Origin of the sequence: Methylobacterium sp. Leaf104 (assembly GCF_001422885.1) — a bacterium.
In the GTDB taxonomy this organism is placed as follows: Bacteria; Pseudomonadota; Alphaproteobacteria; order Rhizobiales; family Beijerinckiaceae; genus Methylobacterium.
The window spans coordinates 109,906-164,871 of sequence record NZ_LMMZ01000002.1 but is presented as its reverse complement, the minus strand read 5'-3'; the positions used below and the strand labels follow the sequence as shown (position 1 = coordinate 164,871).

Annotated in this window: 54 protein-coding genes (2 of these 54 cut by a window edge); 29 read left to right on the top strand and 25 right to left on the bottom strand. The window is 72.4% G+C overall.

Annotated elements, in window-relative coordinates:
- Nucleotides 1-376, bottom strand: the 5' portion of a protein-coding gene (locus ASF49_RS04675) for a hypothetical protein (protein ID WP_082510863.1). It extends 83 nt beyond the left edge of the window; only the first 376 of its 459 coding nucleotides appear in the window; its start codon is at nt 374-376; its stop codon lies off the left edge, out of view.
- A gap of 336 nt (nt 377-712) precedes the next feature.
- Here ASF49_RS04675 and cobF point away from each other — a divergent pair, with 336 nt between their 5' ends.
- Together cobF and ASF49_RS04665 are read left to right on the top strand one after the other, a co-directional pair.
- Nucleotides 713-1,492 (top strand): precorrin-6A synthase (deacetylating), encoded by a 780-nt coding sequence (gene cobF / locus ASF49_RS04670; RefSeq protein WP_056468501.1) that lies wholly within the window; start codon nt 713-715, stop codon nt 1,490-1,492.
- A gap of 309 nt (nt 1,493-1,801) precedes the next feature.
- Nucleotides 1,802-2,974 carry a hypothetical protein gene (locus ASF49_RS04665; RefSeq protein ID WP_056468499.1) on the top strand — a complete coding sequence of 391 codons (1,173 nt, stop codon included), beginning with the start codon at nt 1,802-1,804 and terminating at the stop codon, nt 2,972-2,974.
- 36 nt (nt 2,975-3,010) lie between these two features.
- On the opposite strand, the gene ASF49_RS04660 is transcribed toward ASF49_RS04665, so the two are convergent.
- Entirely contained in the window at nt 3,011-3,586 is a 576-nt protein-coding gene (locus tag ASF49_RS04660; protein WP_056468495.1) for a PAS domain-containing protein, read from the bottom strand.
- Between the two features lie 343 nt (nt 3,587-3,929).
- On the opposite strand from ASF49_RS04660, the gene ASF49_RS04655 reads away from it, so the two are divergent.
- The 9 genes from ASF49_RS04655 to ASF49_RS04615 all read left to right on the top strand — a co-directional run bounded on the left by ASF49_RS04655 (nt 3,930) and on the right by ASF49_RS04615 (nt 13,324).
- A complete protein-coding gene (locus ASF49_RS04655; RefSeq protein ID WP_056468492.1) occupies nt 3,930-4,568 on the top strand; it encodes a ParA family protein in 639 nt (212 codons plus the stop codon).
- A complete protein-coding gene (locus ASF49_RS04650) occupies nt 4,552-4,866 on the top strand; it encodes a ribbon-helix-helix domain-containing protein (protein WP_056468489.1) in 315 nt (104 codons plus the stop codon). The genes ASF49_RS04655 and ASF49_RS04650 overlap by 17 nt, the downstream gene beginning before the upstream one ends.
- Before the next feature lie 363 nt (nt 4,867-5,229).
- On the top strand, nt 5,230-6,741 hold the full coding sequence (locus ASF49_RS04645; protein WP_056468486.1) for a septal ring lytic transglycosylase RlpA family protein: 1,512 nt from the start codon (nt 5,230-5,232) through the stop codon (nt 6,739-6,741).
- 152 nt (nt 6,742-6,893) lie between these two features.
- The gene (locus tag ASF49_RS24375) at nt 6,894-8,120 is read left to right on the top strand and encodes a D-alanyl-D-alanine carboxypeptidase family protein (RefSeq protein WP_056468483.1); all 1,227 of its coding nucleotides are present in this window, start codon (nt 6,894-6,896) and stop codon (nt 8,118-8,120) included.
- A complete protein-coding gene (gene tmk / locus ASF49_RS04635; protein ID WP_056468480.1) occupies nt 8,117-8,866 on the top strand; it encodes a dTMP kinase in 750 nt (249 codons plus the stop codon). The genes ASF49_RS24375 and tmk overlap by 4 nt, the downstream gene beginning before the upstream one ends.
- Complete coding sequence (locus ASF49_RS04630; RefSeq protein ID WP_056468477.1) at nt 8,856-9,920, top strand: DNA polymerase III subunit delta'; 1,065 nt, start codon at nt 8,856-8,858, stop codon at nt 9,918-9,920. The genes tmk and ASF49_RS04630 overlap by 11 nt, the downstream gene beginning before the upstream one ends.
- A 91-nt stretch (nt 9,921-10,011) precedes the next feature.
- The gene (metG, locus tag ASF49_RS04625; RefSeq protein WP_056468474.1) at nt 10,012-11,586 is read left to right on the top strand and encodes a methionine--tRNA ligase; all 1,575 of its coding nucleotides are present in this window, start codon (nt 10,012-10,014) and stop codon (nt 11,584-11,586) included.
- Between the two features lie 80 nt (nt 11,587-11,666).
- A complete protein-coding gene (locus ASF49_RS04620) occupies nt 11,667-12,446 on the top strand; it encodes a TatD family hydrolase (RefSeq protein WP_056468684.1) in 780 nt (259 codons plus the stop codon).
- 71 nt (nt 12,447-12,517) lie between these two features.
- Complete coding sequence (locus ASF49_RS04615) at nt 12,518-13,324, top strand: MBL fold metallo-hydrolase (protein ID WP_056468471.1); 807 nt, start codon at nt 12,518-12,520, stop codon at nt 13,322-13,324.
- A gap of 45 nt (nt 13,325-13,369) precedes the next feature.
- On the opposite strand, the gene ASF49_RS04610 is transcribed toward ASF49_RS04615, so the two are convergent.
- The 3 genes from ASF49_RS04610 to ASF49_RS04600 all read right to left on the bottom strand — a co-directional run bounded on the left by ASF49_RS04610 (nt 13,370) and on the right by ASF49_RS04600 (nt 18,908).
- A complete protein-coding gene (locus ASF49_RS04610; protein ID WP_082510855.1) occupies nt 13,370-14,191 on the bottom strand; it encodes an SGNH/GDSL hydrolase family protein in 822 nt (273 codons plus the stop codon).
- Between the two features lie 426 nt (nt 14,192-14,617).
- The gene (locus ASF49_RS04605; RefSeq protein ID WP_082510853.1) at nt 14,618-17,839 is read right to left on the bottom strand and encodes an efflux RND transporter permease subunit; all 3,222 of its coding nucleotides are present in this window, start codon (nt 17,837-17,839) and stop codon (nt 14,618-14,620) included.
- Nucleotides 17,829-18,908 (bottom strand): efflux RND transporter periplasmic adaptor subunit, encoded by a 1,080-nt coding sequence (locus tag ASF49_RS04600; protein ID WP_056468469.1) that lies wholly within the window; start codon nt 18,906-18,908, stop codon nt 17,829-17,831. Before ASF49_RS04600 ends, ASF49_RS04605 begins: the two co-directional genes overlap by 11 nt.
- A gap of 262 nt (nt 18,909-19,170) precedes the next feature.
- Between ASF49_RS04600 and ASF49_RS04595 the strand changes: the two genes are divergently transcribed.
- Nucleotides 19,171-20,100 (top strand): DMT family transporter, encoded by a 930-nt coding sequence (locus ASF49_RS04595; protein ID WP_056468466.1) that lies wholly within the window; start codon nt 19,171-19,173, stop codon nt 20,098-20,100.
- Here the strand turns inward: ASF49_RS04595 and ASF49_RS04590 are convergent.
- Both ASF49_RS04590 and ASF49_RS04585 read right to left on the bottom strand, forming a co-directional pair.
- A complete protein-coding gene (locus ASF49_RS04590; RefSeq protein ID WP_056468463.1) occupies nt 20,097-20,708 on the bottom strand; it encodes a flavin reductase family protein in 612 nt (203 codons plus the stop codon). The two genes, ASF49_RS04595 and ASF49_RS04590, sit on opposite strands and share 4 nt — an antisense overlap.
- 10 nt (nt 20,709-20,718) lie before the next feature.
- A complete protein-coding gene (locus ASF49_RS04585) occupies nt 20,719-21,282 on the bottom strand; it encodes a nitroreductase family protein (RefSeq protein WP_056468460.1) in 564 nt (187 codons plus the stop codon).
- A 209-nt stretch (nt 21,283-21,491) separates the two neighbouring features.
- Between ASF49_RS04585 and ASF49_RS04580 the strand changes: the two genes are divergently transcribed.
- Complete coding sequence (locus tag ASF49_RS04580; RefSeq protein ID WP_156652853.1) at nt 21,492-22,463, top strand: hypothetical protein; 972 nt, start codon at nt 21,492-21,494, stop codon at nt 22,461-22,463.
- A gap of 53 nt (nt 22,464-22,516) precedes the next feature.
- On the opposite strand, the gene thrS is transcribed toward ASF49_RS04580, so the two are convergent.
- Nucleotides 22,517-24,544 carry a threonine--tRNA ligase gene (gene thrS / locus ASF49_RS04575; protein ID WP_056468457.1) on the bottom strand — a complete coding sequence of 676 codons (2,028 nt, stop codon included), beginning with the start codon at nt 24,542-24,544 and terminating at the stop codon, nt 22,517-22,519.
- 395 nt (nt 24,545-24,939) lie between these two features.
- On the opposite strand from thrS, the gene ASF49_RS04570 reads away from it, so the two are divergent.
- Nucleotides 24,940-26,334: a 2-hydroxycarboxylate transporter family protein gene (locus ASF49_RS04570; RefSeq protein WP_082510852.1), complete on the top strand. Its 1,395-nt coding sequence runs from the start codon at nt 24,940-24,942 to the stop codon at nt 26,332-26,334.
- On the opposite strand, the gene yidD is transcribed toward ASF49_RS04570, so the two are convergent.
- Complete coding sequence (yidD, locus tag ASF49_RS04565) at nt 26,315-26,668, bottom strand: membrane protein insertion efficiency factor YidD (RefSeq protein WP_056468454.1); 354 nt, start codon at nt 26,666-26,668, stop codon at nt 26,315-26,317. The genes ASF49_RS04570 and yidD overlap by 20 nt on opposite strands.
- A gap of 1 nt (nt 26,669) precedes the next feature.
- Nucleotides 26,670-27,113: an iron-sulfur cluster assembly scaffold protein gene (locus ASF49_RS04560; protein ID WP_056468450.1), complete on the bottom strand. Its 444-nt coding sequence runs from the start codon at nt 27,111-27,113 to the stop codon at nt 26,670-26,672.
- 330 nt (nt 27,114-27,443) lie between these two features.
- Here ASF49_RS04560 and folE point away from each other — a divergent pair, with 330 nt between their 5' ends.
- From folE to ASF49_RS04545, 3 genes are all read left to right on the top strand, one after another.
- Nucleotides 27,444-28,277 (top strand): GTP cyclohydrolase I FolE, encoded by an 834-nt coding sequence (gene folE, locus ASF49_RS04555; RefSeq protein WP_056468448.1) that lies wholly within the window; start codon nt 27,444-27,446, stop codon nt 28,275-28,277.
- Between the two features lie 11 nt (nt 28,278-28,288).
- Nucleotides 28,289-28,705, top strand: coding sequence for a phosphoribosyl-AMP cyclohydrolase (hisI, locus tag ASF49_RS04550; RefSeq protein ID WP_056468445.1), 417 nt, complete (start codon nt 28,289-28,291; stop codon nt 28,703-28,705).
- 81 nt (nt 28,706-28,786) lie between these two features.
- Complete coding sequence (locus ASF49_RS04545) at nt 28,787-29,818, top strand: patatin-like phospholipase family protein (protein ID WP_082510851.1); 1,032 nt, start codon at nt 28,787-28,789, stop codon at nt 29,816-29,818.
- Between the two features lie 49 nt (nt 29,819-29,867).
- On the opposite strand, the gene ASF49_RS04540 is transcribed toward ASF49_RS04545, so the two are convergent.
- Both ASF49_RS04540 and ASF49_RS04535 read right to left on the bottom strand, forming a co-directional pair.
- On the bottom strand, nt 29,868-30,299 hold the full coding sequence (locus tag ASF49_RS04540; RefSeq protein WP_056468442.1) for a CBS domain-containing protein: 432 nt from the start codon (nt 30,297-30,299) through the stop codon (nt 29,868-29,870).
- Between the two features lie 186 nt (nt 30,300-30,485).
- Nucleotides 30,486-31,301 carry a rhomboid family intramembrane serine protease gene (locus ASF49_RS04535; RefSeq protein ID WP_056468437.1) on the bottom strand — a complete coding sequence of 272 codons (816 nt, stop codon included), beginning with the start codon at nt 31,299-31,301 and terminating at the stop codon, nt 30,486-30,488.
- Nucleotides 31,302-31,599: 298 nt separating this feature from the next.
- Here ASF49_RS04535 and ASF49_RS04530 point away from each other — a divergent pair, with 298 nt between their 5' ends.
- Nucleotides 31,600-32,208 carry a PAS domain-containing protein gene (locus ASF49_RS04530; RefSeq protein WP_056468434.1) on the top strand — a complete coding sequence of 203 codons (609 nt, stop codon included), beginning with the start codon at nt 31,600-31,602 and terminating at the stop codon, nt 32,206-32,208.
- 92 nt (nt 32,209-32,300) lie between these two features.
- The gene (locus tag ASF49_RS04525; protein WP_056468432.1) at nt 32,301-32,927 is read left to right on the top strand and encodes a PilZ domain-containing protein; all 627 of its coding nucleotides are present in this window, start codon (nt 32,301-32,303) and stop codon (nt 32,925-32,927) included.
- A 25-nt stretch (nt 32,928-32,952) separates the two neighbouring features.
- Here ASF49_RS04525 and ASF49_RS04520 read toward each other — a convergent pair whose 3' ends face one another.
- Nucleotides 32,953-34,233 carry a deoxyguanosinetriphosphate triphosphohydrolase gene (locus ASF49_RS04520; RefSeq protein ID WP_056468430.1) on the bottom strand — a complete coding sequence of 427 codons (1,281 nt, stop codon included), beginning with the start codon at nt 34,231-34,233 and terminating at the stop codon, nt 32,953-32,955.
- Nucleotides 34,234-34,444: 211 nt separating this feature from the next.
- On the opposite strand from ASF49_RS04520, the gene erpA reads away from it, so the two are divergent.
- A complete protein-coding gene (gene erpA, locus ASF49_RS04515) occupies nt 34,445-34,771 on the top strand; it encodes an iron-sulfur cluster insertion protein ErpA (protein WP_056349834.1) in 327 nt (108 codons plus the stop codon).
- Nucleotides 34,772-34,906: 135 nt separating this feature from the next.
- Nucleotides 34,907-36,724: a hypothetical protein gene (locus ASF49_RS04510; RefSeq protein ID WP_056468426.1), complete on the top strand. Its 1,818-nt coding sequence runs from the start codon at nt 34,907-34,909 to the stop codon at nt 36,722-36,724.
- Between the two features lie 55 nt (nt 36,725-36,779).
- Here the strand turns inward: ASF49_RS04510 and ASF49_RS04505 are convergent, their stop codons facing one another.
- The 4 genes from ASF49_RS04505 to ASF49_RS04490 form a co-directional block, all read right to left on the bottom strand.
- A complete protein-coding gene (locus ASF49_RS04505; protein WP_279292673.1) occupies nt 36,780-37,490 on the bottom strand; it encodes an aspartate/glutamate racemase family protein in 711 nt (236 codons plus the stop codon).
- A 93-nt stretch (nt 37,491-37,583) separates the two neighbouring features.
- Complete coding sequence (locus tag ASF49_RS04500) at nt 37,584-38,456, bottom strand: LysR family transcriptional regulator (protein ID WP_056468423.1); 873 nt, start codon at nt 38,454-38,456, stop codon at nt 37,584-37,586.
- 34 nt (nt 38,457-38,490) lie between these two features.
- Entirely contained in the window at nt 38,491-39,642 is a 1,152-nt protein-coding gene (gene rnd / locus ASF49_RS04495; RefSeq protein ID WP_056468420.1) for a ribonuclease D, read from the bottom strand.
- Nucleotides 39,643-39,721: 79 nt separating this feature from the next.
- On the bottom strand, nt 39,722-40,168 hold the full coding sequence (locus ASF49_RS04490) for a hypothetical protein (RefSeq protein WP_056468417.1): 447 nt from the start codon (nt 40,166-40,168) through the stop codon (nt 39,722-39,724).
- A gap of 185 nt (nt 40,169-40,353) precedes the next feature.
- Here ASF49_RS04490 and aspS point away from each other — a divergent pair, with 185 nt between their 5' ends.
- The 4 genes from aspS (at nt 40,354) to ASF49_RS04475 (ending at nt 43,681) form a co-directional block, all read left to right on the top strand.
- On the top strand, nt 40,354-42,168 hold the full coding sequence (gene aspS / locus ASF49_RS04485) for an aspartate--tRNA ligase (protein WP_056468664.1): 1,815 nt from the start codon (nt 40,354-40,356) through the stop codon (nt 42,166-42,168).
- 70 nt (nt 42,169-42,238) lie between these two features.
- Nucleotides 42,239-42,556, top strand: a complete 318-nt coding sequence (locus ASF49_RS04480; RefSeq protein ID WP_056468415.1) for a hypothetical protein — start codon at nt 42,239-42,241, stop codon at nt 42,554-42,556.
- 239 nt (nt 42,557-42,795) lie between these two features.
- Nucleotides 42,796-42,993, top strand: a complete 198-nt coding sequence (locus ASF49_RS23495; protein WP_156652851.1) for a hypothetical protein — start codon at nt 42,796-42,798, stop codon at nt 42,991-42,993.
- Between the two features lie 160 nt (nt 42,994-43,153).
- Nucleotides 43,154-43,681, top strand: coding sequence for a hypothetical protein (locus ASF49_RS04475; RefSeq protein ID WP_056468411.1), 528 nt, complete (start codon nt 43,154-43,156; stop codon nt 43,679-43,681).
- 3 nt (nt 43,682-43,684) lie between these two features.
- Here the strand turns inward: ASF49_RS04475 and ASF49_RS04470 are convergent, their stop codons facing one another.
- A complete protein-coding gene (locus tag ASF49_RS04470; protein WP_056468409.1) occupies nt 43,685-43,939 on the bottom strand; it encodes a DUF3297 family protein in 255 nt (84 codons plus the stop codon).
- Nucleotides 43,940-44,324: 385 nt separating this feature from the next.
- Between ASF49_RS04470 and ASF49_RS04465 the strand changes: the two genes are divergently transcribed.
- The 4 genes from ASF49_RS04465 to ASF49_RS04450 all read left to right on the top strand — a co-directional run bounded on the left by ASF49_RS04465 (nt 44,325) and on the right by ASF49_RS04450 (nt 49,272).
- Nucleotides 44,325-46,658, top strand: coding sequence for an NADP-dependent malic enzyme (locus tag ASF49_RS04465; protein ID WP_056468406.1), 2,334 nt, complete (start codon nt 44,325-44,327; stop codon nt 46,656-46,658).
- Nucleotides 46,659-46,831: 173 nt separating this feature from the next.
- Nucleotides 46,832-47,806 carry a phosphogluconate dehydrogenase (NAD(+)-dependent, decarboxylating) gene (gene gnd, locus ASF49_RS04460; RefSeq protein ID WP_056468403.1) on the top strand — a complete coding sequence of 325 codons (975 nt, stop codon included), beginning with the start codon at nt 46,832-46,834 and terminating at the stop codon, nt 47,804-47,806.
- 74 nt (nt 47,807-47,880) lie between these two features.
- Nucleotides 47,881-48,609 (top strand): 6-phosphogluconolactonase, encoded by a 729-nt coding sequence (pgl, locus tag ASF49_RS04455; protein WP_056468400.1) that lies wholly within the window; start codon nt 47,881-47,883, stop codon nt 48,607-48,609.
- A 126-nt stretch (nt 48,610-48,735) separates the two neighbouring features.
- Entirely contained in the window at nt 48,736-49,272 is a 537-nt protein-coding gene (locus tag ASF49_RS04450; protein WP_056468397.1) for a hypothetical protein, read from the top strand.
- An 84-nt stretch (nt 49,273-49,356) separates the two neighbouring features.
- On the opposite strand, the gene ASF49_RS23490 is transcribed toward ASF49_RS04450, so the two are convergent.
- From ASF49_RS23490 to ASF49_RS04420, 7 genes are all read right to left on the bottom strand, one after another.
- Nucleotides 49,357-49,524, bottom strand: a complete 168-nt coding sequence (locus tag ASF49_RS23490) for a hypothetical protein (protein WP_156652849.1) — start codon at nt 49,522-49,524, stop codon at nt 49,357-49,359.
- Nucleotides 49,525-49,683: 159 nt separating this feature from the next.
- Nucleotides 49,684-49,881: a hypothetical protein gene (locus ASF49_RS04445; RefSeq protein ID WP_056468394.1), complete on the bottom strand. Its 198-nt coding sequence runs from the start codon at nt 49,879-49,881 to the stop codon at nt 49,684-49,686.
- A 126-nt stretch (nt 49,882-50,007) separates the two neighbouring features.
- Nucleotides 50,008-51,279 carry an oxalate/formate MFS antiporter gene (oxlT, locus tag ASF49_RS04440; RefSeq protein ID WP_056468391.1) on the bottom strand — a complete coding sequence of 424 codons (1,272 nt, stop codon included), beginning with the start codon at nt 51,277-51,279 and terminating at the stop codon, nt 50,008-50,010.
- Between the two features lie 468 nt (nt 51,280-51,747).
- Entirely contained in the window at nt 51,748-52,215 is a 468-nt protein-coding gene (locus ASF49_RS04435; RefSeq protein WP_056468661.1) for a hypothetical protein, read from the bottom strand.
- A gap of 87 nt (nt 52,216-52,302) precedes the next feature.
- On the bottom strand, nt 52,303-53,076 hold the full coding sequence (locus tag ASF49_RS04430; RefSeq protein WP_056468388.1) for a DeoR/GlpR family DNA-binding transcription regulator: 774 nt from the start codon (nt 53,074-53,076) through the stop codon (nt 52,303-52,305).
- Nucleotides 53,077-53,184: 108 nt separating this feature from the next.
- Complete coding sequence (gene pdxA / locus ASF49_RS04425; protein ID WP_056468385.1) at nt 53,185-54,186, bottom strand: 4-hydroxythreonine-4-phosphate dehydrogenase PdxA; 1,002 nt, start codon at nt 54,184-54,186, stop codon at nt 53,185-53,187.
- Nucleotides 54,183-54,966, bottom strand: partial view of a four-carbon acid sugar kinase family protein gene (locus ASF49_RS04420; protein ID WP_056468382.1) — the 3' portion only. Its footprint extends 497 nt past the window's final position; only the last 784 of its 1,281 coding nucleotides appear in the window; its start codon lies beyond the right edge, outside the window; the stop codon is at nt 54,183-54,185. Before ASF49_RS04420 ends, pdxA begins: the two co-directional genes overlap by 4 nt.

Here is a 54,966-nt window from a genome sequence, read left to right as displayed (position 1 = left end):
ACCCGCGCGGGCCCGCCGCCTCGTCGCTGTCCGGGGCGAGCCCGGCTCCGGTGCAGCAGGCGCTCGGGCTCCGGCAGCCGGCATTGCAGCCGGTGCCGTCGCAGGCGCCGGTGCTCAGCGTCCGGGTCGGGGAGGCCGACAGCACGACGGCCGTCCGGATGGCGGCCTGGGGCAGAAGCATCCGGGTCTCGATCAGCAGAGCCTCTCCGCCGGTCCGGACCTCGGCCGAAGCGGCCGGGGGGAGGGCGGTCGCGGCCACGCCCGCGGCATGGGCGGCGACGCCCGCGGCATGGGGATGGCCGCCATGGGCCTCGGCGCCGGACGGCACGAGGCCCACGGTGATCAGGGCGATCACCGCAGCGAGCCAGAGTGCCATGTGCCGGACGCGCGTCATGTCGGCGCCGTGCTTAGCATACGGGGCGGGGCGGCGACAGGCCGGTTTTCGCGCGCGGCGTGCCGGCGGACACGCCGGAGCCCACTGATGCCGGCCCTCGATGAGCCTGACGCATCGAGGTCTGCCCGCGCGACCGCGCGGCGGCGGCCGCCCGCCGAACCTCAACGGATCCCGACCCTGGGTCGGGATCCGTGAGCCCTGGTATAAGGGACTGGGAACGCACGGGGTTTCTCCGCGTGGACGGTTCCCCTGCCCCGCCGCATGCTCTAAGCGGGCGGCCCGGGACCCGCCTCGGGCGGGAGCGGAGGACGGCGCGCGATGAGAACTCTCCTGGTGATCGGGATCGGCACCGGCAATCCCGAGCACATGACGATCCAGGCGATCGGCGCCCTCAACACCGTCGACGTCGTCTTCGCCCTCGACAAGGGCCGCGCCAAGGCCGAGCTCGTGGACCTGCGCCGGGAGATCTGCGCCCGCTACCTCACCGAGAAGCCCTACCGCTTCGTGGAGGCGCAGGACCCCGAGCGCGACCGCAACCCCTCGGATTACGGGGCCACCGTCGAGGCCTGGCACGCCGCGCGGGCGGCCCTCTACGAAGCGATGATCGCGCGCGAACTCGGCCCGGAGGGCTGCGGGGCCATCCTGGTCTGGGGCGATCCCTCCCTCTACGACAGCACCCTGCGGATCATCGACCGCATCCTGGCCCGCGGGACCCTCGACCTCGCGGTCCGGGTGATCCCGGGCATCACCAGCGTCCAGGCGCTCGCGGCCGGCCACCGGATTCCCCTCAACCGCATCGGCGGGCCGATCACCATCACCACCGGCCGGCAGATCGCCGGGGGCCTGCCCAAGGGCGCGGATGCCACCGTGGTGATGCTCGACGGCCGGCCCCGCTTCGACCACCTCGACCCGGATCTGACGATCTACTGGGGCGCCTTCCTCGGCACCGCCGACGAGATCCTGGTCTCGGGCCGCCTCGGCGACGTCGCCGCCGAGATCGGCGCCGTCCGCGCGGCCGCCCGCGCCCGTCACGGCTGGATCATGGACACCTACCTCCTGCGCTCGCCCGAGGCCCCCGAGTCCTCCGAGCCGGCCTGAGGCCGCCTGCGACATCGTCGACCGTCCGCCGGAAGGATCGTCCGGTCCCGGGTCCGGCCGGCAGGTGATCCTCCTCCGTTGCGGGCGGGACACATCAACAAAAATCCCTTTTCTCCAATCCAGGCGCGGCCCGTGACTGTCGCAGGACTGGCAGGGTGTTTGCGTGAGACTTCGCGGAGTCAATAATCGGCCGATCCAGCCGGGACGACGACTGTCGCCGGCCGGGATCGGGAGGGCTTGCGGATGGCGTCGCACGGGGTTCGGGCGGGCGGGTTCGGGGGGCGGGGGCTTGCGCGGATGCGCCGGGCGATGCTGGCCGCCTGCGCCGTCCTGGCGGCCGCCTGGGCGCTTCCCCTCCTGAACTCGGCCTACGCCGCCCTGTCCCTGCGCCTGGAGGAGCACTTCCACACGCAGGTGCCCGGCCCCCCGGCGCGCCTCGCCCTCGGGCCGCACGGGCGCGACATCCGGTTCGCCGGGGAGATCGGGGTGGGGACGGCCGCGCGCCTCGCCGCCCTGCTCGCCGCCCATCCGGAGGTGACGCGCATCCATCTCACCAGCGAGGGCGGCCTCGTCGAGGAGGCGGCGGCGATCGGCGACCTCATCGCCGCCCGGCGCCTCGCCACCTACGTCCCGGATTATTGCGTCTCGGCCTGCACGCTCGCCTTCGTGCGGGGCGCCGGGCGCTACCTCGTGACGAACGGCCGCCTCGGCTTCCACGCGCCCTACGATCCCGGCCTGTTCGGGCAGGTGGTGCAGGCCGACGCCGCGGCCGAGCGGGCGGCCTACCTGGCCGCCGGGGTCGACCCGGCCTTCGCCGCGCAGGCCCTCGGGATCGCCTCCGACAGCCTGTGGATCCCGGACCCCGCCCGCCTGGTCGAGGCGCGGGTCGCCACCGAACTGGTCGACACCGACCGCTTCCCGGATTCCACCCTCGACGACGATCCGAGCCCGGCCGGCGCCCGGGCGGCGATCCTGCGCGCGCTGCCGCTCCTCGACGCCCTCGCGGAGCGGGGCGGGATCCTCGACGCCCTCGCGGCCGCCTATCTCGACGGCTATCGGGCCGGACTGCCGGAGGGCGCGGCCCTCGATCGCCTGCGGGCGCGGGCCGGGCGCACGCTCGCCCGCATCCTGCGCGGCGCCGACGACGCCACCTGGGTCGAAGCGGGCCGCGTGCTCCTGCGGGCGATGCGGCGCGCCGACCCCGACGCCTGCCTCGCCATCGGCGGGGAGGGCGATCTCCTGGCCGCGCAGGAGATCCTGGCCGACGACGCGGCGGCGCGCGTCCTCGCCCGCGCGGCCGGGCCGGGGATCCGCGCGGAAGCCGACCCGCCCGCGCCGCCGGCCCGGATCGCCCGCGATTGCGCCGGCCTGATCGCCGCCTACGGCGAGGCCCTGGCGCGACCCGGGGCCGGGGCGGCCCTGCGTGCCCTCGCGAGCCACCGGATCCGCCCGGCGCGGGAGGCCACGGCCCTGCCCCGCTGATCCCGTCTCTTGTCTCTTGCCTTTCGGCGAGGCCGTTCAATGCCGCCGTCCGTCCTGGGCGTCCCGGAGGTGGCGGGCGAGCTCGTGGCCGATCTCGACCATCAGGCGGTCGAGGAGGCGCGACAGGCCGGGCCGGGCGAGATCGTCGGCGAGGCCGCGCAGGGCGATGGCGTGCTCGGCCATCCGGTTCACCGCATGCTGGTCCCGGATGCCGGCCACGCGGTCCTCGGCGGGTTCGAGGACGATGCCGCGCGCCCGCACCGGCCGGCCGGCGGCGTCGGGCTCGATGCGCCCGCGCAGGTCGAGCCGGCGCGGCGCCCGGGTGCGGAAGGACAGCGCGAAGGCGCCGCCGCGGGCGATCGCCGCGTGGAGCGCGTTGTCGACCCGCGCGCGGTCCTCCTCGTGGGTGCGGGAGAGGAGGGACGCCAGGGGCACGCCCCGCGCGCCGTCCTCCGGCGACCAGCCGAGCGCCCGGGCGACGGGGGCCGAGACGACGAGGCGGTCCGCCCAGATGTCGTGCACCCACCCCCCGACGACGCCCGAGGCGGCCAGGGCCGCCTGCAGGCCGCCGGGGATGTCGGCCTCCGAATCCGGCGGCGGGGATCGCGTCATGGGCCTCCTCAGCGGCGGGATCGGACCTGTCGAGACGACCTGAGGTTGCCGTTTCGGCAACGCGCGGCATCCGACACGCGAATATCGTAGAGCGAAACGACGGATACGTGAAGGGCATCCGACGCGCTGACCGCAAGAAAGGCAACCTCAGATTGCCTTGCGGCCCTTCGCCGGCCGGCCGGGGCTTAACCGTTGGTTAACCATGATCGGCGACATCCGGGATCGCAGCATCCTTGGGTCACAGGACGGGCGCCACCGCCCCGTCCGCCGGCGATCCGGACTGCCGGATCCGTCCGCCACAACCGTCACCCGAACTCGTCGACGCTCGCGAAGGGATGCCAGGATGAAAGCCATCACGTTCGTCACCCAGAAGGGGGGGAGCGGCAAGAGCACGCTCTGCATCTCCCTGGCGGTCGCCGCCCAGGAGCGCGGCCTCTCGGTCTGCATCCTCGAGATGGATCGCCAGGCCACGGTCAGCGACTGGCTCGACCATCGCACCGCCGAGGGCCCGGAAGTGGCGCAGATCGACGCGACGCAGATCGAGGGCGTGATGGCCCAGCTGCGCGAGTCCGCCTACGACTACGTCTTCATCGACACCCCCGGCGTCGATTCTGCCGGCACCCTCTCGGCGATCCGCGCCGCCGACCTCTGCATCATCCCGTGCCGCCCGACGCCGGCGGACCTGCGCGCCTTCAAGCCGACCCTGGCGGCGATCTACCGGCTCGAGAAGAAGTTCGCCTTCGTGCTGAACCAGACCCCGCCGCGCTCCTACCGGATCCGCGACGCCGCCGACGGCCTCGCCGTGCTCGGCATCCTGCCGGACGTCAACATCGTCGCCCGCACGGACCACCAGGACGCCATCGGCGTCGGGCAGGGCGTCACCGAGTTCAACCCGAAGGGGCAGGCCGCCTTCGAGGTGCGCAAGCTCTGGAGCTGGATTGAGAAGCGCATGCAGGTGAGCAAGCATGCCAAAGCCGCCTAAGCTCAGCCTCGCCTCCATCGTTGCCGCCTCGACCCCGTCGGGCAAACTCCAGCAGACCGCCGAAATCGTCCAGCTCGACACGGGCGCCCCCGCCCTCCGGCGCCCCAGCGCCACCCTGAAGCAGCGCGCCCGGCAGATGTCGGTCTACCTGGAGCCGCCGGTCTACGATCAGCTGCGCGACATTGCCCATGCGGAGCGCGCCAAGATGCACGGCCTGATGCTCGAGGCCCTCGACCTCCTGTTCAAGCAGCGCGGCGCCCGCTCGATCGACCAGCTCAACGAGCCGGACGGCCGCTAGGACGAAACCCCGAGCCCCGGCAATGATTTGCCGGGGTTTCTCGATGTTTCGGGTCGGCCTTCCGCCGCACCGGACGAACCCTGGGCGCGATCACGGCGAAAGCGCTTTGTCTCCGATCGTTCAGGGGCTTGCCGGAGACAGCGCGTGCGCCGCACGAGGCTTGGCCCTCGCCTCCGCCGCCGCTCCGTCCGGCCGCCGAAAGCCGATCCCGTTCAGCCTTCCTTTACGTCACCCGGACATTCTCGCCCGTCTCGGGAGGGGCGCGCCGCTCCCGGGGGCCCATCCGGTCCTGCTCTCGCCCGCCGGTGGTCCCTCTCAAGCGTATCGTGTGGATCGGGGCGGGGGCTGAGGCGGATCATCGCGATGGCGCGTAAGACGAAGCCGGGACACCCGGGGGCGGCCCCGCTGCCGCTCTGGCGGCTGCTGGCGGTCTCGGCCGTGGCGCTCACCACCGCCAACTGCGCGCAATCCCCGCAGAAGCTCGCCGGGACCGCCGGCGGCGGCTCCAGCCTCGATCCGAAATACGGCGTGAAGGCCAGTCCGCGCCTCTACAACGAGGGCGACGTGATCCCGAAGGGCGGCGGACGCCGCTTCTCGGGCAAGCCCTACGTGGTGGCGGGGCGCACCTACGTCCCGCGCGAGGATGCCAAGGGCTACGTCCGCGAGGGCCTCGCCTCCTGGTACGGCTCGGCCTTCCACGGGCGCATGACCGCCAACGGCGAGGTGTTCGACCGCCACTCCATCGCCGCCGCGCACCCCACCCTGCCGCTGCCGAGCTACGCCCGCGTCACCAACCTCTCCAACGGCCACTCGATGATCGTGCGGGTGAACGATCGCGGCCCCTACCATGCCAACCGCCTGATGGACGTCTCCGAGGAGGTGGCCGAGGCCCTGGAATTCCGCCGCAGCGGCACCGCGCGGGTGCGCGTCGAGTATGCCGGCAAGGCTTCCACCGCCGGCAGCGACGACCGCAAGCTCCTCGCCACCCTGCGCACCGACGGCCAGCCCGCCGCCATCCGCGGCGCGGCGCCGGTCATGCTGGCCGATCTCGGCCCGGACGCGCCGCAGGTCTCCTCGGAGCGCCTCGCCCGGGCGAGCCGCCCGGCCCTGGCCTTCAAGGAGGCCGACGACCGGCCGTCGGCCGGCGAGAACGCCGCCGAGGCGGCCGAGGCGGCTCCGGCCCCCCGTCCGGTCAAGCCGGCCCCCATCCTGGTGGCGAGCGCCGCCACCGTGGCGGTCCCGGCCGCCCTGCAGCCGACGGCGGTGCGGGCCGATGGGTTCCGGCCCGTGCGGCACGGCCCGTCCGAACCGCACCCGACCCTGGCCGCCGCCCGGCCCGCACCCCTGAGCCTGACTCCGCCGCCGCTGCGGCTCGCCGGGGCGAGGCCCGAGCCGCACGCCGCCGCGAGCCGCCTCGCCGCGGCGCCGCAGACCGGCAAGGGCGCGCCGAAATTCGCTCAGGCCGGTGCGATGCCGGCCAAGGCCGACCCGCGCGCCGCCGCCCGCTTCGCCGCGACCCCGGGAGCGCCGGCCTCGAAGGCCTCCCTCGCCAGGCTGGCGGCCGACGTCTCCCCGGCCCGGGCGGGGGCGCAGCCCGCCCCCCGCATGGCCGCCCAGGCGCCGACGGGCGCCAAGCCCGGGCCGCTCGCCAAGCCCGTACCGGCCGCCAAGCCCGTGCTGGTCGCGAAAGCCGTGCCCTCCGGCCGGTCGGCCGACCTCGGCAAGTCGGCCGACCTCGGCAAGTCCACCGACCTCGGCAAGTCGGCTGGCGCGGCCAAGGCCGCCGCGTCGTCCAAGGCTCCCGCCGCGGCGCGCACGGCCGTCGCGGCCAAGGCCCCGGCCCGGACCCGCGCCCAATTCGCGGAGGCCCGCTGACCCGCGGGGTGCCCGTGGCCGGCAGGACGCATCGACGCGCGATGGGAATCCCGCGTGATTTGCGTTCGATCTCGGCGGCGAATGCCTGTAACGTCACGCTTGATCGTGGGGGCGCTGCGCGGGTCGGCGTGAGGCAGGGCGTGAGACAGGGTATGAGTGTGAGAGTGGTCCTCGCGGGTCGGACCGGATCGGCGCGCGCGGCGGTGTCGGGTCTGGTGCTGGCCGCGGCCCTGAGCCTGTTCGCGGCGGGCTCGGCCCTGGCCCAGAGCTTCCAGACGGCGGCACCCCACGCGATCCTGATCGATGCCGATTCCGGTTCGGTGCTGTTCGAGAAGGGTGCCGACGAGCTCTTCTCCCCGGCCAGCATGGCCAAGCTGATGACCACCGAGATCGTGTTCAACGAGATCCGGCAGGGCCGGCTCACCATGGACTCGGAGTTCCAGATCACCGAGGACGCCTGGCGCCGGGGCGGGGCGGGGGGCGGCGGCTCCTCGATGTTCGCCCAGCTCAACAGCCGCATCAAGCTGTCCGACCTGCTGCGCGGCCTCATCGTGCAGTCGGGCAACGATGCCGCCATCGCCATCGGCGAGGGCATCGCCGGCTCGGAGGAGAATTTCGGGCGCATGATGACGGCCCGGGCCCGGGAGATCGGCCTGACGCGCTCGACCTTCCGCAACGCGACCGGCTACTCGGCCCCCGACCAGAAGGTGACCGCGCGCGACCTCGCCAAGCTCGCCCTGCACCTGATCGAGACCTACCCGGACCTGTACAAGATCTTCGCCGAGCGCGAGTTCACCTGGAACAAGATCAAGCAGCAGAACCGCAATCCGCTGCTCACCCTCGACATCGGCGCCGATGGGCTGAAGACCGGCTACCTCGAGGAATCCGGCTACGGCCTGACCGGCTCGGCGGTGCAGAACGGGCAGCGCCTGATCATGGTGGTGAGCGGCCTCAAGACCGCCCGCGACCGGGCGGCGGAATCGCGCAAGCTGATGGAATGGGGCTTCCGTGCCTTCGAGCCGCGCCAGGTCTTCGGCGCCGGCGAGACCGTGGCGGAGGCCTCGGTGTATGGCGGCGCGGCCGGCAGCGTGCCCCTCGTCGCCAGGAAGGCCGTGCGCGTGCTGCTGCCGCGCGGCTCCGGCGACAAGATCACCGCCCGGGTGGTCTACCAGGGGCCCCTCGTCGCCCCGGTGGAGCAGGGCCGCGAGGTCGGCCGCCTGCGCATCACCCGCGGCGACACCCAGGCCCTCGACCAGCCCCTCTATGCCGGCGACACCGTGGAGGCCGGCACCCTCCCGCAGCGGGCACTCGACGCGGCCTGGGAGGTCGGCACCGGCCTGTTCCGCAAGGCGTTCGAGAAGGCCGGCGCGAAGTCGTGACGGCGCCCGGGACGCGGGGAGGGACCTTCATCACCTTCGAGGGCGGGGAGGGGACCGGCAAGTCGACGCAGATCCGCCGCCTCGCCGCGCGACTCCGGCTGGAATCCGGCCGTCCCGTGCTGACGACGCGCGAGCCCGGCGGCTCGGCCAAGGCCGAGCGCATCCGCGAGGCGCTGCTCGCGGGGCTGGCCAAGCCCTACGGCCCCTTCGCCGAGGCGCTGCTGTTCTCCGCCGCCCGGATCGACCACCTCGACACCCTGATCCGCCCGGCGCTGGCGCGGGGCGAGATCGTGCTCTGCGACCGCTTCGCCGACTCGACCCGGGCCTACCAGGGCGCGGCCGGCGGCCTCGACCCGGCCGCCCTGCGCGCCCTCGAGGGCGTCGTCGTCGGCCCGACCCGTCCCGACCTGACCCTGATCCTCGACTGCGACCCGGAACTCGGGCTCGCCCGCGCGCGGGCGCGCCGCGACGCGGGGTCCGACGGTGCGGTCGACCGCTTCGAGGCCGAGGCCCTCGCCTTCCATGCCCGCCTGCGCAACGCCTTCCTCGCCATCGCGGCAGAGGAGCCCGGGCGCTGCGCGATCGTCGACGCCGCCCTGCCCGCCGATGCCGTCGAGGCCGCGATCCGCGCCGCGGTGGCCGAGCGCCTGCCCGGGCTGCGGCCTGCGCAGGCCGGACTGCTGCCTGCGCAGGCTCATGGCCGGAGCGACGACCGCCCCGGGACGGAGCACGGCGATGCGGCCTGAGCGCGCGCCCGAGGATGTCGAGCCCGGCGACCTGACCGAGGTCCCGCGCCCGCGCGAGCAGGCCGACCTCGTCGGCCATGCCGAGGCCGAGGCCGCCTTCGTCGAGGCGATCGCCGCGGGGCGCCTGCACCACGCCTGGCTCATCGGCGGCCCGCGCGGCATCGGCAAGGCGACGCTGGCCTACCGGGTCGCCCGCTGGCTCATCGCCAACCCGGCGGCGCAGGGCGCACCCGCGAGCCTCGCCGTCGATCCGGGCCATCCGGCGGCGCGCCAGGTCGCGGCCCTGTCGCATCCCAACCTCGTGGCCCTGCGCCGGACCCGGCCCCCCAACGCCAAGACCCTGGCGACCCGGATCTCGGTGGATGCGGCCCGCGGCGCTCTCGCGCTGTTCGGCTCCACCGCCGGCAATGCGGGCTACCGCATCTGCATCGTCGACAGTGCCGAGGACCTCAACGCCAACAGCGCCAACGCGCTCCTCAAGATGGTGGAGGAGCCCCCGCCCCGCTGCCTGTTCCTCATCGTCAGCCACGCGCCGGGGCGGCTCCTGCCGACCATCCGTTCGCGCTGCCGGGCCCTGACCCTGCGCCCGCTCGCGCAGGCCGAGGTGGCGCGGGTGATCGGCGGCTTCGCCCCGCCCTTCGTGCAGCCCGCCCCGGAGGCGCTCGCCCGGGCGGCACAGCTCGCGGAGGGCTCGGTCGCCGAGGCCGTCGCCCTGCTCGACCCCGCCCGGGCCGGCCTCGTCGCGGAGGTCGAGACCCTGCTCGCCCGCCTCGACCATCCGGACTGGCGCCGCATCCTGGCGCTGGCCGAGAAACTCTCGGCACGGGAATCCGACGAGCTCTTTTCGGCCAGCCTCGACACGGTGTTCCGCTTCGTCTCGGCCGAGCTCGACCGGCGCCGGCACGCGCCGCCCGCCCGCCTTGCGGCCCTGGTCGAGGTGTGTGACAAGATCGCCCGCGCCGCGCGGGAGGCCGCGACCTACAATCTCGACCGCCGGCCGCTGGTCCTGTCCCTGTTCGGCGACCTGGCCGGCGCGCTCCGCGACGCCGCCTGACGCGGCATGGTAGACTCCCGCCGTCCTGTGATCCCAGGACCCGATTCTGGGGCCTGATCCTGTGAACCCTGCATCCGGGGAATCCCTCGACGTGACCGCCACCGACCCGGCAACCGAGAAGACCTTCGGTCTCTCCACCGCGATCTCCTATCCCAACGGCGCGCCGCATATCGGCCACGCCTACGAGGTGATCGCCACGGACGCGATCGCCCGCTTCAAGCGCCTCGACGGCTACGACGTGCTGTTCTCCACCGGCACCGACGAGCACGGCGTCAAGATCCAGCAGACGGCCGCCAAGGCGGGGATCACCCCGCGCGAACTCGTCGACGACATGTCCGCGCGCTTCCGCGCCATGGCCGAGGCCCTGGGCTGCAGCCACGACCGCTTCATCCGCACCACCGAGCCCGCGCACTATGCCGCCGCCCAGGAATTGTGGCGCCGGATGGAGGCCAACGGCGACCTCTACCTGTCGAAATATGCCGGCTGGTACTCGGTGCGCGACGAGGCCTACTACGCCGAGGACGAGCTCGAGACCGGTCCCGACGGCGTGCCCGTGGCCAAGGCCACCGGCACGCCGGTGACCTGGATGGAGGAGGAGAACTTCCTGTTCCGGCTCTCGGCCTACCAGGACCGGCTCCTCGCCCTCTACGAGGCCCAGCCCGACTTCATCGGCCCCGAGACCCGGCGCAACGAGATCGCGAGCTTCGTCCGCTCCGGCCTCAAGGACTTCTCGGTGAGCCGCACCAATTTCGACTGGGGCGTGCCGGTGCCGGGCCATCCCGACCACGTCATGTATGTCTGGGTCGATGCCCTGACGAACTACCTCACCGTCACGGGCTTTCCCGACGACGCCGATCCGCGCCGGGCATTCTGGCCGATGGACCTGCACGTCATCGGCAAGGACATCGTCCGCTTCCACGCGGTGTACTGGCCGGCCTTCCTGATGTCGGCCGGCCTGGCCCTGCCCAAGCGCGTCTTCGGTCACGGCTTCCTGCTCTCCAAGGGCGAGAAGATGTCGAAGTCGCTCGGCAACGTCGTCGACCCGATGGACCTGATCGCGACCTACGGGGTCGACGCGGTGCGCCACTTCGTGCTGCGCGAGGTGCCCTTCGGCGGCGACGGCAACTACAGCCACGAGGCGATCATCACCCGCTACACGGCGGACCTCTCGAACGGCCTCGGCAACCTCGCCCAGCGCTCGCTCTCGATGATCGCCAAGAACCTGTCCGGGACGGTTCCCGAACACGGCGTCCTCACGGAGGACGACCGGGCGCTGCTGGCCCTGGCCGACGCGCTGCCCGCCACCGTGCGGGCGGCGATGGACAAGCTCGCCCTGCACACGGCGCTGGCCGAGATCTGGGCCGTGATCACCGCCGCCGACCGCTACTTCGACGCGCAGAAGCCCTGGGTCCTGCGGAAATCCGATCCGGCCCGGATGGCGGCCTCGCTCTACGTCGTGGCCGAGACCCTGCGGGCCATCGGCATCCTGGTGCAGCCCTTCATGCCGGGCTCCGGCGCCAGGCTCCTCGACCTCCTCGCCGTTCCGGCGGACCGGCGCCGACTGGCCGATGTGGGGGAGGGCGCTCGCCTCGTGCCCGGCACGCCGCTCCCCGCCCCCGTCGGCCTGTTCCCGCGCTTCGTCGAGCCGGAGGCGCCGTCGGCGTGAGCCGCGGTGTCAACCGCGGCGACTTCCCCGGCGACTTCCACGACGTCCTGCCCACCCCACCGTTTTCCGAGTCTCCCCTCATGCTGGTCGACAGCCACTGCCACCTCGATTTTCCGAATTTTTCGGAGGATCTGCCCAACGTCATCGCCCGGGCCCGCGCCGCCGGCGTGACCCGGATGCTGACCATCTCCACGCGGGTCGCCAAGGCCCGGACCTACGAGGCCCTGTCCGAGGCCAACCCGGAGATCTGGCACACCGTCGGCACCCATCCGGACGGGGCGGGGACTGAGCCCGACGTGCCGACCGAGGCCATCGTGGCGCGCACGCACCACCCCCGCTGCGTCGGCATCGGCGAGTCGGGCCTCGACTTCCACTACGACAACGCCGCCCCCGAGGCGGTGCAGGAGCGGGTCTTCCGCCGCCACATCGCGGCCGCCCGCGAGACCGGCCTGCCGCTGGTCATCCATTCCCGCGACGCCGATGCGGAGATGGAGGCCATCCTGGTCGACGAGATGGCGCGCGGCGCCTTCACGGCCGTCCTGCACTGCTTCTCGTCGGGCGCCCGCCTCGCCGAGGTCGGCGTCGCGCTCGGCTTCTGCGTGTCCTTCTCCGGCATCGTCACCTTCCGGCGCTCCCACGACCTGCGGGCGATCGCCCGGTCGGTGCCGCCCGACCGTCTCCTGGTGGAGACCGACGCCCCCTTCCTGGCGCCCGAGCCGCATCGCGGACGCACCAACGAACCGGCCTACACGGCGGACACTGCCCGCTCCCTCGCCCAGACCCTCGAGATGGATGTGGCGGACTTCGCCGCGCTGACGACGGCCAATTTCCACCGCCTGTTCCACAAGGCCGCGGCCTGAGCCGGGGAGGGGGCCGGATCGGGCGTGACAGGCCCGGGCCCCCTCCGGTACCAACGGGGGCGGAGGTGCCGATGGGCGCATTGCGATTGACGATCCTCGGCTGCGGCTCATCCGGCGGGGTGCCCCGCGTGGGCTACGGCTGGGGCGCCTGCGACCCCCGGGAGGCGCGCAACCGGCGCCGGCGCTGCTCGCTCCTGGTGGAACGGCAGGGCGATGCCGGGGCGCCCACCACCCTCCTCGTCGACACCGCGCCGGACCTGCGCGAGCAATTGCTCGACGCGGCGGTCCAGCGCCTCGACGCGATCCTGTTCACCCACGCCCATGCCGACCACACCCACGGCATCGACGACGTGCGCGCCTTGGTGATCCACATGCGCCGGCGCATCCCGGTCTTCGCCGATGCCCGGACGCGCAGCCTCCTGGAGGCGCGGTTCGGCTACTGCTTCGAGACGCCCCCCGGCAGCGAGTATCCGCCGATCCTCGACATGCACGACCTGGCGGACGGGGAGACGACGGTGGTGGAGGGGCCGGGCGGCGCGGTCACGGCCCTGCCCTTCGGCATGGAGCACGGCAACGAGGCGGCCCTCGGCTTCCGCTTCGGCCCGGCGGCCTACGCGCCCGACGTCAGCCTGATGCCGGAGGCGTCGCAGGCGCGGCTGCACGGCCTCGACCTGCTGATCATCGACGCCCTGCGGGAGACCCCGCACCCGACGCATTACTCGGTCTCGGATGCCCTGGCGCTGATCGAGACGGTGCGCCCGCGCCGGGCCATCCTGACGAACCTGCACACGGATCTCGACTACGCGACCCTGGCGGCCAAGCTGCCGCCGAACGTCGTGCCGGCCTATGACGGCCTGAGCGTCACGCTGGATCCGTGAGCGGCGCGCGGAGGAGGGCGGTCCGGCCGCCTCCCCGGTCCGGCCTCAGTTCTGGGTGCCGGAATCCTGCGGCAGGCCCGCATTGGCCAGGAGCTGCGCGGTGGCGGCCCGGGCCAGGCGGTCGTAGCCGGCATCGGTCATGTGCAGCCCGTCGGGGCCGATCATCTGGGTCGGGGTCAGCAGCCCCTGCGCGGCCCAGGCCCGCATCATCGCGTTGCGGCGGATCACCGGCACGTTGAGCTCGGTGGCGATGGCGTGCAGGGCGGCCCCGTAGGCCTCGGCCCCGTCGGTGGTCGAGAGCTTCTTGCACCATTGCTGGTCCATCAGGACCACGTCGGCCCCGGTGGCCCGCATGGCGAGGATGCCGGCCCGGGTGAGCTCGGCGAAGCGCTCGACGCTGACGCCGCTCATCGGGTCGTTGCTGCCGGTCTGCCAGATCACGAGGTCCGGCTTGTCGGCGAGCACGTCGTGCTCCAGCCGCCGGGCCATGGCCTCGGAATCGTCGCCGCCCTTGCCGCGGTTCAGCACCGTGACGGAGGAATGCTCCGCACCCATCACGCTCAGCCGGGCCGCGAGGTCGCGCTGGAGCTGGGCCGGGTAGGTGGTGGCCGGCGAGGAGGCGCCGGAGCCCTCGGTCGAGGACGAGCCGAAGGCCACGATGCGGATGGCCTGGCCCTGGGCGATGAGGCCGGCGAGGCGGGGAAGGCGGGCGAGGGCCCGGCGCGGGATCGCCGTCCGGACGACCGGTCGGGCCGAAGGCTCCGCCGCGGCGGCCTGGGGCTGCTGCACCAGGGCGGTCCGCTGCGGCTCGGCCTGCGCCCGGGCCGGCAGGCCGACGGCGAGCGAGGCGGATCCGAGGGCCAGCATGGCCAGGCTCAAGGCTGCGGAGGGGCGCGCAAAAATCGGCATCGCGTTCGCTTTGGAGAGGATCGATTCGGACGGGCATCCGCTCGGACGGCGCCCGGTATCATGTATTATGGGGAGGAATTGTGACATCCGCCAGCGGTTTAGCACCAACGGTGGCCGTTCCGTGCCCGGGAACTGTCGGTTGCGTGAATCGGCGGTGTGGAGATTGCATGAATACGCCGTGACGGGAATGGGTGAACCGTTCGTGAGCACGGGTCCCCTGCCCCTGATCCACGGCCCTAGGTTCCATAATATATCTTATGCGAACGGCGTTTCGGGGGCCGAACCGGGGGCCGGGGCGGCCGTCGGACCGGCTTCCGGGCCAGGATTGCTCTCCGGGGGTATGCCTGCCGTCCGGGACGCCGGATGCCGTGGGGCGAGGGCGCCTCAGGTCACCGGTTCGAGCGCCCTGCCCTGCGGCGCCGCGAAGCGCGCGAAGCGCAGGGCCAGGGTCGGCAGGATCAGGAGGTTGAGCACCGTCGAGGTGGCGAGGCCGCCGAGGATCACGATGGCCATCGGCCCCTCGATCTCGCGGCCGGGCTCGCCGGCCCCGAGGGCGAGGGGCAGGAGGCCGAGGCCGGTGACCAGGGAGGTCATCAGGATCGGCACCATGCGGTCGGCGGCCCCCAGAATGGCGGTGTCCCGGTCCCAGGCCTGCCCCTCCGCCACCACGAGGTGCTCGTAATGGGCGATCATCATGATGGTGTTGCGCAAGCTGATCCCGAACAGGGTCACGAAGCCGACGATCGAGCCCAGCGACAGCACGGCGCCGGTGGCGAAGACCGCCAGCACGCCGCCCACGAAGGCGAAGGGCAGGTTGACCAGGACCAGCATCAGGTTGCGCGGGCTCCCCGTCACGATGGCCAGCAGCAGCACGATGCCGAGGCCGGCCAGCCCCGAATAGACCAGGAGGTCGCGCCGGGCCCGGGCCTGCGCCTCGGCCGAGCCGGCGAAGCCGACATAGGTGCCGGGAGGCAGGGCGACCTCGCGGGCGATCTTGCGCTTGGCATCGGCCACGAAGCCGGCGACGTCGCGGCCGGTCACGTTGGCGGTGACCGCCTGGACCCGCTGCGCGCCCTCGTGCTGGACCTGGTAGCGGCTGGAGGTCTCGTAGATGTCCGCCACCTGCGCGAGGCGCACCACCCGGCCGCCCGAGCCGCGCAGGGGCAGGTCGCTCAGGGCCGAGAGCCGGCCGCGGGTGGCGGAATCGAGGATGACGAGGACGTTGAACACCGCGTTGCCCGCATAGGTCTGGCCGACGATGTCGCCCTGGTAGGCGGTGCGCACCACCTCCATCACCTCGATGGCCGAGAGGCCCCAGTGGCGCAGGTCGTTGGGCCTCAGGCCCACATTGACCTGGGGCAGACCCGCCGGGGAGCTCTGTTGAATGTCCACGGCGCCCCGCACCTCGGCGAGCTCCCGGGCGATGTCCCGGGCGGCGGTCTCGATGGCGCCGAGATCGGTGCCGAAGACGTTGATCACCACCGGCGCGGTGAAGCCCGACACGGTCTCCTCGATGCGCTCGGTGAGGAAGGTCTTGAGGGAGAAGGCGGCCCCGGGGAAGCCCGCCATCACGGCCCGGATCCGGGCCTCCGCCGCCCCCTGCCCCGCCCCGTCGAGGCCGGGCTCCAGGTCGATGTGGATCTCGCTGTAATGGGTGCCGGCGGTGTCCTGGCCGGCCTCGGCCCGGCCGATCTGGGAGGCGACCGCCCGGATGCCGGGGATCGCCTTCAGTTCGGCGGTGATGCGGGTGCCGAGCCGCATCGATTCCTGCAGCGCGGTGCCGGGCGCGGCCGCCATGTGCAGGATCAGGTGGCCCTCCTTGAGGTCGGGCAGGAAGGTCGAGCCGAAGAACGGGACCACGGCGGCCCCCAGGAGGGTGACGAGGAGGCCGCAGGCCATGACGAGGCGCGGGGCGCGGTCGATCCGGGTCAGGAGCCGGGCGTAGTGGCGGCGGGCGGCGCGCATCACCGGCGGGTCCAGGGTCGAGGCCTCGCGCCGGCCGGTGAGCAGCCACATCGCCAGGGCAGGGGTCACCGTGAGGGCGACGGCCAGCGAGGCCACCACGGCGAGGATGTAGGCGAGGCTCAGGGGGCCGAACAGCCGGCCGGCGATGCCCGACAGGGCGAGGACGGGGAGGAACACCAGCAGCACCGCGATGGTGGCGTAGGCGACGGCCGTGCGCACCTCCAGGATGGCGTCGAGGACCACCCTCCCCTCGGGCCGCGGGCCGCCGAGGCGGCGGTTCTCGCGCAGGCGCCGGACCACGTTCTCGACGCCGATCACCGCGTCGTCCACCACCTCGCCGATGGCGATGGCGAGGCCGCCCAGGGTCATGGTGTTGAGGCTCTCGCCCAGCGCCTGGAGCGCCACCACGGCGGCGATGAGCGAGAGCGGGATCGCGAGCGCCGAGATCACGGCGGTGCGCCAGTCGTAGAGGAAGACGAACAGCACCACGACCACCAGGATGCCGCCGAGCCCGAGGGCCTGCAGCACGTTGCCGTTGGCGATGGCGATGAAGTTGGCCGGCCGGAACAGGTCGGCATGCAGGCTCACGCCCTCGCGCTCCAGGGCCGGGCGCAGGTCCTCCAGGGCCGCCTCGACCCGGGCGGTGACCGCGCGGGTGTTGGCGCCGTACTGGGCGCCCACCATGAGGAGCACGCCGGGCCGGCCGTCCACCAGGGCGGCGCCGATCGCCGGCTCGCCGGTGGCGACCACGGTGGCGACGTCCGCCAGGGTCACGCTGGCCCCGCCCTCGTTGATCAGCACCGTGCGCGAGACCGCCTCGGGGCTGAGCGACTGGCCGTCGGTCTGGAGGGCGATGCGCTGGTTGGGCGTGTCGACGAAGCCGGCCCCGCGCACGCCGGTGGCCTTGCGCGCGGCGGCCAGCACGTCGTTGACGCCGATGTTGAAGCGCACGAGGTCGTTGGGGCGGATCTGCACCTGCAGCGAGCGCACCGCGCCGCCATAGACCGAGACCTGGGCGATGCCCGGCACGGCGAGGAGGCGCAGGCGGACCGTCCAGTCCGCCAGGGTGCGCAGGTCCATGTCCGAGCGGCTCTGCGTGGTCAGGCCGACCAGCAGCACCGTGCTGGTGGCGGAGGTCAGCGCCGTCATCGCCGGCGGCAGCACCCCTTGCGGCAGGCGGCCGGCCAGCGCCGTCAGCCGCTCGGTGACGAGCTGGCGCACCCGGTAGATGTCGCTGCCCGCCCCGAAGGTGACGGTGATCACCGACAGGCCCTGGATCGAGCTCGACCGCAGCGAGACCACCCCGGGCAGCCCGTTGACCGCCACCTCCACGGGCTGGGTCACCAGCACCTCGACCTGTTCCGGGTTGAGGCCCGGGGCCTCGGTCTGGATCACCACGGAGGGCGGCGCGAATTCCGGGAAGACGTCGTACTGGGCGTCGGCCAGCACCACGAAGCCGTAGCCGGCGAGCGCCAGGCTGAGCGCCAGGACGATGCCGCGGAAGCGCACCGCGAAGGCGACCAGCGCCGCCTGCGGACCGCCATGGCCCTGGGACGGGGATCCCTTCGCCCCGGGTCCCTTCGCCCCGTGCCCCTTCGCCTCTGGTCCCTTCGCCTCTGGTCCCTTCGCCTCAATCGTCATCGACGCCGCCCGAGACCTGCAGCTGGCTCTTCATCTCCTCGGAGAGGAGCGCCTGTGCCCCCGCGAGCACGATCTCGGTGCCGCCGGGCAGGTCCTCCACCACGTAGGCGTCGGCCGACATCGGCGGGTCGGCCTTCAGCCGGTGGCGGGCGAAGGCGTCGGGTCCCACCGCCCGGTAGATCCAGGCCGCTCCCTGCCAGTGCACCACCGCGTCCTCGGGCACGCTGAGGCCGGTGACGCTGCGGTCGGCCGCCAGGAAGGCCAGCATGCTCATGCCGGGCAGGAAGCCGCTGTCGCCCGGCACGGTGTAGAAGAAGCTCAGGCCCTGGATGCGCGGATCCGTGCGGGTGGCGGGGGAGACGTAGGTCAGGGCGACCCGCGCGCTCTGGGGCGGCACCTCGGCGAAGGCCGCCGCCGGCGGCCCCTTCAGGCCCTCCCCCGGCGGCAGGGTGACCTGCACCAGGAAGTCGGTCCGCTCGATCAGCCGGGTGACGGTGGCCGAGCGCTCGACGATGGCCCGGCCGACCACCGGCCCCCATTCCTGCTGGGCGGTGGCCGAGAGGGTGCGCACCTGCGATTCCGCCGCCGCCAGGGCCGCCTGGTCGGTCTGGGCGGTGCCTCCCGCGGTCTCGAGCTGGACGGTGGTGGCGTATTGCCCGAGCGACCTCGCCCGCTGCAGGGCGCTGCGCGAGACCTCGGCGCGGGCCTGGGCGGTCTGGAGGGCGGCCCGGGCGCTGGCATAGGCGTTGGTCAGGTCGGTGACCCGGGCGAGGTCGAGGACGCTGCCATAGGCCTGCAGCTCCTCCCGATGGTCGGCGAGGAGCCGGGCCTCGGTGACGATGCCGATGCGGGCGCGCTCGGCGGCCGAGAGGCGCACCACGGTGCGGCCCTCCTCCACGGCGGTGCGCTGGGCCGGCAGGTGCGCGGGCTTGGCCGCCCCGGGTCGGGCCTGGAGGGCCTCGAGGCGCGCGCGCAGCTCGCCGAGGAGGGCGGCGCCCCGGGGCGAGGCGGCGAGGCCGCCGAGGCCGGCCACCGCGAGGCCGACGAGGAGGAGGGATCGCCACGTCACCGGATGTCTCGCCCTCCCCTGCCGCGGCCGTGTCGCCGGCGCGTTCCGGGCCGGCATAACCGTGTCCACCGGCATAGGGAATCGGCGCGCCGATCGATACCCGGGGGCGGATCGATACCGGGGGATGGGCGCGGTCCCGGGGGGGGGGCGCCGTTTTCGATGGGGGCGTTGCGCCGGGCGGCCTGTTCCCGCGCGGCGCGGCGGGCTATCCCGCCCCGATCGCCGGCCGCGAGCCCGGCCAGAGCCCCAGGGAGATCCGCCCATGCGCGTCCCGGAGACGCCCGCCGGACGCGCGGCCGAGCCGGCGGCCGCGGCCTACCCGCTGCTCGTGTTCACGATGCTGCTCTGGGGCGGCAACGTGGTGGCGAGCAAGTGGGCGGCGGGCGAGGTCTCGCCCCAGGTGCTCACCTGCCTGCGCTGGGCCTTCGCCTGCCTCGCCCTGGCGCTGCCGGCGCGGGCGGGCCTCGTGGCGGAGTGGGACCGTCTGAAGCGCCACTGGGTCTACGTGCTGCTGATGGGGGCCTGCGGCTACACCCTCTACGCCAGCCTGTTCTACGCCGCCGGTCTGTTCACCAGCGGCATCAACATCGCCCTGTTCCAGGGGTCGATCCCGGTCCTCGTCATCCTGATCAACTATCTCGTCAACCGGGTGGCGGTGACGGGCGCGCAGGTGCTGGGCGTGGCCGTGACTCTCGCGGGCGCCGTGGTGGCGGCGACCCACGGCGACTGGCGGGTGCTGGCGACCTTCGCCTTCAACCGGGGCGACGTGCTGATGCTGGTCGCCTGCCTGCTCTATGCCGGCTACACCGTGGCGCTCGCGCGCCGCCCCAAGGTCTCGGGCCTGAGCTTCTTCGCCGCCGTGGCGCTCTCGGCCCTCGTGACCTCCCTGCCGCCGCTCTACGCCGAATGGGCGCTGGGCCACACGATCTGGCCGACGGCCAAGGGCTGGGCCATCGTGATCTTCGTGGCGCTCGGGCCCTCGCTCATCGCGCAGCTCGCCTTCCTGCGCGGCGTCGAGCTGATCGGTCCGAACCGGGCCGGCCTCTTCGTCAACCTGGTGCCGATCTTCGGGGCCGGCCTCGCCATCCTGCTGGTGGGCGAGCCCTTCCGCTGGCACGAGGGCCTCGCGCTGGCCCTGGTCATCGGCGGCATCGCCATCGCAGAGAGGCTGGGGCGACGCCGGGTGGCCTAGCCGCCCCCGCCGGGCGGGCGGCGCAGCTCGAACCGGGTCTCGGGTTCGGCGGTGAAGTAGTCGAAGTAGCCGCCGCGCAGGATCGGCCGCATGGCGCCGGTGTCGACGAGGCCGTCGCGGATGAAGCGGTCGTCGATGTAGATCGAGACCACCTGCCCGATCACCAGGAAGTGCGAGGCGTCGCTGCCGTCGAGCGGCGTCAGCGGCACGGTCTGCAGCCACTTGCACTCGAGCGCGGCCGGCGATTCCGCGACCCGGGGCGGGCGCACCTTTCGCGAGGGCGCCGGGGTCAGGCCGGCATGGGCGAACTCGCTCGTCCCCCGGGGCAGGGGCGCCGAGGTGGCGTTCACCGCCTCGCGCAAATCGTAGGTGGCGAAGTTGCAGACGAACTCAGCCCCCTCCTCGGCGAAGCTCATGGCGTCCTTGCGCCCGGCCGAGGAGAACATGACCATGTCGGGACCGGACGCGACCGCGTTGAAGTAGGAATAGGGCGCGAGGTTCACCGCGCCGTCGCGGTTCATCGCGCTGATCCAGCCGATCGGGCGCGGGGCCACGAGGGCCTTCAGCGGGTTGTGCGGCAGGCCCTTGGTTTCGGCGTCGTAATGCATGGCCTGCCCCTCAGAGCCGGGTGACGATGTCGGCCAGCGCCGGGCGGGGCCGGTCGGGCGGCACCTCCTGCGCGCGCCCGACATGGATGAAGCCGGCCAGCCGCTCGCTGGGGTCGAGGCCGAGCACGTCGAGGATGCGGGAATCGTAGGCGAACCACTCGGTGAGCCAGGCGGTGGCGTAGCCCGCGGCGTTGGCCGCCACCACGAGGTTCATCGCCACGGCGCCGGCCGAGAGCACCTGCTCCCATTCCGGGATCTTGATGTGCGGCCCGGCCCGCGACACCACCGCCACCACCAGGGGCGCCAGGGCGAGGCGGTTGCGCTCGAGATCCAGGCGGGCGGCGTCGGCCTCCGGATGGTCGGCGGCGTAGGCCGCCGCGATGGCGCCGCCGATCCGGGTGCGGGCCTCGCCCGCGATCACCAGGAAGCGCCAGGGCGCCAGCTTGCCGTGGTCCGGCACCCGCGAGGCGATGGTCAGGATCGCGTCGAGCTCGGCCGCGTCCGGGCCGGGCCCTTCCAGGCGGAGGGGCGGAACCGAGCGGCGGGTGCGCAGGAGATCGAGGGTGGCGTTCATGGCATCCCTGGAGCAGGATCGGGCGGGAGAGAGCGGGCCGCGGACGATGGCCCCCGGGACGGGCGCGGCCTTGCCGCCGCCATGGTCCGGTTCCAGAGGGCGGGCACCGGGCGCGGCAGCCCCGCGTGACATGGCGCGTCGGCGGCGGATTGGCAACGCCGGCGGGACGCCCCGGTCGGGATTGGCCGGTCGGGATTGGGAGGTGCGGGATGGCGCAAGCAGGGTACGGATCGGTCTTGCTGGGCTGCGCCCTCCTCCTCGTGCGCCATCCCGGGACCGCCGCGGCGCAGGACGGCAACGCCTTCCACAACCGGATCGGGCCCAACCTCCCCTCCCCGGCCATGCCTTCGCCGTCCATGCCTTCGCCGGCCATGCCCGCCCCCTCGATGTCGGACCCCTCGGTGCCGCCGCTGCCCAGCACGGCGAGCGCGGCCCTCACCCTCTCGGCGGTGTTCGCCGGGGGCGACAAGCCACTGCGCTCCGGGCTCGCCTGGCGCATCTACGAGGACCGCACGGACGGGACGAAGCCCGCCATCGTGGCCCGCTCCGAGGCGGCCGAGCCGAGCTTCACCCTGGCGCCGGGCTCTTACGTGGCCACCGTGACCTACGGCTTCGCCAGCGCCTCGCGCCGCGTCGCCCTGGCGGGCCAGCCGGCCTCCGAGCAGCTCAAGGTCAATGCCGGGGCGCTCAAGCTCTCGGGCGCCATCGGCGACGTGAAGCTCAGCGCCGACCAGCTCGCCTTCTCGGTCTTCGTGCCGATCGGGACGAATTCGGAGGGGCGCCTCGTGCGCAGCGGCGTCAAGGCGGGCGAGCTCCTGCGCCTGCCCGAGGGCACCTACCACGTGGTCTCGACCTATGGCGGCTCGAACGCGATCCAGCGCGCGGACCTGAAGGTGGAGAACGGCAAGGTCACGGACGCCACCCTCAACCACCGCGCCGCCACCCTGACCCTGAAGCTCGTCGCCGCGGAAGGGGCGGAGGCCTTCGCCGGCACCGCCTTCTCGGTACTGACGCCGGGCGGCGACACCATCCGCGAGGCCATCGGCGCCTTCCCGCAGGTGACCCTGGCGGAGGGCGACTACGTGCTGATCGCCCGGCACGACGGGCAGGTCTACACCCGCGAGTTCAAGGTCGAGAGCGGCCTGAACCGCGACGTCGAAGTCATCGCCAAGGCCGGGTGAGCGACGGCCGGCCGAGGCCGCCCCGCCCCGTCCCCGGGGCGGGATGCGCGGCCCTACGGCGTCGGCGCCTCGCCGTGCCGGCCGTCGAGGGCGACGTTCTCGCTCGGCACGGTCTCGACCACCGCATCCGCCCGGATGCGGTCCGGCGCGGTCGCCTCCGCCACCAGGGCGGCCAGGGTCTCGTCGAGGCCGCCGGTGCGGGTGTGCTGGCTGCCGAGGCGCCGCACCGAGACGGTGCGCTCCTCGCCCTCCTTGCGGCCGACGACCAGCATCACCGGCACCTTGGCGAGCGAGTGCTCGCGGACCTTGTAGTTGATCTTTTCGTTGCGCAGGTCCGCCTCGACCCGCAGGCCGAGGCGCGTCGCGGCGGCGACCACCTCGCGGGCATAGGGGTCGGCATCGCCCGTGATGGTGGCGACCACCACCTGCACCGGCGCCAGCCAGAGCGGGAAATGCCCGGCGAAGTGCTCGATCAGGATCCCGGTGAAGCGCTCCAGCGAGCCGCAGATGGCGCGGTGGACCATCACCGGCGGCTTCTTGCCGCTCTCGGCATCGACGTAGAACGCGCCGAAGCGCTCCGGCAGGTTGAAGTCGACCTGCGTCGTGCCGCATTGCCAGTCGCGCCCGATGGCGTCGCGCAGCACGTACTCGAATTTGGGCCCGTAGAAGGCGCCCTCCCCCGGGTTGATCGCGGTCTTGATCCGGCCGCCGGACTGCTCCTCGATCTGGGCCAGCACCCGGGTCATGACGTCCTCGGCATGGTCCCAGAGGGCGTCCGAGCCGACCCGCTTCTCGGGGCGGGTCGAGAGCTTCACCACGATCTCGCCGAAGCCGAAATCGGCGTAGGTGGAGAGGATCAGGTCGTTGATCTTCAGGCACTCGTCGGCGAGCTGGTCCTCGGTGCAGAAGATGTGCGCGTCGTCCTGGGTGAAGCCGCGCACCCGCATCAGGCCGTGCATGGCGCCCGAGGGCTCGTAGCGGTGGACCACGCCGAACTCGGCCATGCGCAGGGGCAGGTCGCGGTAGGACTTCAGGCCGTGCTTGAAGATCATCACGTGGCCGGGGCAGTTCATGGGCTTGAGCGCGAACCAGCGCTTGTCCTCGGCCTCGTCGCCGGCGCTCTGGGCCGCGAACATGTTCTCGCGGTACCAGCCCCAGTGGCCGGAGGTCTCCCACAGGGCCTTGTCGAGGATCTGGGGGGCGTTGACCTCCTGGTAGTCGCCCCGCAGGCGCCGGCGCATGTAGGCGATCAGCTCCTGGAACACCGTCCAGCCCTTGGCGTGCCAGAACACGACGCCCGGCCCCTCCTCCTGGAAGTGGAACAGGTCCATCTCCCGGCCGAGGCGCCGGTGGTCGCGGCGCTCGGCCTCCTCCAGGCGGTGCAGGTAGGCGTCGAGATCCTCCTTCGAGGCCCAGGCGGTGCCGTAGATGCGGGTCAGCATCGGGTTGTTGGAATCGCCGCGCCAGTAGGCGCCCGCCACCTTCATCAGCTTGAAGGCGGTGCCGACCTTGCCGGTCGAGGTCATGTGCGGGCCGCGGCAGAGGTCGAACCAGTCGCCCTGGCGGTAGACCTTGAGGTCCTCGCCGGACGGGATCGCGTCCACGAGCTCGACCTTGTAGGCCTCGCCCTTCTCGGCGAAGAGCGCCCGGATGTCGTCCCGCTTCCAGACCTCCTTGGTGAAGGGCGCGTCGCGCGCGATGAGCTCGCGCATCTTCGCCTCGATCTTCGGGAAGTCCTCCGGGGTGAAGGGCTCGTCCCGGGCGAAGTCGTAATAGAATCCGTTCTCGATCACCGGGCCGATGGTGACCTGCGTGCCCGGCCACAGGGCCTGCACCGCCTCCGCCAGAACGTGGGCGCAGTCGTGCCGGATCAGCTCGAGGCTGCGCGGGTCGGCGCGGTCGAGGAACTCGATGCGGGCGTCCTGCGCGATCGTGTCGTCGAGGTCGCGCACGGTGCCGTCGAGGGCCATGGCGACGGTGCGCTTGGCAAGGGACTTGGCGATGCCCTCGACGACGGCACGGCCGGTGATCGCGGCGTCGTAGCTGCGGGTGTTGCCGTCGGGGAAGGTCAGGATCGGCATGGCCGGGGCTCCTTGGAGGCTCACTCCTGCGTACGCGGCAGGTAAGCGGGGGGCGGTTCGAGCGGGTCGTGATCGGGGCGGCCGCGATGCGGCGCCGCGCCGGGCCGTTTAGACCCATTCGCATCGGGAAGGAACGCGAATTCCGAGCGGGGCGGCGTGCGGGACGGCCGGGGATCGCCGGCCCGGCGGTCCCGCCCCGGGTTGCTGACAATCGCAAGTGATCCTCAATCACCATTGCGGCCCGTGCCGGCCGATCAATTGACAAGGCCGGCCCGACCCGACTGATGCTCGTCGATGGCCTTCCGTGCCGCACGGTCGAGACCAGGAAAAAATCCAAAAATCAGAGAGAAGCCGGCCCCGCGGGGCAGACAGGGCTTTCGCCGGGAGACACGTTCATGCCGAGCCCCGTACCGACGGCGCACCCCGAAGGCGTCGCCATCACCACGACGGCCCACCTGCCGGGGGGACAGGCCGGGACGCGGCGCTTCTGGCCGCAGGGCTGGTGGCGCCTCGTCGACATCCAGATCGGCATCATCCCGCTGCCGGTCTACCTGATCCTGGTGGCGCTGATCTGGGTGCTGACCGCGGAGGGCGAGATCAAGGCCGACGCGCCGACGATGATCGCCGTGCTGGTGCTCGGCGGCTTCACCTGCGCGGAGATCGGCAAGCGCCTGCCGGTCCTGCGCCAGATCGGGGCGGGGGCGATCTTCGCCACCTTCATCCCCTCGGCGCTGGTCTATTACGCCCTGATCCCGGGGCCGATCGTCAAGGCGATCACGGACTTCACCAAGTTCACCAACTTCCTCTACCTCTACATCGCGGCGATCATCGTCGGCAGCATCCTGGGCATGGACCGGGCGGTGCTGATCAAGGGCTTCCTCAAGATCTTCGTCCCCCTCGGCCTCGGCTCCCTGGCGGCGGGCTGCGTCGGCACCCTAGTGGGCACGCTCCTCGGGCTGGGGGCCCACCACACGTTCTTCTTCATCGTGGTGCCGATCATGGCCGGCGGCGTCGGCGAGGGCGCGATTCCCCTCTCCATCGGCTACGGCAGCATCCTCGGCCTGCCGCAGGGCGACGTCTTCGCCCAGGTGCTGCCGCCGGTGATGCTGGGCAGCCTCACGGCGATCATCCTGGCCGGCACCCTGAATTGGGTGGGCAAGCGCAAGCCGCACCTGACCGGCGAGGGCCGCCTGCAGCCCGACACCGAGAACGACATGGAGGCGGGCGCGCCGGTGGAGACCGGCCCGATCGACGCCGCCACGGTGGCGGCGGCCGGCCTCACGGCGGTGACGCTCTACCTGCTGGGCGTGATGTGCCACCACCTCACCGGCCTGCCCGCCCCCGTGGCGATGCTGTTCCTGGCGGTCCTGGCCAAGCTCGCCAGCGCGGTCTCGCCCCGGCTCCAGGCCGGCGGCTTCATCGTCTACAAGTTCGTGCAGGTGGGCATGACCTACCCGCTGCTCTTCGCCATCGGCGTCTCGCTCACTCCCTGGGACAAGCTGGTGGCGGCCTTCACCCTGCCGAACCTGATCACCATCATGGCCACCGTCGTCACCCTGATGACGACGGGCTATCTGGTCGGGCGCCGGCTCGGCATGTATCCGATCGAGACCGCCATCGTGAACGCCTGCCACAGCGGCCAGGGCGGCACCGGCGACGTGGCGATCCTCACCGCCGCCAACCGGATGGCGCTGATGCCCTTCGCCCAGATCGCCACCCGCATCGGCGGCGCACTCACGGTGACGGGGACGCTGGTGTTCCTGAAGTGGATCACGGCGGCGCCGGTCTAGGGACGGTCCCCTCCCCGTCCCCCACCGCCTCGCAGGCGAACGGCGAGGGCGGCGCGTTCACGCCGCGCCAGCGGCCGTAGCGCCAGGGCGTGAACCAGGCGGCGCGCGCGGGCAGCGGCTCCGGCACGAGGTCGATGCCGTGGGTGCCGAAGGGGCCGCAGCGGCAGATGCGGGCGAACCCGATCCAACTCCCGGCCCAGAGCCCGTGCCGCTGGATCGCCTCGTCCGTATAGGTCGAGCACGAGGGCCAGTGCCGGCACTGGCGGCCGATCAGGCCCGACAGGGTGAGCTGGTAGCCCCGGATCGCCCCGTGGGCGAGGCGGCGGAGCGGCAACCTACTCGGCCGCCACCGCCCCGGCCTCGACGCGGTCGAGGGCGTCCACCACCGCGTCGAAGGTCAGGAGCGTCGAGGCGTGGCGGGCCTTGAAATCGCGCACGGGCTCCAGCACGGCGAGGTCCGCCCAGGCGCCCGCCGGCGCGGGACCGTTCTCCTTGAGCATCCGCCGCATCGCGGCGCGGACCTCGCGCAGGTCCCCGGCGCTGGCACCGACCACGTGGCGCGCCATCAGGGACGACGCGGCCTGGCCCAGCGCGCAGGCCTTCACCTCGTGGGCGAAGTCGGTGACCGTGCCGTCCCGCACCGTCAGATCCACCGTGACGGTGGAGCCGCAGAGCTTCGAATGCGCGGTGGCGCTGGCATCCGGGGCGGCCAGGCGGCCGAGACGCGGGATGTCGGCGGCCAGTTCGAGGATGCGACGGTTGTAGATGTCGTCGAGCATGGACGTTCGATCCTCTTGTCGTTCCAGCGGGCCTAGTCGTTTCAGCAGGCCATGTCGTTTCAGCGGACCTTGCCGTTCCACCCGGCCCCTTGCCGTTCCACCCGGCCCCTTGCCGTTCCACCGGCGCGAAGCCGGCTTCCGATCCCGGAGGTCTGATCCGCGCAGGCCGCATTGCGCGACGGCGCGATAACGACGATATAGGCCCCCACGCACCGTTTCGCGAGGAGGCGGCTCGTCGACCCGGGTCGCGCCCACGGCCAGGGTCGCGCCACGGCAGACGGCACCGTCCGGGCATCGGCCGCCCTCACCCGACGGCCTCATGGTTCGACGATGTACGCAAAGCCTGACAGCCACCCGATGACGACCCGGATCGCCCGTGCGGAAGATGCCATGGATGCCGCGCTCAAGTCCCTTTCCTACCGCCTGACCGAGACGGAGGAATCCGGGATGGAACCCACCCGCCAGAACGGCGCCCTCAGCACCATGCGCAACGACAATGCGCGCGTCCCCGAGGCGCCCGCGCCCGAGATCGCCCCCGAGATCGCTCCCTTGCCCGCCTCCGCGCAGCGCGTGCCGGACGCGATCGCCACCGGCCGCCCGAGCCGCGAGGAGGCCGAGGCCGCCGTGCGCACGCTCCTGCGCTGGGCCGGCGACGACCCGAACCGCGAGGGCCTGCGCGACACGCCGGCCCGGGTGGCGAAGGCCTACGGCCAGATCTTCGGCGGCTACGGTCAGGATGCCGACGCGCTCCTCGAGCGGGTCTTCGAGGAGGTCGAGGGCTACTCGGACATCGTGCTGGTGCGCGACATCCCGTTCTACTCGCATTGCGAGCACCACATGGTGCCCTTCATGGGTCTGGCGCACATCGCCTACTATCCGACCAAGGGCGTGGTCGGCCTCTCGAAGCTCGCCCGGGTGGTCGACACCTTCGCCCGCCGCCTGCAGACCCAGGAGACCATGACGGCGCAGATCGCCGACGTGATCGAGAGCATCCTCAGGCCGCGCGGCATCGCCGTGATGGTCGAGGCCGAGCACCTCTGCATGGCGATGCGCGGCGTGCAGAAGGCCGGCGTCTCCACCATCACCACCCAGTTCCGCGGCGCCTTCCGCAACGACGCCAACGAGCAGGTCCGCTTCCTCACCCTCGTGCGCAACAAGTCCTGAGCCGGCCCGCGATGACGAGCGCCTTCCGGGAGCCCGGCAGCCGGGCCGAGATCGAGGAGGGGGCCGCCTTCACCCCCCGCTTCGACGCCAACGGCCTCGTCTCCTGCATCGCCGTCGACGCCACCGACGGGCAGGTGCTGATGCTCGCCCACATGAATGCCGAATCGCTGGCCCGCACCCTGGAGACCGGCGAGGCCTGGTACTGGTCGCGCTCCCGCGGCGAGCTCTGGCACAAGGGCGCCACCAGCGGGCAGGTCCAGCGCGTCGTCGAGATGCGGGTCGATTGCGACCAGGACGCCGTGCTGATCCGCGTCGCCGTCGGCGGCGATGGCGGCTGCTGCCACACCGGCCGGCGCGCCTGCTTCTATCGCCGCGTCGATCACGATCCGGCGACCGGCCGGGCCATTCTGCGGCCCGCCGATGCCTGATCCCGGCGCGCTGCGGACCCGTCCGGGGCCGGTCCGGCCGCACTACGGCGCCTGTATCCCGTCTTCCTGCGACCCGTGCCGATGATGTGGGACCGCCTGGCCCCGGGGCCCGCCCAGGCCGAGGTCCGGCAGGTGTCGCCCGTGCGCGCGCGCTTTCCCGCCGGCGCCGTCGAGCCCGTGGCGGCGTCCCCGGCGCCGGCGCCCCGCATCGGCCTCGCGCTCGGCGGCGGCTCGGCCCGGGGCTGGTCGCAGATCGGGGTGATCGAGGTGCTGGAGGAAGCCGGCATCCACCCGGCCGTGGTGGCGGGCTGCTCCATCGGCGCGGTGGTGGGCGGCTGCTACGCGGCGGGCCAGCTCGGCCTGCTCAAGGCCTTCGCCCTGTCGCTGACCCGGCGCAGCGTGATGGGCCTCCTGGACCTGCGGCTCCGCTCCGGCCTCATCGCCGGCGACCGCCTGAGGCGGCGTCTCCAGCACGATCTGGCCGACCGCCGCATCGAGGGCCTGCCGATCCGCTTCGCCAGCGTCGCCACCGACCTCGAGAGCGGCGAGGAGGTCTGGCTCACCCGGGGCTGCCTGGTGGAGGCCCTGCGCGCCTCCTACGCCCTGCCGGGCATCTTCCCGCCGGTGCGCTGCGACGGCCGGCTCCTCCTCGACGGCACCCTGGTCAACCCGGTGCCGGTGACGATCGCGCGGGCGCTGGGGGCCGACCTCGTGATCTGCGTCAACCTCAACGGCGACCCGCGGCCCGGCATGCGGGAGGCGTCGCCCGCGCGGGTCACGGCCGAAGCGGTGCTCCCCGCGCCCCGCCGGCCCCGGCGCTGGATCCTGCGCCGTCCGGGCGCCCGTCCCGCCGAGCCCGAGCGCGCGAACGGCCTCGCCACCCCCGGCATGGCCCGGGTGATGCTCGACGCCTTCAACATCACGCAGGACCGGATCTCGCGGGCGCGCCTGGCCGGCGACCCGCCCGACATCGCGATCGTGCCGCGCCTGGCCGGGATGGGCCTGTTCGAGTTCCATCGGGCGGCCGAGGGGATCGCCCTCGGCCGCGAGGCGGCGCGGGCCGCCCTGCCGCAGATCCGCGCCCTCGTGGCGGCGGCCGCCGCCCGGACCTGACCCCGGCGGCGGCGCAGCCGGATCGTCCCTCGGCGACCAGGCCCGAGGTTCAAGCCATGGTGATGTAGTCGCGCATCGCCTGGTGCTCGGCCTCGACGGCCTCGATCCGCCGCTTGACCACGTCGCCGATGGAGATGAGCCCGGCCAGCCGGCCCTCCTCGACCACGGGCACGTGGCGGAAGCGGCCCTCGGTCATGAGGTGCATCACCTCCTCGATGCTGCAGGCCCGGGTGCAGGTGGTCACCTCGGTGGTCATGTGCTCGGAGACCAGGGCGTCGAGGGCGTTGGCGCCCTTGCCGGCGAGCGCCCGCATGATGTCGCGCTCGGAGAGGATGCCGCGCACCGCCCCGTCCGCATCGCTGACGACGACGGCGCCGATGCGCTTCTCGGCCAGGAGGTGGATGGCCTCGTCGAGGGTGCGCTGCGGCTCCACCGTGACGACGGAGCGGCCCTTCTCGGCGAGGATGCGAGCAACGGTCATGGACGTGTCCTTTCCCTCTGGTCACCCCTGGGATGGGGCGGCCGGGCTTGGCCAGTCGCGGCGGGGTGCCCGGCTCGGTCTGCGGCGATTGTGTGGCGCGCGCGCGCATATGGCAAGATCCCGCCGGGACCGGCCGCGAACAATGCAGAATAATTCAGTCCCTTGGCGGGCGGCCCCGGCCCGCCGTCAGCGCCGGCTGCGGTCGATCAGCGGCAGCAGGAAGAAGCCCGCGACGAAGCCGCCGAGATGCGCGTCCCAGGCCACCGAGGTCGCCTCGGCTCCCAGCGGCAGGGCGATGACGCCGAACAGGAAGTTCGTGACCAGCCAGATGCCCAGGAACACCACCACGGTGCGGTTGCGCATCAGCTCCGGGATGGTCTGGAGCGGGACCGGGGCCGGGCGCTGCCAGGGCGGACCGCCGGCATAGGCGGGCGGCGGCTGGAACACGAAGCGCGCCGCGGCCGCCATCAGGGCCGAGACGCCTGCCGACGCCCCGATCAGGGGCGCGGTGCTCAGGGGGTCGAGGACGACGTGGAGGATGCCGCCCGCCACCGCGCCGACCAGGGCGATCAGGCCGTAGCGCCAGGGGCCGTAGCGCCGGGCCACCGGCGAACCGAAGGCGGCGAGCCAGACGGTGTTGAAGATCACGTGCATCCACGAGCCGTGCAGCAGCGCGTAGCTCGCGAAGGTCCAGGGCATCGCGGCGGGGTCGGCCACCACGTAGCGGGCGAAGGCCTGCCGGGCCTCGACGACATCGGGGTCGCCCGCCAGGGCCGCGGCCGCCCGCAGCAGCTCCTCCGCCCGGGCGGGGTCGACGGCCACGCTCCAGCGCCCGGGGATCAGGGCGAGGTCGATCAGGGCGGCGATGTCCCAGGTGTCCGGCAGCACGAACGCGCGCAGGGCGTGGATGCCCACCAGCACCCCGATCGACGCGGTGACCACGCCCGGCATGTTGAAGATCGGAACGCGGTTCTGCGGCGGCAGGTCGGGGCTGGCATCCATGGGGCCACCATGTCGGGGCGGGATGCGGGGCCGCAAGCCCCGCGGTGCCGGAAAGCCGCGCCGCGTGAACAATCGCCGCGCTCCGCCCGGCCTCCCGCGGAGGCGGCCTGCCCAAACTTGGCGGTGGACAACTCCCGACGCCCGTTAACCTTGACGAAGGGTTAAGGGGGCGCGGCGAGGGTGGTCGGCATAAGCTCTGCGCAGAGCCAGGCAGAGACTTCGGGAGCGGCCCAGAACCGCCCCGGAAGCGCCCGATCCGAGAAGGTCCCTCGCCGGACCGTGCCATTGTGGGACTCCCATGAAGCATCCGACCAGCCGCCTGCTCCACGCCTATTGGGACAAGCTGCGGCATGCCCGCGCCGCGCCGGAGCGCAGCGAGATCGAGCCCGGGGAGATCCGGAACCTGCTCGCCGACAGCCTGATCCTCGAGGTCGACATGGCGCGGGGCGCGGCCTCGGTGCGCCTGGCCGGGACCCATGTCTGCGCCCTGTTCGGGCGCGAGCTGAAGGGGCGGGACTTCGCCGGCCTCTGGGGGCGGCCCGACGCCGATCCCTGGCTGCTGGTCGAGGCCGTGGCCCTCGACACGGTCGGGGTCGTGGCCGGCCTGCAGGGGTTCACGGAGCGCGGCGAGAGCATCGACCTCGAACTCCTGCTGCTGCCCCTGCGCCACCACGGCGAGACGCAGTCCCGCATCCTCGGCGCCCTCAGCCCGACCTGCGTGCCGCACTGGCTCGGCATCCGGCCCCTGACGCAGATCCGGACGACCTCCCTGCGCATCCTCGGCCACGAGGCGGCCCCGTCCCACCGGGATGCCCGGGCCACCCTGCAGGACCTGCCCGAGCCCGCCAACGACAGCGCCCCGCTCCGGCGCGGCCATCTCCTCGTCCATCCCGGCGGACGCGCCTGATCGGGCGTTCGCGCGCCACGGGCAAACCTTTCGTAACCAGCAACCGGTAGCCTCGGGGGCAGTGAAGCCTCGAAACGAGTCGCCCCGCCCCCATGATCGAGGTCGCCACCCGTCCGCCCGCGAGGCTGTCCCGCGACGTCCGGATCTCGGACCTGCGCCGGCACCACCGCGTCAAGGTCTCGATGCTGGGGCGCTACATGCTGGCCGATCGGCGTGAATATCCGTGCCAGACCGTCGACATGTCGCCGGGCGGGGTCCGCCTCACCTGCGCCGTCATGGGCGAGATCGGCGAGCGGGTGGTGCTCTACCTCGAACATGTCGGCCGGATCGAGGGCACCATCGCCCGCCTGATGCCTGGGGGATTCGCCGTCCGGCTCAGCGCGACGCCGCGCAAGCGCGACAAGATCGCCTCGCAGCTGACCTGGCTCGCCAACCGCGAGAGCCTGGGCCTGCCCGAGGGCCGCACGCACGAGCGCCTGACCCCGCTGGTCACGGGCGTCGTCCTGCGCCTGGAGAGCGGGCGCGAGGTCTCGGCCCGCATCATCGACATCTCGATGTCGGGCGTGGCGCTCACCACCACGAGCACCCCGGCGATCGGCATGAGCCTGATGGTCGGGCGCACCCCCGGCCGGGTGGTGCGCCATTTCGAGGGCGGCATCGGCGTGCACTTCATGCTGCCGATCTCCCCCGACCTGTTCCACGAGGGCCTCACCCTCTGAGGTCTTCGCGACCCTGACGGCCGTCCTACGGCTCGGTGAGGGGCAGGCTGCGGCTGCCCGGGCTCCAGTGCAGGTCCGGCGTGGTCGCGAACAGGCGCTTGTGCGCCAGCGCCGCGTAGGTGTCGGTCATGCCCGCGATGTAGTCGGCGACCCGGCGGGCGACGCGTCCCGCCTCCGCCCCCTCCAGGCCCGCCGACCATTCCGCCGGCATCGCGCCCGGCTCCGCCGTGAACCGGGCGAACAGGTCGGACACGATGACGTTGGCCTTGGCCCGCACCGCGAGCACGCCGGGATGGCGGTACATGCGGGCGAACAGGAAGGTCTTGATCTCCGCATCCGCCCGCGCGATCGCCTCGGAGAAGGCGATGACGGGCGCCCGCGCCGCCCGGATGTCGGCCACCGAGCCCGGATTCAGGGCGGCGAGGCGCCGGGTGCTCTCCGCGATCACGTCCTCCACGAAGCGGGTGATGACGCGCCGCGCCAGCTCGTGGATCTTTCGGGACGGCTCCAGGTTCGGGTAGAGGTGGTCGATCTCGTCGAGGAGGCCGCGCAGGAACGGCACCGCGGCGAGGTCGGCGAGATCGAACAGGCCGGCGCGCAGGCCGTCATCGAGGTCGTGGCTGTCATAGGCGATGTCGTCGGCGAGCGCCGCGGCCTGCGCCTCCGGCCCGGCGAAGCGGGCGAGTTCGAGGTCGTTGAGCGCGTTGTATTCGAGGATCGCGGCCGGGATGCCGCGGCCTGTCCAGCGCCGGGTCGGGCGCCCGTCCGGCTCCAGAAGCGGCCCGTTGTGCTTGACGAGGCCCTCCAGGGTCTCCCAGGCGAGGTTGAGCCCGTCGAAGCCGGCGTAGCGCCGCTCCAGCCGGGTGACGATGCGCAGGGCCTGGGCATTGTGGTCGAAGCCGCCATGGGCCGCCATGCAGGCGTCCAGGGTGTCCTCCCCCGTATGCCCGAAGCAGGTGTGGCCGAGGTCGTGGCTCAGGGCCAGGGCCTCGGCGAGGTCCTCGTCGAGGCCCAGCGCCCGAGCCAGCGCCCGGGCGATCTGGCTCACCTCCAGGGTGTGGGTCAGCCGGGTCCGGTAATGGTCGCCCTCGTGATGGACGAAGACCTGGGTCTTGTGCTTGAGGCGCCGGAAGGCCGAGGAATGGATGATGCGGTCGCGGTCGCGCTGGAAGTCGCTGCGCGTGGGCGAGATCGCCTCCGGGATCAGGCGCCCGCGGGTGGCCGCCGGATCGGTGGCATAGGGCGCGCGCCAGCGCTCGCCGGGCCGCCGGGCCGCCGGGCCGCGCCCCGTCTCATCCGCCTGCATCACGTCTCGCTGCCCCCCAAGTCTCACTGCCCCGAAGTCTCGCTGCCGCGAAGTTCCGGCGCCTCGGCCCCGTCCCCGACGCCCCGTCGCGTTGCAGCATCGGGTCCCCGGGCATATCTTGTATCCCATAACAGTTGTTCCAACGCCGCCCCGGCCCGCGACCGGCCGGGACGGCCGGCGGATCTCGAGAGCACCCCGCGAGAGCATCCCGATGGCCGACATCACCCTGACGCCCCGCGCCGCCAAGCGCATCAACGAGATCATGGGCGCCGAGCCGCCCGGCGCCTCCCTGCGGATCAGCGTGAACGGCGGCGGCTGCTCGGGCTTCTCCTACGCCTTCGACATCGAGCGGGCGCGGGCCGCCGACGACGTCGCGATCGAGCGCGACGGCGCCACCGTCCTGGTCGATCCGATGTCGCTGGAATACATGAGCGGCTCGACCATCGATTTCGTGAACGACCTGATCGGGCAGTCCTTCAAGATCGAGAATCCCCAGGCCACGGCGTCCTGTGGCTGCGGAACCTCGTTCTCGCTGTGAATGCGGCGCGGTCCCGCGGGCGGCGGCTCCCGCGATTGCCTCGCGCGTGAAACTGCGGCACGGATGGGCCCTCTCCCCGACGCCTCCGGGCCTTTCCCCTGAAAGCGCCTCTTCGCCAGCGATCCGGATAAGCCCATGACGTGCTCGAAAGGCCGCCCCCTCCTCGCGTGGGCGACCGGTGCCTCGGCCTGCGTCCTCGTCCTCCTCGGTGCGGGGGGCGCCCTGCAGCCCGGTGTGGCGCAGGCCCAGGAGGCGGCCTCGGCGGTCCAGGACGTCACCCTTCAGGACGTGACCCTGACGTTCGGCGACACGGTCCTGAAGGCGCCGCGCCTCACCGCCAGCGGCACCCGCCTGTCGAAGGACGAGCTCACCGCCCTGCTGAAGCCCGGTCCGGGCGAGTCCTGGGCCTCCCGCCTCGTGCGCCTGGACGCCGCGAGCCTGGCGATGCCCGAATTGCGGGTGGAGCGCACCGGCGCGGCCGGGGCGACGCCGGTGGTCACCTACCGCGACGTGGTCGCCCGCGACGTGCGCGCCGGGCGCGTCGCCGAACTCACCGCCGCCGGAGCCTCGATCCTCCTCGAAGGGGGACCCCAGAAGGGCACCGGCACCTACGGCCGGATGCGCGCCACCGATCTCGACCTCACCGTGCTGGCCCGCCTCTACGGGGAGCCGGGCGACGGCAAGAGCGCCCTGCAGCGGATCTACGCCACCTTCGCGGTCGACGACATCGCTTACGTGGATGCCCGGGGCACCGCGGTGAAGATCGCCCGGATCGAGGGCCGCGACCTCAGCGGCCGCCAGATCCCGGCGACCTGGACGGGCGCGCTCCAGGCCTTCACGGCCGTCGACTACGAGCGGCTCGCGCCGCCCGAGCGCTCGCGGCTGATGAGCCTCGGGGCCGACCTCGCCGAGGCGGTCTCGGTGGGCTCCCTGGAGGCCACCGGCCTCAGCGTCCAGGAGGCCAAGCCCCGCGACGCCTTCAGCCTCGGCATCGCCCGCCTCGGGATGACCGGCGCCGGCCTCCTCCTGGAGGACATCGCCTTCGCGGGCGTGGACGGCGCCAAGGCCCGCCTCGCGCGCCTCTCGCTGGACGGCTTCTCCCTCGGCCCGACGGTCGCGGCCCTGCGCAAGCTCTCCGCCCTGACCGCGCCGCCCTCGGATTCCGAGCTGCGCCTGCTGACGCCGGCCTTCGGCACCCTGGCCCTGAAGGACCTCAGCCTCGACCTGCCGGCCGAGGCGAAGGCGCCGCGCGATCCCGCCGACAAGGCGGTGCCCGGGCCGACCCATGTCGGCCTGCGCGACGGCTCGATGAACTTCGCGCCTCCGCGCGACGGCGTGCCGACCGCCGGGCGCCTCAGTCTTTCGGGCCTGACCCTGCCGGCCTCGGCGGTGGCCGGGGTGCCGGGCCTCGGCTCCCTCGGCCTCTACGGCTACAGCGACCTCGACCTCGCCCTGGTGGCCGACACCTCCTGGGACGAGGCCGCCCGCGAACTCAAGCTCGGCGAGGTCTCGGTCTCCGGCAAGGACATGGGCAGCCTGCGCATCAACGGCATGATCGGCGGCATCGGCCCGGAGGTGTTCAACCCGGACATGGCGGTGTCGAGCTTCGCCATGCTGTCGGCCACCGCCAAGGCCCTCGACCTGACCATCGAGAATACCGGCCTGTTCGACCGCTTCATCGCCGCGCAGTCGAAGGTGCTCAGCCTCAAGCCGGAGGAGCTGAAGCAGGAATACGTCACCGCGAGCGTGTTCGGCGTGCCCGCGATCCTCGGCAACTCCGTGGGTGCCAAGGCCATCGGCGCCGCGATGGGCCAGTTCGTGACCAAGCCCGGCACCCTCTCGGTCAGCCTGCGGCCGAAGAACGCCGCCGGCATCGGCATGCTGGAATTCAGCGCCGCCCCGACCCCGGCCGCCCTGTTCGACCGGCTCGAGGTCAACGCCAAGGCCAATTGAGCCGAGGCCAATCGAGCCGAGCCCGACCGAGGCCGGCCGGGCCGGGCCTACGGGATCACGCCGCCCGGCTCACCGGCGCGGCCGCCGCCACGCAGGCCCGCGCCAGGGCATCGGTCGCGTCGAGCAGGACCGCGCCCAGCGGCCCGGCCGGATCGGCGAGCGCGAGGGGGATCTCCGTGCAGGCCATCACCACCTGCCGGCAGCCGCCCGCCAGCAGCGCCTCGGCCGCGGCCTGCAGCAGGGGCCGGGCCTGCGCCCCCTGCCCCGCCTTGACGAGGCGCACCGCCCGCATCACCGCCGCCTGGTCCGCGGGCGCGCGGCAGCTGAGTCCGTGCCGGCCGAGGTGCCGGGGATAGAGCCCGGACCGGAGGGTGCCGTCGGTGGCGAGCAGCCCCACCGGCCCGTCCGCGACGCCCCTCAGGGCGAGGGCCGCCGCCACCGCATCGACGATGTGCAGGATCGGAACCGGCGTCCGCGCCTGGAGCGCGCCGTGCCAGTGGTGGGCGGTGTTGCAGGGGATCGCGAGGCGGGTGGCGCCGGCCGCCTCGAGGCGGCGCAGGGCGAGGGTCATCGCCGGCAGCGGGTCGGGTCCCTGCCCCAGGATCGCCCGGGTCCGGTCGGGAATGTCGGCGGCCTGGGCCACCACCACGGCGAGATGGTCCTGGTCGCGGGTGGCGGGCGTCGCCTCCACGAGCTTCCTCAGGAAGTCCACCGTCGCCATCGGTCCCATGCCGCCGAGCACGCCCAGCACCTCGCCGCCCGCCATCGCCCGTCTCCTCCCCGCTCGTCCGGGCCAAGGGATGCGCGAAGAGCGGCGCGGGGGCCAATGCCGTGTCGGAACGCCCCATGCGGGTTCGGACTAACCCGCCTCGGCCGCCGCCCAGATCGCCGCCACGGCGGCGCGCGCCCTGGGGCCATGGGCCTTGGCACCGTTGCGGTAGAGCCGGATCTCCAGGGGGATCTCCGGTCCGGCGGCGACGAGGCGGCCCTCGGCGAGTTCGCGGGTGACGAGGCTGCGCGGCACGAAGGCGAGGCCGTGCCCTTCGAGCGCCATGCATTTCAGGGCCTCGGCCATCGGGTTGGCGTGGACCACCGGCCCCGGCGGCAGGCCGAGCTCGGCCTGGGCGAGGAGGCTGACGCGCCCCAGGAAGGAATCCCGCCCGTAGTCGAGGCGCGGCAGCGGCCCGCCCTCGTCCAGAGCCGGGCCGCGCACCGGAACCAGCGCGTCGGCGCCGACCACCCGGTGGGGGTAGAGTTCCGGATCGAGGGGGATCGGCACGCCCGGATGGTGGAAGGTCAGGAGGAAGTCCGAGCCGCCCTCGACCAGGGCCTGGAGGCAGTCGTGGAAGTCGTCCGGCAGGAGCCGCGTCGCCACCGGCCCGGTCCGGGCGGCGAGGGTCCGGAGCCAGGCGGGGAAGAACGTCAGCGCCAGGGTGTGCAGCCCGGCGATGCGCACCAGGGGCTCGGCGGAATCGAGGCCGGCGCGCAGGTCCGCCCGGGCGCCGAGGAGCGCCCGGACGCTCTCCTCGGCGGTGTCCCGGAAGCGGCGCCCCTCCGGGGTCAGGGTGGTCGGGTAGGTGCTGCGGTCGACGAGGTTCACCCCGAGCCAGAGCTCCAGGGCGCGGATGCGCCGGCTGAAGGCCGACTGGGTGACGTGGCGGGCCTCCGCCGAGCGGGAGAAGCTGCGGGTCTGGGCGAGGCTGAGGAAGTCCTCCAGCCACTTCAGTTCCACGGCGACCGTCCCCGTCGGCTCACGCCGGATGGATTCACGCCAGCTCGCGCACCACGACCCGGCCGCGCTCGGCCGAGAGGGCGAGGCGGCCGCTCTTGAGGGCGAGCGCCTTCTCGCCGAACAGCGCCCGGCGCCAGCCGTGCAGCACGGCCACGTCGGCGGCGTCGTCCTCGGCGATGGCCTCCAGGTCGTCCACCGTCGCGATGATCTTCGGGGCGACCCCTTCCGTCTCGCACACGGCCTTCAGCAGGACCTTGAGCAGTTCGACCAGCGCCCCGTTGCCGCCCCGGCTGCGGGTGCGCTCGGGCAGCGCGATCTCCGAGAGGTCGCGGGCGAAGCCCCGCTCCACCGCCGCGAGGATGTCGGTGCCGGTGCGCGAGCGCTCGAAGCCGGCGGGAATCGAGCGCAGGCGCCCCAGGGCCTCGACGCTGCGCGGGGCCGAGGTGGCGACGTCGATCACCGCCTCGTCCTTGAGGATGCGCCCGCGCGGCACGTTGCGGCTCTGGGCCTCGCGCTCGCGCCAGGCGGCGACCTCCATCAGCACCGCGATCTCGCGGGGCTTGCGCATCCGCCCCGCCAGGCGGCGCCAGGCGGAGGCCGGATCGGCCCGGTAGGTCTCCGGCGAGGTGAGCACGCTCATCTCCTCGTCGAGCCACTCGCCCCGGTCGGTGGAGAGGAGCTGGCCCGCCAGCACCTCGTAGACCTTCACCAGGTGGGTGACGTCCGAGAGGGCGTAGCTGAGCTGGGCGTCCGAGAGCGGCCGGCGCGACCAGTCGGTGAAGCGCGAGGACTTGTCGATCTTGGCCTTGGCCACGTCGTTGACGAGCTGCTCGTAGGAGACCGAGTCGCCGTAGCCGCAGACCATGGCGGCAACCTGGGTGTCGAAGAAGGGCTGCGGCAGCAGGCCCCCGAGGAGCCAGATGATCTCCAGGTCCTGGCGGGCGGAATGGAACACCTTCACCACGCCCTCGTCGCCCATCAGCGCGAAGAACGGCGCGAGGTCGAGATCGGGCGAGAGCGGGTCCACGAGGACGCCGGTCCCGTCCGGCGCCGCCATCTGGATGAGGCAGAGCTTGGGGTAGTAGGTCGTCTCGCGCATGAACTCCGTGTCGACGGTCACGAAGGGATGGGCGGACAGGCGGGTGCAGGCCTCGGCCAGGGCCGCAGTGGTGGCGATCAGATCCATGAATCGGCTATACCGAAGGTTCTCGCCCCAGGCGAGGGACGCCGGACCCGCTCACCAGAATTCGAGGCCCCGCACACCGTCATGCGGCGGCCGCGCGCGGTTTGGCCCCGCGCCGGCGCGACGCCAGGGCCCGGACCCGAGCCGTGCGCGCGCGGCGTTGCGCCTCGGCGCGGGCGAGGAGCCAGTCCAGGATGCCGGCCTCGATCCGCGTGGCGCTGGCCGGATCGGTGAGGCGGCGGATGCGGTCGGCGCGAAAGCCCCGGTAGCCGCCGCGGCCCCGGTCGATGCCGCCCAGGAGCGTCCGGCCCGGCCCGAGCTTGAGCTCGCGCGCCTCGACCCGCCGGGTGCTCCAGGCCCCGCGCGAATCCTCGTAGACGATCTCGAAGGTGCCCTCGAGGGGCAGGACGCGCCAGCGGCTCTCCTGCCGCTCCCTTGTCTGCCGCTCGCCCGGCGCGGGCGCGGCGGCGGCTTCGGGAGCGTCCGCCCCGGCCTGCCGCAGAATGTCGAAAAAAGCGTTGGAATTCATGGGATTAATATGGGAATCGCCGGGCGATTCCGGAAGGGGTGCGGGGCCGCGTCCGCCGCGTTCCGGCGGCCTTTCAGCCTCGCCGGCGCATCGGCCTCGCCTTGACTTCACCTTCCCCGCGTGAATGGTGCGCCGCTCAATCCCCAAAGCCCGTGATCCGTCAGCCCGTTATGCAGCAGCCCGTCATGCACCGTTACCGGACCCATACCTGCGGGGCGCTCCGGCCGTCCGATGTCGGTCAGAGCGTCCGCCTCTCCGGCTGGTGCCACCGCATCCGCGACCATGGCGGCGTGCTGTTCATCGATCTGCGCGACCATTACGGCCTGACGCAATGCGTGGTCGATTCCGATTCGAAGGCCTTCCAGGCCGCCAACGCGGCGCGCTCGGAATGGGTCATCCGCATCGACGGCCGGGTCCGCACCCGCCCCGCCGGCACCGAGAATCCCGACCTGCCCACCGGCACGCTGGAGGTCTACATCGACGACCTCGAGGTGCTCGGTCCCGCGGGCGAGCTGCCGATGCCGGTCTTCGGCGACCTCGACTACCCGGAGGAGACCCGGCTCAAGTACCGCTTCCTGGATCTCAGGCGCGAGAAGCTGCACGCCAACATCATGAAGCGCGGCGCGATCATCGACAGCCTGCGCCGGCGCATGCGGGACGGGGGCTTCTTCGAGTTCCAGACCCCGATCCTCACCGCCTCCTCGCCGGAGGGCGCGCGCGACTACCTCGTCCCGTCCCGCGTCCACCCGGGCAAGTTCTACGCGCTGCCGCAGGCCCCGCAGCAGTTCAAGCAGCTGACGATGATCGCGGGCTTCGACCGCTACTTCCAGATCGCGCCCTGCTTCCGCGACGAGGATGCTCGCGCCGACCGCTCGCCGGGCGAGTTCTACCAGCTCGACATCGAGATGAGCTTCGTCACCCAGGAGGACGTGTTCCAGGCGGTGGAGCCGGTGCTGCGCTCGGTCTTCGAGGAATTCGCCGAGGGCAAGCGCGTCACCGGCACCTTCCCGCGCATCCCCTATGCCGAGGCGATGCTGAAATACGGCGTCGACAAGCCGGACCTGCGCAACCCGCTGATCATCGCCGACGTCACGGCCGAGTTCGCCCGCGAGGACGTCGCCTTCAAGGCCTTCAAGGGCGTGATCGCGTCCGGCGGCGTGGTCCGGGCCATCCCCGCCACGGGGGCGGCGACCCAGTCCCGCTCGTTCTTCGACAAGCTCAACGACTTCGCCCGCGCCGAGGGCGCGCCGGGCCTCGGCTACATCATCTTCGAGGAGGATGGCGGCACGCTGACCGGCAAGGGTCCGATCGCCAAGTTCATCCCGGCGGAGGTCCAGGCCCTGATCGCCGAGAAGACCGGCACGAAGGCCGGCGACGCGGTGTTCTTCTCGGCGGGCACCGAGGCCAAGGCGGCGGCGCTGGCCGGCAAGGCCCGCATCCGCATCGGCGACGAACTCGGCCTGTCCGACAAGGACCAGTACGCGTTCTGCTGGATCACCGACTTCCCGATGTACGAGTGGAACGAGGACGAGAAGCGGATCGACTTCTCGCACAACCCGTTCTCGATGCCGAACTTCGACCGGGAGGCGTTCCTCGCCCTCGACCCGGCGGATGCCGAGACCATCCTGAACATCAAGGCGTTCCAGTACGACATCGTCTGCAACGGCACCGAACTGTCCTCGGGCGCGATCCGCAACCACCGCCCCGACGTGATGGAGAAGGCCTTCGGCATCGCCGGCTACGGCGTCGAGGTGCTGGAGGAGAAGTTCGGCGGCATGCTCAACGCCCTGAAGCTCGGCGCCCCCCCGCACGGCGGCATCGCGCCGGGTATCGACCGCATCGTCATGCTGCTCTGCGGCGAGCAGAACCTGCGCGAGGTCGTGCTGTTCCCGATGAACCAGCGCGCCGAGGACCTGATGATGGGCGCCCCCGCCGAGGCCACGCCGAAGCAGTTGCGCGAGCTCCACATCCGCCTCAACCTGCCTGAGAAGGGCGCCTGAGGCGGCAGCGCCCGGGCCGTCCCCGCACGGGGGCGGCCGTGCGCCTCCGGGCCGGCGGGATTCCACGCCCATGACCGTCCTCCGGCCCGCCGAGGCCCTGGCCCGCGCCGTCGCGATCCTCGCCGCGCAGGGCTTCGCGGTGGTGGCCCGCAACACCCGGGGCGACAGCGTCTACCTCAAGCCCGAGGCCTGCGCCTTCGCCCTGCGGGTCTCGAACCACGCCCGCACCCCGAAGCAGCGCAAGAACCACCCCGACGCCATCACCAGCCTCGTCCTGCGCGACCCGACCTCCGAGGCGGCGCTGGCGGAGGCGGTGGCCATGGCGGTGCGGAATTTCGCCGGTGAGCGGGCGAAACGGGAGCGGGTGCTCGGGGTCAGCGCGGACTGACCTTCTCGGTCTTTGAATATAAAACTAAAATAGGTTTTTATTGATATCTCGGTGATTCTGAGAGAGAGAGATGGGCCGGTCGCTCGATCTCTCTGGAGCTCCGCCCATGTCGTTGTCAGGTCCTGAGAGCGCGGAACGCGCGAAACTCCTCTATGACTTCGCGGCCCTGAGGATCGAACCCGGCCTGCTCCGCTATTCCTGGTAAAATAGCCCCGGTTATTCCAGATGGAACAGGCCCGGTGCCCTACGGAACTCAGGTCTCGATTCGTCCTGACGCCCTTGAAAACAGCGATCCAGCGACGGTCTGCATCCACGATTTCAAGACCGGCAAGCGCGGCCTGGCAGCTCTACGTGCCACCCAGATCGCACGGATGGTTGCCATCAATTTCCCTGGCACGCAGCGCATCATCGTGAATGAAGTAAGGCCGTCCCGATGACGAACGCCAAGCAGATCAAACAGGTTTTCGGGCCGCTGGCAGCGCAGTATGACGACCTAAAATAGATCGGGTCCCACTATCTCTGGCTGCTTCCGGTTCGGCACGTGGCGTTGCGCGTCCTGATCGACCGAAGTTCGCACAAGGACCTGTGTACGCCGCAATGGACGATGTTGCAGACCTTCAACCGGGTTCCGATCAGCTGACCAGCATCGGCTATTCCGGCTACCTGCATCGTCCTGCATCGTCCCGCGTGGCATACTGGGACTGGACGGACCCGACGATGATCGAGGATCTGCTCTTGGTCATCGCGACGGAGGCACTTCCCCGGCTTCGCGCGATCGATTCGCTGCCGGCATTCTGGGCGGTCTACACCGACGGCACCGATCGCAAGGTGCCGCAATGGCCGGAAACGCGCCTGATCTTCCACATCGCTCTCGGCGACCTTGTTGCGGCGCGGGCGCTCCATGAAACCCTGGAGCCGGAGCTTCGCGAAAACCGGTATCCCGATGTCCCCTGGGTCCAGAAACGCCGCCGGATGGTCCTGAGCGTGGCCGAACCGCTCCTGGCCGGCGATCGGGCTGCGCGCGCGAACATCCTGCACGGCTGGGAGGCGGACAACATCCGCGGCACGAAGATCGCGCCGTACTGGGAGCCGACGCCTTTCCCGCTGGAGGACGCGTCGGCCTGAGGCTCAGCCCTCGGCCGGAGCGTCGTCGCGAAAATACGGCTCCACGGAGCCCTTCAGCTTCACCGTCATCGGGTTGCCGGCGCGGTCCAGGGTCTTGCCGGCCGAGAGTCGGACCCAGCCCTCGCTGACGCAATACTCCTCGACATTGGTCTTCTCGACGCCCTTGAAGCGGATGCCGATGCCGCGCTCGAGGATCTTCTCGTCGTAGTACGGGCTGTTGGGATTCACAGCGAGGCGGTCGGGGGGCGTGTCGGACATCGTCGCGGGCCTTGGATCGGTTCACGTCATGCGGAGCAGGAGTGCAAGCGGGTACGGGATTTGGCGCGGGGCCGCAACGCCGAGCCGCCCGCGGCCCCCGACGCGGGGGCAGCCGGGAACGCGATCGGCGCCGCGATGGAACAAAACGCTCCGATCGTCAGCGTCGGACCGCGATCCGGACGCGACAGGGAGGCCCCGGCATAGGAGTTTGTGCCGATGGAGAAACCGGCCCGAACGGCGGGCGGGCACGGTCGATCCGGGTCTCCTGACGCGGGTTGCGCCCACTGGGCAGCCGGTGCAACAGGAGCCCACAAGCGACAATCCCGCCGATGATGGGAGACGCGCTCCGACGCCGGGGCAGCGCGCAATCCTGAGGAGGACGACCATGGGCGACAATATGTCCGACGATCTCAAGTCGGGAGCGCTCGTCTATCACCGACTGCCGCGGCCCGGGAAACTGGAGATCCAGGCGACCAAGCCGCTGGGCAACCAGCGCGACCTGGCGCTGGCCTACTCGCCCGGCGTCGCCGCCGCCTGCATGGCGATCCACGAGGATCCGCAGGAGGCCGCCACCCTCACCATCCGCCAGAACCTCGTCGCGGTGCTCACCAACGGCACCGCCGTGCTGGGCCTGGGCGATATCGGGCCGCTGGCCTCGAAGCCGGTGATGGAGGGCAAGGCCGTCCTGTTCAAGAAGTTCGCCGGCATCGACGTGTTCGACATCGAGGTCGCCCAGCACGACGTCTCCAAGCTCGTCGACGTGGTCTGCGCCCTGGAGCCGACCTTCGGCGGCATCAACCTCGAGGACATCAAGGCGCCGGAGTGCTTCGAGGTCGAGGAGCAGTGCCGGGCCCGGATGAACATCCCGGTCTTCCACGACGACCAGCACGGCACCGCGATCATCGTGGCGGCCGCCGTCCTCAACGGCCTGGAGCTCGCCGGCAAGCGGCTCTCCGACGTCCGCATCGTCACCTCGGGCGCGGGAGCCGCCGCGCTGGCCTGCCTCAACCTGCTGGTGTCGCTGGGCGCCCGCGTCGAGAACATCACCGTCACCGACATCAAGGGCGTGGTCTACAAGGGCCGCACCGAACTGATGGACCGCTGGAAGGACGTCTACGCCCAGGAGACCGAGGCCCGGACGCTCGCCGACGTCATCCCGGGCGCCGACGTGTTCATCGGGCTCTCGGCCGGCGGCGTGCTGAAGCCCGAATACCTGGAGAAGATGGCCGACAAGCCGCTGATCATGGCGCTGGCCAACCCCTACCCCGAGATCATGCCGGACCTGGCGCAGGAGAAGCGCCCCGACGCCATGATCTGCACCGGGCGCTCGGACTTCCCCAACCAAGTCAACAACGTCCTCTGCTTCCCCTACATCTTCCGGGGCGCCCTCGACGTCGGCGCCACCTCCATCAACGAGGAGATGAAGCAGGCCGCCGTGAAGGCGATCGCGGCGCTGGCCCGCGAGACGCCCTCCGACGTGGTCGCCCGCGCCTATGGCGGCGAGGCCCGGCCCTTCGGCCCGCGCTCGCTGATCCCGAGCCCGTTCGATCCGCGCCTGATCCTGCGCATCGCCCCGGCCGTCGCCCAGGCCGCGATGGATTCGGGCGTCGCCGGGCGGCCCCTGGAGAACGTCCAGGCCTATACCGACGGCCTCGACCGCTTCGTCCACCGCTCGGGCTTCATCATGAAGCCGATCTTCTCCAAGGCGAAGGAGAACCCCAAGCGGGTCATCTACACCGAGGGCGAGGACGAGCGCGTGCTGCGCGCCGCGCAGGCGATCTCCGAGGACAAGGTCGCCCGGCCGATCCTGGTCGGCCGGCCCCGGGTGATCGAGACCCGGATCAAGCGCTTCGGCCTCTCCCTCCGGCAGGGCGTCGATTTCGACCTCATCGATCCCGAGGACGATCCGCGCTACCGCGACTACGTCGCCACCTACCTGGAGGCCGCCGGACGGCGCGGCATCACGCCGGACGCCGCCCGCACCCTGGTGCGCACCAACAACACCGTGATCGGGGCCATCGCGGTGCGCCGCGGCGAGGCGGATGCGCTGATCTGCGGCCTCGAGGGCCGCTTCGAGACCCGCCTGCGGGTGATCCGCGACGTGATCGGCCTCGCTCCCGGCGTGCTCGACTTCGCCGCCATGAGCCTGATCGTCACCAAGGAGGGCGCCTACTTCCTCGCCGACACCCATGTGCGGCCGGATCCCAGCGCCGAGGAGATCGCGGACGTGGCCGTGGCCTGCGCCGAGCACGTCAGCCGCTTCGGCCTGACCCCGAAGATCGCGCTGCTCAGCCACTCGGATTTCGGTCAGTCGGATTCGCGCTCGGCGGTGAAGATGCGCACCGCCCTCGGCCTGATCCGCGAGCGCCGGTCCGACCTCGAGGTCGACGGCGAGATGCAGGCCGATTCCGCCCTGTCGGAGATCATCCGCGACCGGGTGATGCCGGCCTCGCGCCTGAAGGGGGCGGCCAACGTGCTGATCCTGCCGAACCTGGATGCGGCCAACATCGCCTTCCAGTTCGCCAAGGTCCTGGCCGACGCCCTCCCCGTCGGACCCCTGCTCATCGGCCCGGCCAAGCCAGCCCACATCCTGTCGCCGTCGGTGACCGCCCGCGGCATCGTCAACGTCACGGCCGCCGCCGTGGTCGAGGCGCAGGCGGCCGAGATCGGGACCAGCCCGATCCTGGCCGAGCCCGGCGTCGGGCCGACCTCGGCCTGAGGCGGGGGCATCGACGGCGTCCGGCAAGGGGGAGACCCGCGCGTGGGATGCAGGGGCGGCGGCCGAACCGCCGCCTCGCCCTGGCCGCCCAAATGCGATAGCCCTTCGCGTGAGGGAGCGTGCGACGGCCGGGCGCGGGTCCGGTGCGCCGTCGCGGGCACGGGAGACACGGGATGCAACTCGGCATGATCGGCCTCGGCCGGATGGGCGGCAACATCGTCCGCCGGCTGCTGCGGGACGGGCACCAGGCGGTGGTCTTCGACCAGAACCCGGAGGCGGTCGCCGCCCTGGTGGCGGAGGGCGCGACGGGCGCCGACAGCCTCGAGGACTTCGTCGCCAAGCTCACCGTGCCCCGCGCCGCCTGGGTGATGCTCCCGGCGGGTGCCATCACCGAGGCCACGGTGAAGACCCTCGGCGGCCTGATGGCCCGGGACGACGTCGTCATCGACGGCGGCAATTCCTTCTACAAGGACGACATCCGCCGCGCCGCCGAGCTGAAGGGCGCCGGCATCCACTACGTCGACGTCGGCACCTCCGGCGGCGTCTGGGGCCTGGAGCGCGGCTACTGCATGATGATCGGCGGCGACGCCGCCGCCCTGGAGCGCCTCGACCCGATCTTCCGGACCCTGGCGCCGGGCGTCGGCAGCATCCCGAAGACCCCCGGCCGCGAGGGCCGCGACCCGCGGGCGGAGGCCGGCTACATCCATGCCGGTCCGAGCGGAGCGGGACACTTCGTCAAGATGGTCCATAACGGCATCGAGTACGGCCTGATGCAGGCCTATGCCGAGGGCTTCGACATTCTCCGGCACGCCGGTTCCGAGGACCTGCCCGAGGCCCAGCGCTTCGACCTGAACATCGGCGACATCGCCGAGGTCTGGCGCCGCGGCAGCGTGGTCTCGTCCTGGCTCCTCGACCTCACCGCCGGGGCCCTCGCCCAGGACGAGCATCTCGAGGACTTCTCCGGCTTCGTCGCCGATTCCGGCGAGGGGCGCTGGACCCTGAACGCCGCCATCGAGGAATCGGTGCCGGCCAACGTGCTCTCGGCCGCCCTCTACGCCCGCTTCCGCTCCCGCGAGGAGGCGAGCTACGCCGACAAGCTGCTCTCGGCCATGCGCAAGGGCTTCGGCGGGCACCAAGAGCCGAAGTAACCCCGCGGCGGTCGCCCCGCGCGTCCCGTGGGTCCGTCCCCGGCCCCGTCCCGCCCCATCGAGGTTCCGCGCCGATGATCCCCCTGCCCGAGGCCGCCGAGATCCTGCCCGATGCCGACGCGGTGGCGGCGGCCGCCGCCGAACGCCTCGTGGCCCTCTGCGGCTCGGCCCCGCGGCCGGCCATCGCGGTCTGCCTCTCCGGGGGCTCGACGCCCAAGCGCCTCTACGCCCGGCTGAACGGGCCGGACTACCGGGGGCGGCTGCCCTGGGAGCGCCTGCACTGGTTCTTCGGCGACGACCGGATTGTGCCGTGGACGGATGCGGCGAGCAACGTCCGCATGGCCCGCGAGGCCTTCGGCGACGCACCGATCCCGGACGGCCACCTGCACGGGATGGAGACCGGCGGCACCCCGGAGGCGGGCGCGCGCGCCTATGCCGAGACCCTGCGGGCCTTCTACGGCGCGGCCGTCCTCGATCCCGCCCGGCCCCTGTTCGACCTCGTCCTCCTCGGCCTCGGCGAGGACGGGCACACCGCCTCGCTCTTCCCCGGCAAGCCCGCCCTGGCCGAGCGTCATGCCTGGACGGCGCCCGTGCCGGAGGCGGGACTCGCCCCCTTCGTGCCCCGCATCACCCTCACCTTCCCGGCCCTCGCCTCGGCCCGCGAGGCCCTGGTCCTCGTGACGGGGGCCGGCAAGCAGGAACCCCTGCGCCGACTCGCGCGCGGCGAGGATCTGCCCGCGCGGCACCTGCGCAGTGTTGGCCGTCTCGTCTGGCTGGTCGATCAGGAGGCGGCCGGAGCCTGATCTGCGGAAAATCAGAGATTCGCCGCCCCGGGCCGACGCATCACTGACAAAAGGGATTGATTTGCCGGTATCGGTGAGCGAACACTTGCCCATTGCCGGAATCTCCCGGTCTCGCAACGCTGTGCCATGGGCGTGGAGTCTTTCGACGGCCTGTCCCGCCGACCCGCCGCACCCCGGCGGTGGCGCCGCGCATCCCGCCACCGGATCGGGCCGCTGCGCTCGGTGTCCGAGGCCGCACCCCATCCGGTCCTGCGCGGCATGCGCTCCGGCGCCCTCGCGGGCCTCGCCCTCGTGGCCGTCCTCGGCCTGCCGGTCCTCCTCGTCCTCACCGTGAAGGCGCCCTACCCGGTCGCGGACGAGGCGACCGCCCCGGCCCGGGTCTGGGCCGGCGAGTCGGTTGCCCGGGCCGCGGTCGAGGCGCCGGCCCCACCCGCGACCCCGACCCCGATGGTCGCGGCCGTCGCCGAATCCGCGCCGGCCCGCGCCGCAGCGGCGCCCGCGGCCGACGGCGCCCGCGGGCGGGCCCCCGCCCTCAGCGTCGACCTGATCCCGGTGCTCGACGACGAGAGCGGCGCCCTCACGATCGCGGAGCCGGCGCTTCCCGCGGCTCCGGCCGTCAAGCCGGCCCGCGCGGCCGCGGCCAAAGCTCCCAGGACCCCCTGATCCTTCGGGTCGAGGACCGCGCATGAGGAAACCCGCCGCGACGCGAGCCGGGCGGGTCGAAGCGTCGGATGTTGCGGCGCCGGCTCAGGCGGCGCGTCGGACCGGGTCGCGGACGTTGTCGTTGAGGACGACGAACATGCCGGCGGCGCCGGTATCCGCGGCGGCCGGTCCGGCCGTCTCGTCGTCGATCAGCAGGGCCAGCATCGGGCCGATGGCGACGGCGGCCAGTCCGAGGACGAACAGAGAGAGCATCGTGGGATTCCGGTGCCGGTGCGACGGACCCTTATCGCACTGCACAACGGAATTGGATATGCCTTATGCCGCAGCGCGGTCAGGCGGCCGAGGCCGGGTTCGCGCGGGACCCGAGCGGACGAGGCCGTGCCCCCCGGCGCGCCGCTGCCCGCGCGTCCCCTATCGGTGCACCGGCTCGGCGACGATCGGCGGCAGCGGCAGCAGGTAGTATCCGCCGACCAGCAGGATGGCCGAGAGGACGAGGCCGAGGGAGGACACGTACAGCACGGCGAAGACGTCGCGATTGAAGTCGGCCGTCTGCAGCACGACGATCGCGAAGGGGATGCTCACCAGGGCGAGGAGAACGGACAGGACCATCTCGGAACCTTTGCCGGTGGATGGGCGGACCGAACGGCTCGGTGTCGCCCGGGGCGCAGACGGCTTCGAGCCGGGCGCCTGGCCCGGCTCGAGTGGGGACGTCGGTCCGGGCCGGGCGCGGCCGGGTCAGGCGTGCGCCAGGACGCCGGCCGGCTGGACCACGCCTTGCGCGGCGTGGTGGCGCTTCAGCATCGGCCGCAGCACGGCGATGGCGAGGAAGGCCGCGATGAGGTCCATCACCGCCACGGTGTAGAGCACCGTCGCCCAGGTCCCGGTCGCCTGCATCAGCAGGTTGCCCACCGGCACGAACAGGGCGGCGAAGCCCTTGGCGCAGTAGAGCACGCCGTAGATCTTGCCGATGTGCTTGGAGCCGAAGGTGTCGGCGGCGGTGGCGCTGAACAGGGAGTAGACCTCGCCCCAGGCCAGGAACACGATGCCCGAGAGGATGACGAAGGCCCACGGGTTCGTGCCGAAATAGCCCAGCGCGACGATGCCGATGCCTTCCATGGTGAAGGCGATGAACATCGTCTTCTCACGGCCGATCCGGTCCGAGACGTAGCCGAAGAGCGGGCGCGAGATGCCGTTCATCACCCGGTCGAGCATCAGCGCGAAGGGCAGAGCGGCCATGGCGAAGAAGTACAGGTTGACCTGGAACTCCTTCACGCCGAGATCCTGCGCGATGACGCCGAGCTGGGCCACCGCCATCAGGCCGCCCGTCACCGTGCAGGTGAACATCAGCAGCATCACCCAGAACACCGGGGTGCGCAGGGCCTCCCGCAGGGTGTAGTCGCGCCGGGTCTGCAGCACCTTGGTGGAGAAGATGACCTCACCCTTGGCGGGCGACCGCAGGCCGAGGGCCGCCAGCATGATGATGCCGCCCTGGATCAGTCCGAAGATGAAGAAGGCCTGGGCGTAGCTGCCCTGCGAAATCATGTTGGCGATCGGGATGATCGTCAGGGCCGAGCCCGCGCCGTAGCCGCCCGCCGTGAGGCCGACCGCGAGGCCGCGCTTGTCCGGGAACCACTTGAGGGCGTTGTTGATGCAGGTGGCGTAGACGCAGCCGACGCCGATGCCGCCCGCCACCGAGCCGGCATAGAAGCCGGTGAGCGAGGTGGCGTAGGAGTTGATCACCCAGGCGAGGCCGGTCATCAGGCCGCCGAACAGCACCACGCGGCTCGGGCCGTACTTGTCGATGAAGTAGCCCTCGATCGGCGTCAGCCAGGTCTGGACCACGACGAAGATCGTGAAGGCGACCTGGATCGCCGCGCGATCCCAGCCGAAGGTCTTCTGAATCTCGGGGACGAAGAGCGTCCAGGCATACTGAATGTTCGCGGCCGCGACCATGCAGGCCACGCCGAGAATCAATTGCAACCATCGATTGACGGTCGGCTTGGTCATAGGGGGCGCGGCAGCAGTCATCGCCATGAGCTGAGTTCCTCGTTCTGCTTGGGACGGGAGGCGTTTTGTTCGAAGTCCCGATCGAATGCTCAATTGCAGCCGGCAGGCCTAAGGCGAATCCTGCGGTTCACTTGCCGGGCAGCAGATGTGCATTATTTGGTATACCACGAACCCGTGCAAGCAGAATAATTCTACAATGGGCTGCGATTTTTCGGGATTAAACGGGTTGTCGGATGCGTTTACGGGCTTGGACCAGAGTCCGACCTGACCCTGTCCTGATCAGGACGCGGCCTGTTGCCGGATGATCTCCGGCGGCGAAGCGCGATGCTGTCCGTTGCCTGCCGTCGGGCGACGCGTTCCACGACAAGACTTGTTCGGCGCCGGAACACAGGCCACGGCCCGACCCGGGACCCGAGGGCGTCCCGTCCGGCGGCGACCCTGCCCGGACCGGAGCCGGGCCGCGATCCGCTACCGGGGCAGGCGCAGGAGCCGGGGCCGCCAGACGCCGAGGACGACGTTGGCGGTGGCCACCGCCAGCAGCACCCAGAGCGTGTTGCGCTCCGGCCCGAGGGTCGCCGCGAGGGTGGCGGGATCGACCCGGCCGGCCAGGGCCAGGGCGCTCTGCTCCGCCTCCTGGCGCATCGGCCCCTGCACGTAGACGAGGACGCCCTCGAACATCAGCACCCCGGTGGCGAGCTTCAGCCAGGCCCAGCCCGCGTTGAGGAAGCCACGGTTCAGGGTCATGGCCAGAAGGCCGGAGACCAGCGTCAGCGCCAGGCTCGGCAGGACGATCCAGGTGGCGACCGCACCCATGGCGGCCCGCGCCGCGGTGTAGCCGTCGAGGGCGCTCGGCGGCGGCGCCACGCCGAGCATGACGACGAGGGCGGCCATCGCCCCCATCAATCCGGTCGCCCCCATCGTGTGGAGGAACTTCATCAGGCGTCGCTGCACGCGTCCGGCCTCCGGCCCAGGATCGGCCGATCCTAGCCCGGACAGACGCGGCGGCGGTAGCCGGCTCGGGCCTCAGCCCTCCCGGTCGGGCGCCACGTGGATCCGCGCGCCGGCCTCGGCGAGGCGCCGCAGCTGCTCGCGCGGTTCGGGGGAATCGGTCACCAGGGTCCAGTCGCGCGGAAGCGGCGCCCAGGCGGTCTGCTCGGCGCGGCCGAGCTTGCCCGCATTGGCCAGCACGATCACCTCGCGCGCCTGGCGCATCATCAGGGACTTCAGGGCGACCTGATCGAGGCTGGCCTCGCACAGGCCGCGCCCGGCCACGATCCCGTCGGCGCTGACGATCGCGCGGTCCGCCGTCATCAGGCGCAGGGCCTCGACGGCGAGGGGGCCGACGGTGCTCATGCTGGTGGCCCGCAGCGCCCCCCCGAGGACGACGAGGTCGATCCCGGGGGCCTCGGCCAGGAAGGGCAGCAGCGCGAGGTTGTTGGTGATGATGCGCAGCCGCCGCCTCGCGAGGAGTTGGCCGAAGGCCGCGACCGTGGAGCCGGCATCGAGGATCAGCGTGTCCCCGTCCGCCACGAGGTCGAGGGCGGCGCGGGCGATCGCCCGCTTCTCGGCCCCGTTCACGGCGAGCCGCTCGGTCAGGGTGGTCTCGGGCGGATGGCGCGTCAGGATCGCCCCGCCATAGGTCCGGCGCACGGCCCGGGTGGCGGAGAGGTGCTGCAGGTCGCGGCGCACCGTCGAGGCGGAGACCTTCAGGCGGGCCGCCACGTCGTCGACGTCGATCTCGCCGACGCTCAGCGCCTCCAGCAGCAACGCCCGACGCTCCTGGCTGCGCATCGACATGGGTTCGTGGCTCCCCCGGGGTTCGGTCCCGCGTCATGGCGCAGGTCGCGGCCGCTGGCCAGGGCGTTTCGCCCGGATCGGCGGCCGCGCCGCGGGATGGGCGCGGCCTCAGGCGGCGATCGACTTCGGGGCGAGGTCGACCGCCTGGCGCAGGGCCTCGATCAGGCTGCGCTCGTCGGCGATCCCCTTGCCGGCGATGTCGAAGGCCGTGCCGTGGTCGACCGAGGTGCGGATCACCGGCAGGCCCACGGTGATGTTCACCCCCGCCTCGAGTCCCAGGACCTTGATCGGGCCGTGGCCCTGATCGTGGTACATCGCCACCACCATGTCGTAGTCGCCCCGGCCGGCGAGGAAGAACAGCGTGTCGGCCGGCAGCGGCCCGCGCACGTCCCAGCCCTTCGCCTGGCAGGCCGCGATGGCCGGGGCGATCTTCTCCGCCTCCTCGCCGCGCCCGAACAGGCCGTTCTCGCCGGCATGGGGATTGATCGCGCAGACGCCGATCTTCGGATCGGCGATGCCGGCCTTCACCAGGACGGCGTGGCCGCGGGCGATGACGCGTTCGACCAGGCCGGGCTCGATCTTCGCGATGGCGTCGATGAGGCCGATATGGGTGGTGACGTGGATCACCCGCAGCTTCGGCGAGACCAGCATCATCGAGACCTCCGGCGTGCCCGTGAGGTGGGCGAGGAGCTCGGTATGGCCCGGATACCTGTGGCCGGCGGCGTGGAGCGCCTCCTTGGACAGGGGCGCGGTGCAGATGCCCTGGGCCTGCCCGGCCTGCACCACCGCCACCGCCTTCTCGATGTACCGGTAGGCCGCCTCCCCCGCCGCCGGCGAGACCTGCCCGAACGGCAGGTCGGCGGGCACGACCTTGAGGTCGAGGCACTGGACCGCCCCGCTCTCGAAATCCGCCTCCCCGGCCGCGGACAGGGACGCGACCGCCAGGTCCGAGCCGACGATCCGGCCGGCCTGCCGCAGGCGCTCGGCATCGCCGACGACCAGGGGCCGGCACGTCGCCTGGACCTCGGCATGCCCCAGGGCCTTCATGATGATCTCCGGGCCGATGCCGGCGGGATCGCCCATGGTGATCGCGAGCGTGGGGCGGGTCATGACAGGCGTCCTTCGATTCTGGCGGCGCGCAGGCGCGCGCGGATGCGGATGAGGGAGTCGGCGTCGCCGAAGGCGCCGGCCTTGGTGGCGACCGGCACTGCGAGGCGCCCGAGGGTCAGGCCGAGGGAGACGCCGGGCTCGATCTCGTCGACGAGGCGGATGCCGTCGACGCCGAAGCGGGCCAGCAGCGCCGCGGCGGTCTCGCCGCCGGTGGCCGCGACGGCACCGATCCGGGCCGCCACCGGGTCGAGGGCCTCGGCGAGGCTCCGGGCCAGGCGCGGGCCGAGGGTCAGGTCGGGGGCGCCCGCCGCGGTGATCTCCACCAGGGCGTCGCCGCCGGCCTCGAGGATGGCGGCGACATGCGCGGCGAACGCGGCCCGGTCCGCGCCCGCGCCCAGCAGCGTCTCGGGCGTGACGGGCAGGTGGGTGACGCCGTCCTGCCCGGCAAGCCTGCGGGTGGCCGCCCGGCTGGCGGCCGCCAGGGAGCCGACCACGATCAGGCTGCCGAACCGGCTCGGCGCGAGGGGGCTCGGCGCGAGGGGGCTCGGCGCACTGGCGGGCTCGGCCCGAAGCGCGGCGAGCGCATGGGCGAGGCCCGCGCTGCCGATGAAGAACGGGGCCGGCGCGACGGACAGGCCCGCCGCCGCGATCCGGTCGAGGTCCGCGTCGGTCTCGGCGTCGCAGACCGCGACGGCCGGCCCCGCGGCGGCGATCCGGGCGAGGTCGGCGGCGAGGCCGGATCCGCGCACGGCCGCGAGCGGCACCGTTTCGCTGCGGATG

Bases quoted from the DNA above. Each gene is read 5' to 3' on its own strand.
- cobF (WP_056468501.1), top strand. From the start codon at position 713: ATGAGAACTCTCCTGGTGATCGGGATCGGCACCGGCAATCCCGAGCAC.
- ASF49_RS04665 (WP_056468499.1), top strand. From the start codon at position 1,802: ATGCTGGCCGCCTGCGCCGTCCTGGCGGCCGCCTGGGCGCTTCCCCTC.
- ASF49_RS04660 (WP_056468495.1), bottom strand. From the start codon at position 3,586: ATGACGCGATCCCCGCCGCCGGATTCGGAGGCCGACATCCCCGGCGGC.
- ASF49_RS04655 (WP_056468492.1), top strand. From the start codon at position 3,930: ATGAAAGCCATCACGTTCGTCACCCAGAAGGGGGGGAGCGGCAAGAGC.
- ASF49_RS04650 (WP_056468489.1), top strand. From the start codon at position 4,552: ATGCCAAAGCCGCCTAAGCTCAGCCTCGCCTCCATCGTTGCCGCCTCG.
- ASF49_RS04645 (WP_056468486.1), top strand. From the start codon at position 5,230: ATGGCGCGTAAGACGAAGCCGGGACACCCGGGGGCGGCCCCGCTGCCG.
- ASF49_RS24375 (WP_056468483.1), top strand. From the start codon at position 6,894: ATGAGTGTGAGAGTGGTCCTCGCGGGTCGGACCGGATCGGCGCGCGCG.
- ASF49_RS04630 (WP_056468477.1), top strand. From the start codon at position 8,856: ATGCGGCCTGAGCGCGCGCCCGAGGATGTCGAGCCCGGCGACCTGACC.
- ASF49_RS04620 (WP_056468684.1), top strand. From the start codon at position 11,667: ATGCTGGTCGACAGCCACTGCCACCTCGATTTTCCGAATTTTTCGGAG.
- ASF49_RS04615 (WP_056468471.1), top strand. From the start codon at position 12,518: ATGGGCGCATTGCGATTGACGATCCTCGGCTGCGGCTCATCCGGCGGG.
- ASF49_RS04610 (WP_082510855.1), bottom strand. From the start codon at position 14,191: ATGCTGGCCCTCGGATCCGCCTCGCTCGCCGTCGGCCTGCCGGCCCGG.
- ASF49_RS04605 (WP_082510853.1), bottom strand. From the start codon at position 17,839: ATGACGATTGAGGCGAAGGGACCAGAGGCGAAGGGACCAGAGGCGAAG.
- ASF49_RS04595 (WP_056468466.1), top strand. From the start codon at position 19,171: ATGCGCGTCCCGGAGACGCCCGCCGGACGCGCGGCCGAGCCGGCGGCC.
- ASF49_RS04590 (WP_056468463.1), bottom strand. From the start codon at position 20,708: ATGCATTACGACGCCGAAACCAAGGGCCTGCCGCACAACCCGCTGAAG.
- ASF49_RS04585 (WP_056468460.1), bottom strand. From the start codon at position 21,282: ATGAACGCCACCCTCGATCTCCTGCGCACCCGCCGCTCGGTTCCGCCC.
- ASF49_RS04580 (WP_156652853.1), top strand. From the start codon at position 21,492: ATGGCGCAAGCAGGGTACGGATCGGTCTTGCTGGGCTGCGCCCTCCTC.
- thrS (WP_056468457.1), bottom strand. From the start codon at position 24,544: ATGCCGATCCTGACCTTCCCCGACGGCAACACCCGCAGCTACGACGCC.
- ASF49_RS04570 (WP_082510852.1), top strand. From the start codon at position 24,940: ATGCCGAGCCCCGTACCGACGGCGCACCCCGAAGGCGTCGCCATCACC.
- ASF49_RS04560 (WP_056468450.1), bottom strand. From the start codon at position 27,113: ATGCTCGACGACATCTACAACCGTCGCATCCTCGAACTGGCCGCCGAC.
- folE (WP_056468448.1), top strand. From the start codon at position 27,444: ATGTACGCAAAGCCTGACAGCCACCCGATGACGACCCGGATCGCCCGT.
- hisI (WP_056468445.1), top strand. From the start codon at position 28,289: ATGACGAGCGCCTTCCGGGAGCCCGGCAGCCGGGCCGAGATCGAGGAG.
- ASF49_RS04545 (WP_082510851.1), top strand. From the start codon at position 28,787: ATGATGTGGGACCGCCTGGCCCCGGGGCCCGCCCAGGCCGAGGTCCGG.
- ASF49_RS04540 (WP_056468442.1), bottom strand. From the start codon at position 30,299: ATGACCGTTGCTCGCATCCTCGCCGAGAAGGGCCGCTCCGTCGTCACG.
- ASF49_RS04535 (WP_056468437.1), bottom strand. From the start codon at position 31,301: ATGGATGCCAGCCCCGACCTGCCGCCGCAGAACCGCGTTCCGATCTTC.
- ASF49_RS04530 (WP_056468434.1), top strand. From the start codon at position 31,600: ATGAAGCATCCGACCAGCCGCCTGCTCCACGCCTATTGGGACAAGCTG.
- ASF49_RS04525 (WP_056468432.1), top strand. From the start codon at position 32,301: ATGATCGAGGTCGCCACCCGTCCGCCCGCGAGGCTGTCCCGCGACGTC.
- ASF49_RS04520 (WP_056468430.1), bottom strand. From the start codon at position 34,233: ATGCAGGCGGATGAGACGGGGCGCGGCCCGGCGGCCCGGCGGCCCGGC.
- erpA (WP_056349834.1), top strand. From the start codon at position 34,445: ATGGCCGACATCACCCTGACGCCCCGCGCCGCCAAGCGCATCAACGAG.
- ASF49_RS04510 (WP_056468426.1), top strand. From the start codon at position 34,907: ATGACGTGCTCGAAAGGCCGCCCCCTCCTCGCGTGGGCGACCGGTGCC.
- ASF49_RS04505 (WP_279292673.1), bottom strand. From the start codon at position 37,490: ATGGCGGGCGGCGAGGTGCTGGGCGTGCTCGGCGGCATGGGACCGATG.
- rnd (WP_056468420.1), bottom strand. From the start codon at position 39,642: ATGGATCTGATCGCCACCACTGCGGCCCTGGCCGAGGCCTGCACCCGC.
- ASF49_RS04490 (WP_056468417.1), bottom strand. From the start codon at position 40,168: ATGAATTCCAACGCTTTTTTCGACATTCTGCGGCAGGCCGGGGCGGAC.
- aspS (WP_056468664.1), top strand. From the start codon at position 40,354: ATGCACCGTTACCGGACCCATACCTGCGGGGCGCTCCGGCCGTCCGAT.
- ASF49_RS04480 (WP_056468415.1), top strand. From the start codon at position 42,239: ATGACCGTCCTCCGGCCCGCCGAGGCCCTGGCCCGCGCCGTCGCGATC.
- ASF49_RS04475 (WP_056468411.1), top strand. From the start codon at position 43,154: ATGGACGATGTTGCAGACCTTCAACCGGGTTCCGATCAGCTGACCAGC.
- ASF49_RS04470 (WP_056468409.1), bottom strand. From the start codon at position 43,939: ATGTCCGACACGCCCCCCGACCGCCTCGCTGTGAATCCCAACAGCCCG.
- ASF49_RS04465 (WP_056468406.1), top strand. From the start codon at position 44,325: ATGGGCGACAATATGTCCGACGATCTCAAGTCGGGAGCGCTCGTCTAT.
- gnd (WP_056468403.1), top strand. From the start codon at position 46,832: ATGCAACTCGGCATGATCGGCCTCGGCCGGATGGGCGGCAACATCGTC.
- pgl (WP_056468400.1), top strand. From the start codon at position 47,881: ATGATCCCCCTGCCCGAGGCCGCCGAGATCCTGCCCGATGCCGACGCG.
- ASF49_RS04450 (WP_056468397.1), top strand. From the start codon at position 48,736: ATGGGCGTGGAGTCTTTCGACGGCCTGTCCCGCCGACCCGCCGCACCC.
- ASF49_RS23490 (WP_156652849.1), bottom strand. From the start codon at position 49,524: ATGCTCTCTCTGTTCGTCCTCGGACTGGCCGCCGTCGCCATCGGCCCG.
- ASF49_RS04445 (WP_056468394.1), bottom strand. From the start codon at position 49,881: ATGGTCCTGTCCGTTCTCCTCGCCCTGGTGAGCATCCCCTTCGCGATC.
- oxlT (WP_056468391.1), bottom strand. From the start codon at position 51,279: ATGACCAAGCCGACCGTCAATCGATGGTTGCAATTGATTCTCGGCGTG.
- ASF49_RS04435 (WP_056468661.1), bottom strand. From the start codon at position 52,215: ATGAAGTTCCTCCACACGATGGGGGCGACCGGATTGATGGGGGCGATG.
- ASF49_RS04430 (WP_056468388.1), bottom strand. From the start codon at position 53,076: ATGTCGATGCGCAGCCAGGAGCGTCGGGCGTTGCTGCTGGAGGCGCTG.
- pdxA (WP_056468385.1), bottom strand. From the start codon at position 54,186: ATGACCCGCCCCACGCTCGCGATCACCATGGGCGATCCCGCCGGCATC.